Below are 57671 nucleotides of genomic sequence, written 5' to 3' on the forward strand. Positions count from 1 at the left end.
TGCTCTCAAAGGAACCTCATACGAGGTTCAATACATAAGCTCTACTGGCTTAGTTCACTAGCACACTGTTGAGTTCTCAAGCAACACACTCTGGACTCACCGCCTTATCGGCGGTTATATCCTCGGCAGTTGTTCCAAGCGATATTCAAAGCTTTTGGTCGAGCATGCCTCAGCCTACGGTGTTAGTCGTAGGGATTCGGCGGCCGCTCGTGGGCCGACGCTGAACATTACCCGGTCCGATCCGCGGTGTCAACCCGCTCGGCCCGGCCGGATCTTCGGGGCTTGCGGCCCCGGGGCGACCCGGTGTTCCTGGCGACGAAGAGAAGATTACATGCCCTGAAACCGGTCCCGAACAGGGGGGTCACTTAACGCCAATACCGCAGGTCAGAGCGTGTTCATCGACCCGCGGCCGGCACCGTCGCCAAGTACCTCGGCGGGACCCGCGCCGGAACCACCCTCGAGAAGTCCGCGGCGAGCGCCAGCATCCGGGCGTCCGACCACCGGGCGCCCATGAACGAAATGCCCACCGGGAGCGGTCCGGCGAACCCCGCGGGCACGGTGACGTCCGGATACCCCGCGACCGCGGCCGGGGTCGACGACGGGATCACGTCGTTGTCCCCCACCGCGCAGTCGGTCTTCCACGCCGGCGGGTTCGTCGGCGACACGATCGCGTCGAGGCGGTACTTCGCCAGCGTCTCGTCGAGGGACCGGCGGGCCAGGTCCGACAGCTCCGCGCGGCCGGCGAGGTATCCCGGGTCGGTCGGCGGCGGCGCGGCCAGTGCCTGCTCGAACAGCTCCTGGCCGGCGAAGCACGTCCGCTCCAGCGGGTCGGCGCGGTTGTAGGCGATGAGCTCGGCCAAGTTCCGCGGGCCGCGAGGACGCGTCGCGAGGTAGGCGTCGATGTCGCGGTGGAACTCCGTGAGCAGCGCCGGGAACTCCAGCTCACCGAGCCGCGCCTGGTATGGCGGAGTCACCTCGACCACCGTCGCACCAGCTTTGACCAGGGCGTTCCGCGCCGACGTCATGACGGCGTCGGTCGACGGGCCGAGCACCGGCAGCCGCCACAGCCCGATCCGCGCGCCGCGCAGGACGCCCGGCCGGAGCAGCTTCGCGTAGTCCGTCGGCTGGGTGCGCGGGTACTGCAGGGTCGCCGGGTCGGAGGGGTCCCTCCCCTGCAGGACCGACAGCGTCAGCGCGACGTCGACGACATTGCGGGCGATCGGGCCCGCGGTGTCCTGCTCGGCCGAAATCGGCACCACGCCGGTGCGGCTGACCAGGCCGAGGCTCGGTTTGTGCCCGACCGTGGCGGTCATCCCCGCGGGGCAGACGATCGAGCCGTCGGTCTCGGAGCCGATCGCGATCTGGGCCAGCGAAGCGGCGACGCCGGCCGCGGACCCGGCGGACGACCCGCACGGGTTGCGGTCCAGCACGTACGGGTTGTTCGTCTGGCCTCCGACGCCCGACCAGCCGGACGTCGGCTTCGCCGCGCGGAAGTTCGCCCACTCCGAGAGGTTCGCCTTGCCGAGGATCACCGCGCCGGCGTCACGCAACCGGGTGATCAACGTGGCGTCTTTCGCCGGGTAGCTGCGGAGGGCCCGCGATCCCGCGGTTGTCCACTGGTCGCGCGTGTCGACGTTGTCCTTGACCAGCACCGGGATGCCGTCGAGCGGGCCGCGCAGGTGGTGCGTCCGACGTCGGGCATCACTCGCGGCGGCCTGGCTCAGGGCCGCGGGGTTCAGCGCCAGGACCGCGTTGACCTTGCCGTCGATGCGGTGGATCCGGTCGAGATAAGTGCTGGTCAGGCCCACCGCGGTGAGCCGGCCGGACGCCATCCGCGCCTGCAGCGAAGGGATGTCGGCCGCGTCGAGGTCGAACTTCGACGACGCGGACGCGACGGGCGCCGTCGGGACGAGCACGAGTGCGGCGGCCAGGGTCGCGAGGAACACCGGCCGCCGCCTCATCAGAGCACCGGCAACAGGGTGCGGAGCTCGTACGGGGTGACCGCGCTGCGGTAGTTGTCCCATTCCACCCGCTTGTTCCGGAGGAAGAAGTCGTAGACGTGCTCGCCGAGCGCCTCCGGCAGGAGCTCCGACTTCTCCATCTCGGCCAGCGCCTCTCCCAGGTTCTGCGGCAGCTGCGCGTACCCGGCGGCGCGCCGCTCGGAGTCGCTCAGCTGCCAGATGTTGTCCTCGGCGGGTGGCGGCAGCTCGTAGCCCTTCTCGATCCCCTTGAGCCCGGCGGCGAGGATGACCGAGTACGCGAGATACGGGTTGCACGCCGAGTCCAGCGTACGGATCTCCACCCGTCGGGATGACGCCTTTCCGGGTGAATACATCGGGACGCGGACGAGCGCGGACCGGTTCGCGCGGCCCCACGAAACCGTCGTCGGCGCCTCGCTTCCGCTGATCAGGCGCTTGTAGGAGTTCACCCACTGGTTGGTGACCGCGGAGATCTCCTTGGCGTGGTGCAGCAGGCCGGCGACGAACGCCTTGCCGGTTTCGGACAGCTCGTGCGGGTCCTCGGCGTCGTAGAAGGCGTTGCGGTCACCCTCGAAGAGGCTGATGTGGGTGTGCATCCCGGAGCCGGGCTGGTTCGTGAACGGCTTCGGCATGAACGTCGCGCGCACGCCTTGGGTCAGCGCGACCTCCTTGACGACGTAGCGGAACGTCATCACGTTGTCGGCCATCGTCAGCGCGTCGGCGTAGCGGAGGTCGATCTCCTGCTGGCCCGGCGCGCCCTCGTGGTGGCTGAACTCGACCGAGATGCCCATCGCCTCGAGCGTCTCGATCGCGTGCCGGCGGAAGTGCGTCGCCGTGGCGTGGCTGGCCTGGTCGAAGTAACCGCCGTTGTCCGCGGGCTCCGGCTCGCTGCCGTCTTCGGGCAGGGTCGCGAGGAGGAAGAACTCGATCTCCGGGTGCACGTAGCAGGTGAAACCCGCTTCGCCCGCCTTCGACAGCTGGCGTCGCAGGACGTGCCGCGGGTCCGCCCACGACGGCGAGCCGTCCGGCATCGCGATGTCGCAGAACATGCGGGCCGAGTACGGGCTGCCGTCGGGGGTCTCCCAGGGCAGGACCTGGAACGTGGCCGGGTCCGGTTTGGCCACCATGTCGGATTCGTAGACCCGCGCGAACCCTTCGATGGCCGAGCCGTCGAAGCCGATTCCCTCGGTGAAAGCGCCTTCGAGCTCGGCCGGGGCGACCGCGACGGACTTGAGGAACCCCAGCACATCGGTGAACCAGAGACGAACAAAACGGATGTCGCGCTCCTCGAGCGTGCGGAGCACGAATTCCTGCTGGCGATCCATGGCCGCACCCTAACGACAGCGTGTTAACGGGATGTTTCACGACGCGCCGAGGGTGACCAAGTCACGCCGTGAGCACCGAAACAGGCTTCTTCGCGCGCTTGATCGCCAGCGACGCCACCGATGCGAGCACCGCCAGGACCGCCGCCGAATACCAGGCCAGGTTGTAGTTCCCCAGCTGGTCGCGGACCAGGCCCGCGGCCGATGCCGCGAACGCCGCGCCCAGCTGGTGGCAGGCGAAGACCCAGCCGAACACGATCGGGCCCGCGTCGCCGAATGCCCGGACGCAGAGGGCGACCGTCGGCGGGACCGTGGCCACCCAGTCGAGGCCGTAGAAGAGGATGAACGCCCACATGCTCGGCTGCACCGAGTTCGTGAACAGCTGCGGCAGCAGCGCCAGCGAGAGGCCGCGCAGGGCGTAGTACACCCCGAGCAGGATCCGCGGGTCGACGCGGTCGGTGAGCCAGCCGGAGAAGATCGTGCCGACCACGTCGAAGACGCCGACCAGGGCGAGCAGGCCCGCCGCCGTCGTCTGGGGCATGCCGTGGTCGTGCGCGGCCGGGACGAAGTGGGTGCCGACCAGGCCGTTCGTCGTCGCGCCGCAGATCGCGAGCAGCCAGAACGTTCGGGTGCGAGCCGCCTGACCCAGCACCGAGAGCGCGCGCCGGGCCGAGCCGGTCTTCGACGCCGGGCGCTCGACCACCGTGTCGGCGGGTGCGCCGTAGGCCGTCGTGCCGACGTCGGCGGGGTGGTCGCGGATCACCAGCAGGACCACCGGGACGACCGCGAGCGCGGCGATCGCGATCACCAGCGACGCCGTCCGCCAGCCGGAACCGACCGCGAGGTTCGCGATCAACGGCAGGAAGATCAGCTGGCCGGTGGCGCCCGCCGCGGTCAGCACGCCGGTGACCACCCCGCGGCTGCGGACGAACCACCGGGCCGCCACGGTCGCGGCGAAGCTCATCGCCATCGAGCCGGTGCCCGCGCCGATCAGCACTCCCCAGCACAGCACCAGCTGCCAGCTCGCGGTCATGAACACCGTGCCGGCCGCGCCGAGGGCGATGACGAACAACGCCGTCGCCGAGACACGGCGGATGCCGAAGCGCTCCATCAACGCGGCCGCGAAGGGCGCGAAGAGGCCGTAGAGCACGAGGTTGACCGAGACGGCCGAGCTGATCGTGGCCGTCGACCAGCCGAACTCCTGGTGCAGCGGGTCGATGAGGACGCCGGGGGCGGACCGGAAGCCGGCGGAGGCGAGCAGCGCGACGAACGCGGCGCCGGCGATCAGCCAGGCGCGGTGCAGCTTCGGGGCAGGGCGGGTCTCAACAGTCACAAGAGGCAGTTTCGCCGCGCGCGCGTGAAGGGGAAAGTGGCCTGAAGGACATCGTCCGCAAGGATCAGGCCACGACTAGGCTCGGGGGATGTCGCGCTTCGCCCTCCTGCTCGTGCTCCTGCTGACGGCCGGCTGCACCGGATCGCCGGACACGCGCGGGCCGTTCCCGGCGGGCGCCGAGCTGGTCCGCGACGCGGCGACGTCGTTCGCTTCGGTGCGGAGCGTGCACTTCGCGGCCGGGGTCAACGGCGTGCTGCCGGGCTTCCCGCTCCGGCAGATCGAAGGCGACGCGACCCTGGACGCCGGCGGGGCCGCGACCGGCACGGCCGACGTCCAGGAAGGCGACGGGCACACCAAGTTCCGCTTCACCGTCCGGGACGGCGAAGTCACCACGGACCCTGACATCGCGCGCGGCCGGATCCCGGCGATGTACGACGTCGGGAAGTTCCTCGGCCCGGCCGCCGGGCTGAAACGCCTGCTCGACGGCGTCACCGACACGAAGACCGAGGGCCGGGAGAACGTCGACGGCGCCGCCGCGCTGCGGGTCGGCGGCCGGGTGCCCGCAGCCGTCGCGCACGGCGTGCTGCCGCAGATCCACGACGACGTCATCGTCAAGGTGTGGGTCTCGGCCGAGGGGCCACGGCGGTTCGCCCGGCTGTGGGTGCAGGTCCCGCCGGCCGGCGACCACCTCAGCCCGGTGATGTTCGAACTGTCCCTGACCAGGCAGAACGAGACCGCCGACCTCGGTTAGCAGCGGGTGTCGGCGACGGTCCCGTCGATCAGGTACGCGATGCCCGCGCGGTCGACGCACGGGTTGCCGTCGAGGAAGACCGTGTGCTGGACACCCTCGTAAGTGAGCAGGGCACTGCCGAGGTCCTTCGCGAGGTCGACGCCCTGCCGGTACGGCGTCGCCGGGTCGTGCGTCGTCGAGACGACCAGGGTCTTCGGCAGCCCCTCGACCCGCGCGACGTGCTCGGCCGACGTCGGCGGGACCGGCCAGGTCGAGCAGATGTCCAGCTCGCTCGTGTCGGGCGTGCCGCCGGCCAGGAAAGGCGCGCCGGCCAGCATCTTCTCGTGCGCGCGGTCGATCGCGGCCCGGTCGGTGACGCGGGTGTGGTCGACGCAGCGGACGGCGAAGTACGCGTCGATCGCGCCGCTGTACTGGCCGTCGCGGTCCCGCTGGTAGTAGTCGTCGGCGAAAGCGAGCAGCGTGCGGCCGTTGCCCTGGGCCACCTGCTCGAGCGCGGCCTTCAGGGCGGGCCAGTCGCCGCGTGAGTAGAGCCCCGCGAACGTGCCCGTGATCGCGTCCTCGAACGACAGCTTCCGCGTCCCGGCCGGGAGGGGCTTCGTGATCAGCGGGCGCGCCAGCCGCTGGAGCCCCTCGGTGCCGCCGGTCAGCGGGCACGAGCACCACTTGGTGAACTCGTTCAGCGCGTCCTGGAAGCCCGCGGCCTGCGTGACCAGCGAATCCACCAGGCCCTGGGCCGGGTCGATCGCGCCGTCGAGCAGCAGCGCGCGGACGTTGTGCGGATACGCCTCGGCGTACGCCGCGCCGATCTGCGTCCCGTACGAATAGCCGAGGTAGGTCAGCTTCTTGTCACCGAGCGCGGCGCGAAGGACGTCGAGGTCGCGTACGACGTCTCGAGTGCCGACGTTCGCGAGGAACTCCTTGCCGTGCTTCGTCGCTTCGACGCACTTCGCGCCGTACGCGGTCGTCTCGGCGAGCTGCTTTTTCACCCCTTCGGGCGACATATCGCTTTCGACGTCGGACGCGCGGTCCGCGTCCTGCTCGGCGCCGGTGCGGCAGGTGATCCGCGGCTCGCTCGTGCCGACGCCGCGAGGGTCGAAGCCGACCAGGTCAAAGCGGTCCAGCAGAGGCGCGGCCGCAGGCGACTTCGCGAGTGACGCGGCCGTCGCCGTCCCCCAGCCGCCCGGTCCACCCGGGTTGACGACCAGCGAGCCGATGCGCTGCTTCGTGGCCTTGTGCCGCCGGAGCCCGACCGTGACCGTCTTGCCGTCCGGCACCGCGTAGTCCAGCGGAACGGTCAGGCGCGCGCAGTCCAAAGCCTCGCCGCAGGGACTCCACACGAGCTTCTGCGAGGTGAACTTCGCGAGGTCGGGAGGGCGCGGCGACGGCACGGGCGCCGGAGCACCCGTGCACGCCGCCAGCAGCACCGCCAGCGCGGCGACGCCTACTGCCCGGCGCACCGCGTCCCCTCCGGCGGCACCGTGCCGTCGACGAGGTAGTCCGTGCCCGCCTGGTCCACGCACTTCACGCCCTGCAGGAACACCGTGTGCTGCGTGCCTTCGAAGGTGAGCAGCGCGCCCTTCAAGCCCTTCGCGAGGTTGACGCCGGCCTGGTACGGCGTCGCCGGGTCGTTGGTCGTCGAGATGACCAGCGTCTTCGCCAGGCCTTCGACGTTCGGCACGTGCGGCTGCGAGGTGTTCGGCACCGGCCAGAACGCGCACGCGTCGCGCGCCGCCGAAGCCGGGCGGCCGTCGTCGAGGAACGGCGCCACCTTCACGTACTCCTCCTGCGCCTTGAGGATGACGGCCGGGTCGGTCACGCGCGGGTCGTCGACGCAGCGGATCGCGGTGAAGGCGTCCTGGGTGGTGCCGTACTTGCCGGTGGAGTCACGCTCGTTGTAGATGTCGGCGAGCTTCTCCAGCGTCGCGCCGCGCTGCTGCTTCAGCTCGTTGAGGCCCGAGTTCAGCGGCTCCCAGAGACTCTGCTGGTAGAGCGCCTGGATGACACCGGTGGTCGCGTCCTCGTAGGAGAGCTTGCGGCCGTCGCCGACCGGGACCGGGAAGTCGATCAGCGGCCGGACGAGCTCCTGGAACGCCTTGACCGCGGCGCCGGCGTCCTGGCCGAGCGCGCAGTCCTGCTGACCGGCACACCACTTGGCGAACTGCGTGAACGCCGTCCCGAAACCCTGGCCCTGCGCGACGAGCGACTCGACCGCGTCCTGCTCCGGGTCGACCGCGCCGTCGAGGATCATCGCGCGCACGTTCTTCGGGAACGCCTCGGCGTAGGTCGAGCCGATCCGGGTGCCGTAGGAGTACCCGAGGTAGGTCAGCTTCTCGTCGCCGAGGACCGAGCGCAGGACGTCCAGGTCCTTCGCGACGTCCCGGGTGCCGAGGTTGGCCAGCATGCCGGTGCCGTCGTCGGTGCGCTGAGCGCACTTCGCGGCGAAGTCCTTCTCCTGCGCTTCCTGCTTGAGGACACCCTGGGGCGAGCCGTCGGTCTCGCTGTCGTCGGCGCGGTCGGCGTCCCGCTCGGAGTCGGTCAGGCAGCGGATGGCCGGCTGGCTCGCGCCGATCCCCCGCGGGTCGAACCCGACGAGGTCGAAGCGCTTGGCCAGGCCGGCGCTCGTGGCCGGCTTGACCAGCCCGGCGGCCGCGACCATGCCCGACGCGCCCGGGCCGCCCGGGTTGACGACCAGCGACCCGATCCGGGAACCCTCGTCCGACGCCTTGTGCCGGAGCAGGCCCAGCGTGACGGTGTCGCCGGCCGGCTTGGTGTAGTCCAGCGGCACGGTCAGCCGGGCGCACTGGAGGTCTTTCGCCTGGAACGCCGACCGCGCGTCTTCCGACGTCGCGTAAGGTGCGCACTCGGCCCAGGTCAGGCTCTGGCCGTAGAACCGTTCCAGCCCGGCGGGCACCGGCCCGGACGGCTGGTGCGATTCGGTCGTCGGCGCGGGCGGCGTGGTGTCGCCGGTGGACGTGCACGCGGTCAGCGAGGCCGCTAGCAGCACGGATGTCGCAATTGCGGTGATCGGGCGACTACCGGACCTGGCGCTGGGATGAGGGAACACGGTTGGATCGTCCCATCCGGCCGCGGAACTCGAACGCACCACCGCCACGTTGGGTGGGGCAGGCCGGTCGAGCGAGAGAGAACGGGAGACCAGGGGTGGCAGCACTGATCAGCCGGGTGGGCAAGCGGCTCCGCCGGATCATCCAGCGGCCGGGCAGCGTCGAGCTGACCCGCTACGAAGCACTGCTGCCCGCAGTCGAGAAGCTCGAACCCGAGCTCGAGAAGCTCTCCGACGAGGAGCTGACCGAGCGGGCGGGCAAGCTCCGCGAGACGCTGAAGGACACCGCCTTCGGCGACAACCAGCTGATCGAGGTGTGCGCGCTGGGCCGCGAGGCCGCGCGGCGCGCACTCGGCGAACGCGCGTTCGACGTGCAGGTGCTGGGCACGATGGGCCTGCTGACCAAGCACGTCGTGCAGATGGAGACCGGTGAGGGCAAGACGCTCGCGGGCGCCCTGGCGGCGGCCGGGTACGCGATCCGCGGAAAGCGCGTTCACGTCGTCACCGTCAACGACTACCTGGCCCGGCGCGACGCGGAGTGGATGGGCCCGGTCTACGCCCTCCTCGGCGTGTCGGTCGGCTGGGTCGAGCCGGCGCACTCGCGCGAAGAGCGCAAGGTCGCCTACGCCAACGACGTCACGTACGGCGCCGTCGCCGAGATCGGCTTCGACGTCCTGCGCGACCGGCTCGTGACGGCGGTCGACGACCTCGTCCAGCCGGACCCCGAGGTCGCGATCGTCGACGAGGCGGACTCGGTGCTGGTCGACGAAGCCCGCGTCCCCCTCGTGATGGCCGGTTCGATCGACCACACCGACGCCGACGAAGAGGTCGCGAAGGTCGTCCGGCGGCTGCGGCTCAACCTGCACTACGAAACCGACAGCGAGGGCCGCAACGCCTGGCTGACCGACGCCGGCGCCTCCGTCGTCGCGAAGTCGCTCGGCCTGGAGGTCGACGACCTCTACGGCGAGACGGCGTCCGACCGGCTCCCCGCGGTGAACGTCGCGCTGCACGCGCACGCGCTGCTCACCCGCGACGTCGACTACCTGGTCCGCGACGGCAAGGTGCAGCTCATCAACGCGGCTCGCGGCCGTGTCGCCGAGCTGCAGCGCTGGCCGGACGGCCTGCAGGCGGCCGTCGAGGCGAAGGAGCAGGTCACCGCGACCGACCGCGGCGAGATCCTGGACTCGATCACCGTCCAGGCGCTGCTCGCGCGCTACCCCGAGGTGGCCGGCATGACCGGTACCGCGGTCGCCGTCGCCGAGCAGCTGCGCGAGTTCTACGAGCTCGAGGTCGCGGTCATCCCGCCGAACACCCCGAACGTCCGCGAAGACCTCGAAGACCGCGTCTTCGCGTCGCCGTCGCAGAAGCTGCGGGCGATCGAAGAGGAGATCCGCACGGTCCACGAGACCGGACGGCCGATCCTCGTCGGCACGCAGGACGTCGCCGAGTCCGAAGAGCTGGCCGAGAAGCTGGCGAAGGTCGACCTCGAGTGCGTCGTGCTCAACGCGCGCAACGACGCCCAAGAGGCCGCGATCATCGCCGAGGCCGGCAAGAAGGGCGCGGTCACCGTGTCCACGCAGATGGCGGGCCGCGGTACGGACATCCGGCTGGGCGGCACCGACGGCGCGACCCGCGACGAGGTCGTCGAGCTGGGCGGCCTGCACGTCATCGGCACCGCGCGGTACCCGTCGAGCCGCCTGGACGGGCAGCTCCGCGGGCGGTCCGGCCGCCAGGGCGACCCGGGCAGCGCGATCTTCTTCGCGAGCCTGAACGACGAGCTCGTGCTGTCGAACGCGCCGGACGTGCCCGAGGGCATCACCGACGACGAAGAGACCGGCGAGATCGTCGACAACGCGGCGTTGCGGCAGCTCAACCACGCCCAGCGCGTCGCCGAGGGTGTCGACCTGGAGATCCACCGCAACACCTGGCGCTACACGCGGCTGATCGAGCGGCAGCGGCGTGACCTGCTGACCCACCGCGACAAGGTGCTTCGCACCGGGTACGCGGCGGAGCAGCTCGAGAAGGCGCACCCGGAGAAGTTCGGCGAGCTGAAGGAAAAGCTCGACGACCAGGAGAAGCTGGAGCAGATGTGCCGCGAGGTGCTGCTGTTCCACGTCGACCAGCTCTGGTCCGACCACCTGGCGTACCTGACCGACGTCCGCGAGAGCATCCACCTGCGCGCGCTGGCACGGGAGACGCCGCTCGACGAGTTCCACCGCGCGGCGATCCCGGAGTTCCACAAGATCATCGCCGAGGCGGACTCGCGCGCGGCGAAGACCCTCGAAGAGGCCGAGCTGACCGACGAGGGCATCGACCTCGGCGAGGCCGGCGTCCGGCGGGCGAACACGACGTGGACCTACCTGGTGCACGACAACCCGTTCGACTCCGACTTCGAGCAGACCATCAAGAAGGTCCGGAGCATGATCAAGCGCAAGTAGCTCGGGGTTTTGCACCGGGGGTCTCCGTTCGCGGAGGCCCCCGGTTCGCGTTTCAGGACGGTGCGGTGATCCTGGAGACGCCGTAGTTCCCGTCGGTCTCCCGCTTGACCGAGAGCTCGCCGCTGCGCGTTGTTCGCGCCGAGCTTCCGCGCGGCCTCGGCCACCTGGGTCCGGCCGACCGCGCACGCGGCGGCTTCGGCGGCCGCCAGGTCGTCACCCATGACGGCGAGGAGGAACTTCCCCGCGGCGACGCTGCCGGAGTTCAGGTCGAGCGGTGCGCCACCGCGGGCGGCCGGCTTGTCACCGGAGAGGAAGAAGCCGGGCGCGACGAAGCCGGTGAAGAGGACGATCACCACCAGCAGCAGGCCTCCGCCGCCGGCGAGCAGGCCGATCAGCAGGCCGTTGCTCTTCTTCGGCGGTTGCGGTTGGTCCGGGCAGGGCGGTCCTGGCGGCTGCGGTGGGTACGTCATCGTCCGGTCAGGCGCAAGGTACCCGGGCGGCCGGAACCGGGCGTGGCATTTCGCCCACATTCGCTCGGCTGCCCGGGTGGCCGTGGGACAGAATGGCGGCATGCCGCAACTGCGCATCGCGCTCGCCCAGGTCAACCCCACCGTCGGTGACCTCGACGGCAACGCCGACCTGCACGTCGCCTGGACGCGCCGGGCCGCCGAAGCCGGCGCCCACGTCGTCGTCTTCCCCGAGATGTCCCTGACCGGCTACCCCGTCGAGGACCTCTCGCTGCGCAAGACCTTCGCCGCCGCGTCCCGGCAGGGTGTCGAGTCGCTGGCGCGCCGCCTCGACGAGGCCGGCTGTGGGGACGTGCTGACCTACATCGGCTACCTCGACCTCGACGAGACCGGCTCGCGCGACGCGGCCGCGGCGCTCTACCGCGGCGAGGTCGTCGCGCGGCAGTTCAAGCACCACCTGCCCAACTACGGCGTCTTCGACGAGCACCGCTGGTTCAAGCCGGGCACCACGCTCGACGTCGTCCGGCTGCACGGGCTCGACATCGGCATGGTCGTCTGCGAGGACATCTGGCAGGAGGGCGGCCCGATCACCGCGCTCGGGCACGCCGGGGTCGACCTCGTCGTGGCCCCGAACGCGTCGCCGTACGAGCGCTCGAAGGACGAGCAGCGGCTGCCGCTCATCGCGCGCCGCGCCGCCGAAGCGGGCGCGCCGCTGGTCTACACCAACCAGGTCGGCGGCCAGGACGACCTCGTGTTCGACGGTGACTCGCTCGTCGTCGGCGCGGACGGGACGCTGCTGGCGCGGGCGCCGCAGTTCGTCGAGCACCTGCTGGTGCTGGACATGGACCTCCCGAAGAGCGCGTACGCGGGCGACGGTTCGTACGAGGGCTTGCAGGTCACGCGGCGCGTGCTCGGCGAAGAGCCGCTGCCGGCGTACGAGCCGACGGCCGAGCCAGTGATCAGCGAGCCGCTGGCGGACGAGGCCGAGGTGTGGTCGGCGCTGGTCGTCGGGCTGCGGGACTACGTGCACAAGAACGGCTTCTCGTCGGTGACGTTCGGCTTCTCCGGCGGCATCGACTCGGCGGTCTGCGCGTCGCTGGCGGCGGACGCGCTGGGCGGCGACAACGTCTACGGCGTCTCGATGCCGTCGAAGTACTCCTCGGGGCACTCGAAGGACGACGCCGAGGACCTCGCGCGCCGGATCGGGGCGCACTACCGCGTCGAGCCGGTCGAGGACATGGTCCGGGTGTACGTCGAGCAGCTGTCGCTGACGGGGCTCGCCGAGGAGAACATCCAGGCGCGGACGCGGGGCATGCTCCTCATGGCACTGTCCAACCTGGACGGTCACCTCGTGCTCGCGACCGGCAACAAGACCGAGCTCGCCGTCGGGTACTCCACGATCTACGGGGACGCGGTCGGCGCGTTCGCCCCGATCAAGGACGTCTTCAAGACGCACGTCTGGCAGCTCGCGCGGTGGCGCAACGCCGAAGCCGTCAAGCGGGGTGAGACGCCGCCGATCCCGGAGAACTCGATCTCGAAGCCGCCGTCGGCCGAGCTGCGGCCGGGCCAGATGGACTCCGACTCGCTGCCGGACTACGCGCTGCTCGACGACATCCTCGACGACTACGTCGAGGGCGACCGCGGGTACGCGGACCTGGTCTCCGCCGGGTTCGAGCCGGAGACCATCGACCGTGTGGTGCGGATGGTCGACAAGGCCGAGTACAAGCGGCGCCAGTACCCGCCGGGCACGAAGATCACGTTCAAGGCGTTCGGCCGTGACCGGCGGCTCCCGATGACCAACCTGTGGCGCGAGGGCAAGGCCTAGCTCAACGCGACCTGGCGGCCTTCCTTCGACCGGAGAGCCGCCGTCAAGCTCGCCTTTTCGGTGCGGCGGACCAGGAACTCCAGGCCGAGCGCGTCCATCGCCGTTTGGACCGACTCCGGGTCCGGGTGGGTGCCGGTGACCATCAGCAGCGGGATCGACGGCAGACCACGCGTGGTCGGGTGCGGTGTGGTCCCCCAGTCGATGAGGAACGGGCGGAGCGTGCCCGGGGCACTCGGCGGGGTCAGCCGCCAGCGCAGGAGCTCGCCATCGGCGGTCTCGCGGGACATCTCCCGCGCGTCACCCGGGTCGAAGCCGTGGGCTTTTGCCTGCTGGATGGTGGCGTCGAGGTCGGTGGTGCGCACCGCCCACGCGACCAGCGCGGGCTCGGTGAGGTCGTCGATGCCGAAGGGGCGCGGGTTTTCGGGCTCGGGTTGCGCCGGGTCCGGGCCGATCACCTCCAGGTACATCCCCGCGCCGAGGTCGGCGAGGTGGTTGGCGGTCCCGAGACCGACGTGGCTGCCGCCCGGCGCGGGCGTGACTCCGGTGAGTTCGGTGACGCGGGCGACGGCCTTGGCGAGGTCCGGTCCGGCGTAGACGAGGTGATCGAGCACGGCGCCATCATCCCGCGCCGACCGCGTTCGCCGCATCGACCATTCCGTGGCCGTAGTAGGTCGTGCCGGTCTTCGTCGCCTGGCACACGGTGTCGGGGCACGGGAGCGGCGACGCCGTCTCGTAGAGCGCGCGCTTGATCCGCTCGGCGCTCCAGCGCGGGTGCTCACTCGCGATCAGCGCGGCGACGCCGCTCGCGTGCGGCGCGGCCATCGACGTCCCGCTCGCCGAGCGGTATTCGCCGTTCGGCCAGGTCGACCAGACACGCGCGCCGGGCGCCGCGACGCTGATCCGCGTCGCCGAGTAGTTGGAGAAGCTCGCCTTCAGCGACTTCTCGTCAAGCGCGCCGGTGCCGACGACCCCGGGCAGCTCGTGCGGCAGGCGGGTGCACGTCGGGTTGATGCGGCGTTCGACCGGGGTGCTGTCGGCCGGGCTCTCGGTGTCGACCGAACGGGTGTCGAGGTTGATCCCGGCGTTGCCGGCGGACGCGACGACGAGGACGTTGCGGCGCTGGGCGTAGGCGACCGCGCGGCCGACGGCGAGCTTGGCCGCGGCCTGGTCCGGCTGGTCGTCGCAGTTGTAGCGCCACGGGATCGAGCGGTAGCTGTTGTTGGTGATCGCGAAGCCGTGTTCGGCGGCCCAGACGAAGCCGCAGACCATGCTTTCGGCCGTCTCGGTGTCGTCGAGCTCGGCGAGCTTCACCGCGGCGATGCGGGTGCCGGGCGCGACGCCGAGCACGCCGGATCCGTTGCGGGCCGCGGCGATCGTGCCCGCGACGTGCGTGCCGTGGCCGTCGAGCGTCGGCCGCCAGGCGCCGGGACTGCGGTCGGCCCAGCCGGCGAGGCAGGACACGGAGTTCCTCGCGTCGAAGGCCGGTTTCAGGTCCGGGTGGGTGTCGTCGACGCCGACGTCGAGCACGCCGACGACGGTGCGCCGGCTGCCTTCGGTGACCTGGTGCGCTTCGGGCAGGCGCAGTGCCGGGACGTCCCACGCGGTGCCCTCGGGCGGGACCTGGCCGGAGTTCGGCGAGTTCGGGCCGGTGTAGCGGACGTCCTTGCGGGGCGCGAAGAACTCCTTCGGGATCTTCGCGGTGCGCGTCGCCCCGACGGCGTCGATGCCCGGGGTCTTGCGGACCTTCGCGGCGAAGTCGTCCTTCGCCGTGTACGCGACGACGACGCCGATCTGCGGGTAGCTCGCGACGACGGTGCCGCCGGCTCGGTGGACGGTCAGTTCGGCCCACCACGTGTTGTGCGCGACGACGACGTGCGGCATCACGAGCGGGTCGGCCGTCGCTGCCGCGGGGGTTGTGGTGAGGCCGAGCAGCACCGCCACCACCAGCATCACGCGTCGCACCTGACGGCCTCCTCGAACTCGGCAAACCACCCAAACCGAACCTAGCGATCCAGCGGATCCGCGGCACCCCTCTTCAGTCGTAGGCTGATCGCATGACAACGGGGTTCACGGTGTTCGACACGGCGATCGGGCCGTGCGGGCTGGCGTGGCGCGACGACGTCGTGATCGGGACGTCGCTGCCCGACGGAGGCGCCGCCGGGATGCGCGCCCGGCTGGCCGGACGGTTCCCGGACGCCGTCGAAGGCCCGCCGCCGGCGCCGGTCCGGGCGGCCGTCGACGGGATCGTCGCGCTGCTGAACGGCGCGCGGGACGACCTGACGTCGATCCGGCTGGACCTTTCGGGCGTGCCGGAGTTCAACCGCCGCGCGTACGAGATCGCGCGGGCCATCCCGCCGGGCAAGACCCTGACCTACGGCGACATCGCGCACCGGCTGGGTATGCCCGGGTCGGCGCAGGCCGTCGGGCAGGCCATGGGGAACAACCCGTTCCCGATCGTCGTGCCGTGCCACCGGGTCATGGCGGCCGGCGGCAAGGACGGCGGGTTCTCGGCCCGCGGCGGGGTCGCGACCAAGCGCCGGATGCTCGTGATCGAAGGCGCGCTGGCGGACGAGCCGACCCTGTTCTGACCGGTTCGGACGTGCGGGAAGGGTCGACACACGTGACTGAAGGGTCGACACGCGTGATTGGGGGGTCGACACGGCCCGGCGGGACGGACCGCCGGGCCGGAACGGACGACACGCGTACCCAGGCGGACGACACGCGTGCCTGGATGGACGACACGGGTGGTCAGGCGGGCTGGGTTTCCGGGGTCCAGGGTTTGACCCACGGGGTCTCCGGCCAGCCTTCGGCCGCCGCCATCAGGGGGATCGCCGTGCCGCCGTCGACGTGCTCGCGGATGATGTCCGCGTGGCCCGCGTGGCGCGCGGTCTCCTCGATCAGGTGCAGCAGCACCCAGCGCACCGACCACGCCTCGACGTCCTGCGGGTACCAGGGCACCCCCTTCGGGACCGGGACCGGGCGGCCGAGGTCGTCGATCCGGCCGATGACCTCAGCGGTGCGGGCCGCGACCTCGTCGTAGCGCGCGAGCACGCTCTCCAGCGTCTCCTCGGGACCCAGCCGGTAGCCCGCCTCGTACGCCGCCATGCTTTCGCCGAACGGCTTCTGCGGCAGCTGCAGGATGATGTCGAGCCAGCCGTCCTCGGTCGTCGCGACGTGCTTGACCAGCCCGCCCACCGAGAGCGCGCTCTTCGTCGGCGTGCGTCTCGCCTGATCGTCCGTGAGCCCGTGTGCGGCCAGCTTGAGGACGTAGCGCTGCTGCTCCAGGAACCGCAGCAGCCCCTCACGCTCGTCGGCCACCGGGGGCACGTTTCCCGCCATCAAGACCATCTCCTTCGAGTCCGTTTCCGGAATCGTGCCATCCGCCACCGACATTTCCGGCGGAAACGGCCAAGAGCAGCGCGGCCGCGATCGCGAGCGCCCCGCGGGCGCCCGTCCACGCCGCCAGCGGGCCGGCCAGTGCCGTGCCCGCCGGGGTCAGCCCGAACCCGGCCAGGGACTGGTACGCCGAGACCCGCGACAACCGGTCGTGGCGCACGTGCTGCCGCAGCAGCGTCATCAGCCCGACGCCGAACACCTCGACGCCCACGCCGGCCAGTCCTGCCGCGAGGCACACGAGGAAAACCGGGGCGCCGCAGGTCATCGCGACCAGGGGCGCGGCCGTGAGCGCGCCCCCGCCGACCGCCCAGCGGCGCGACGGCGTCCAGGTCAGCAGCAGGAGGCCGCCCAGCACCATGCCGGTCGCGTCGCAGGCCATGATCAGCCCCCACGCGGCCGCGTCGGCCGCCACGACCGGGCCGAGCACCAGCTCGTACGCCCCGACGGCCAGCGCGTTGACCGCCGCGAACTGGACGACCATCGGCGCCAGCCAGCGGTGCGACCGGAACTCGGTCCAGCCCTCGCGCAGCTCGCGCAGCACCCCGGTCCGGGCGCTGAACGTGCCTTCGATCCGGATCGCCAGCCCGAGCACAACCGCGACGACGAACGTGAGCGCGTCCGCCACCAGCGTCCAGCCGGGCCCGGTGGCCGCGACCACCAGCCCGCCGAGGGACGCGCCGCCGATCTGGGCCAGGTTCAGGGCCAGCCGGAACGCGGCGAACGCGCGCGGCCCCTCCTCCCGGCTCAGGTCGCGCAACAGCAGGCCCTGCGCGGCCGGCCTCGCGAACGCCGTCGCGACGCCGGTCAACGCGGCCGCGACCGCGACGTGCGCGAGCCGCGCCTGACCGGTCAGGACCGCCACCCCGAGCCCGGCCTGGACCGCTGCCGACACCACGCTCGTGCCGACCAGCACGCGGTTGCGCGGCCACCGGTCGGCGACCACCCCGCCGACCAGGAAGAACGCCAGCGCCGGCACGAGCCCGCAGACGCCGACCACCCCGACGTCGACCGCCGAACCACCCATCCCGAGCACCGCGAAGACCACCGCGACCTGGGCGCCCGCGGTGCCCAGGGCCGAGATCGTCACCGCCGTGGTGTGCAGCACGAACGTCCGGTTCCGCCACAACGACACAGTTCCCCCAGAGTTAGATGCAAAGTAGTTAGTATCAATTTCGTCTATATACTTTGCGGGTAGAGTCGGAGGTGTGTCAACCGAGAACATCCCCACCGGCGCGGAGCTGGCCGACGCGCTGCGGCGCATCACCCACGTCCTGCGCCGGTACGCGGGCGCGCCCTACGCCCGGCGCGGCTGGCCGACGGCCCAGGTCCAGCTGCTGCTGATGGTCGACCTGCTCGGCGACCGGCCACGAATGGGCGAGGTCAAACGCCGCCTCGGGGTGACCGGCCGCGCGATCACTTCAGCCGTCGACGCGCTGGAGCGGGACGGCCTGCTGCGGCGCGAACCCGACCCGACCGACCGGCGCGCGAGCCTGCTGGCCGTCACCGACGCCGGCCGCGCACGGCTGACGGAGATCGAGCGGATCCAGCACGGGCACGCCGACGACACGTTCAGCGTGCTCGACCCGGCCGAGCGCAAGACCCTGCTGGAGCTGCTCAGCCGCCTCGAGGCGCATGTCGGGGCGCAGGCTTGATGAAGGCGTACGCCCCGCCCACGCCGTACAGGGCGGCGCGCACCACCTGCTGAACGCGCGTCACCACACCTTCGGCCGTGTCCAGCTGCCGCGCGAGCACCACGGCGGCCCAGGTGAGCAGCACGACGACGAGCCCGGCGACGGCCAGCGCCCGCCAGCCCGGCGGCCACCACAGGATCAGGCTGACCACGCCGACCGTGAGCACCACGGTCGCCAGCGACGACAAAAGCCCGCTCTGCCCGGGATAGGCGACCTGCAGCAGCGCGACGGCGCCGAACCCGCTCACCGAGATCGAGCTGAGCCGCGCCGTCCAGTGGACCGGGCCGAGCCGGTTCAGCGGCGGCCCGGCGAGCACGAACGCGACCCCCGAGACGGCGAGCAGCACGCGGAACACCGGCGGGCCGGTCAGCAGCGCCTCGACCGGGTCACGCACCGGCGAGACGCCCGTCGGGAGGAAGAACTCCAGCAGCCACCCCGAATACGCCAGCACGGCCAGTCCCATGAGGAGGGCCGAGGCGATCCGAGCCGTGCGCACGAGGCACACAGTAAGCGACCCCAGGCGTCCTGGCGGTGTGACGCTGACCGGGTCGACTGACTCGTTACGCGTGCGGACGGACGAAGGGGAACAGGACCGTCTGGCGGATCGACGCTCCGGTGAGCATCATGAGCAGCCGGTCGACGCCCAGGCCGAGGCCGCCGGTCGGCGGCATCCCGTGCTCCAGGGCCAGCAGGAAGTCCTCGTCCAGCTCCATCGCCTCGACGTCGCCGCTGGCCGCGCGCAGGGACTGCGCCTCCAGCCGCCGCCGCTGCTCGATCGGGTCGGTCAGCTCGGTGTAGGCGGTGCCGACCTCGGAGCCGAACGCGATGAGGTCCCACCGCTCGGCCAGCAGCGGGTCGGTGCGGTGCTGGCGGGTCAGCGGCGAGACGTCCGTCGGGTAGTCCGTGTAGAACGTCGGCAGCACGGTCGAGCCCTCGACGAGGTGCTCGTGGGCCTTGAGCACGAGGTCGCCGTGGCTCGGGTCCTCCCCCACCGGCACGCCCGCGGCGACGCACAGCCGGCGCAGCTCGGCCACGGAGGTGCCCGAGTCGATCCGCTCGCCCAGCGCCGCGGAGACGGCTTCGTGGACCGGGACGACCGGCCAGTCGCCGGAGATGTCGTGCTCGACGAGCTTTCCGGCCGCGTCGGGCCGGCGCACGACCTGGGCGCCGTACGCCGCTTCGGCCGCGTGCTGGATGAGCTCGCGGGTCAGGACGCGCATCGAGTCGTAGTCGGCGTAGGCCTGGTACGCCTCGAGCATCGTGAACTCGGGGTTGTGCGTCGCGTCGACGCCTTCGTTGCGGAAGTTGCGGTTGAGCTCGAAGACCCGCTCTACGCCGGCGACGCACAGCCGCTTGAGGTAGAGCTCGGGCGCGATCCGCAGGTACATCCGCATGTCGTAGGCGTTGATGTGCGTGACGAACGGGCGGGCGTTGGCGCCGCCGTGCACCGTCTGCAGCATCGGCGTCTCGACCTCGAGGTAGTCGGCGTGGTGCAGCCGGTCGCGCACCGCGCGGACGACGGTGGAGCGCAGCCGCAGCATCGCCGTCGAGTCCGGGTTGACGGCGAGGTCGAGGTAGCGCTGCCGCACCCGCGTCTCCGGGTCGGTGAGGCCCTTCCGCTTGTCCGGCAAGGGATGCAGGCACTTCGCGGTGACCGTCCACTCGTCGACGAGCACCGAGAGCTCGCCGCGCTTCGACGTCACGACCTGGCCGCTGACCCCGACGTGGTCACCGAGGTCGACGCCGGTCCGCCAGCCCGTGAGGTCCAGCTGTCCCGCGTCCAGCATCAGCTGGATCTCGCCGCTGAAGTCCTTGACGCGGGCGAAGCACAGCCCGCCGAGGATGCGCATCGCCAGCACCCGCCCGGCGATGCGGACACGGTGGCCGGTGGCGGTGTCCGGGGCCAGTGCGCCGAACTTCGCGACGACGTCGCCGATGTGGTCGTCGCGGCGGAACCCGACCGGGTACGGGTCGATCCCGGACTCGCGCAGCTTGGCGAGCTTCGCGATGCGGACGCGGACCTGCTCGGGCCGCCGCACCGCCCGCGCGGCCGGGGTGGCCGCAGAGGCCTCGATCTCCTTGACGCGCGCGACGAACTCGTCGCCGACCGTCTCCAGCCGCAGCGACCGCGACCGTCCGGTCGGGACGAACCCCTCGAGCGCGCCCGCGACGATGCCGACCCGCGGCAGCCGCCGGGCCGAGGAGTAGCAGAGGAACCGCGGCTCCCAGTCCGGCCCGTACTTGGCGTTCGACCGGTACAGCGACTCCAGCTGGAAGAACCGCGAAGCGAGGCTCAGGACCCCGCGCCAGGCCCGCAGCACCGGCCCCGCGCCGATCCGCTCGCCTTCGGAAAAGACCGCGCGGAACATCGCGAAGTTCAGCGAGATCCGTTGCGCGCCGAGGTGCTGCGCGGCCGCGACGACCTCGGCGATCATGTACTCGTTGAGGCCGTTCTCGGCGTCGCGGTCGCGGCGCATGAGGTCGAGCGAAAGGCCTCGCCGGCCCCACGGGACGAACGACAGCAGCCCGCGCAGCTCACCCCGGGCGTCGTAGGCCTCGACCATCACGCTGCGGCCGTCACTCGCGTCGCCGAGGCGGCCCAGCGCCATCGAGAACCCGCGTTCGGTCTCGGCGCCGCGCCAGGCCTGGGCCCGCGCGAGGAGCTCGGTCATCTCCGCGTCAGGGATCTCGCCGTGCCGGCGGACCTGGGAGGTGTAGCCGGCGCGCTCGATGCGCTTGACGGCCTGGCGCACGGACCGCCGCTCGGGCCCGGCGAGGCTGAACTCGCGGACGTCGAGCACGGCTTCGTCGCCGATCTCCAGGGCGCGCAGGCCGGCGTCGGTGTAGACCTTCGCGCCGGCTTCGCTGGCGCCGAGCACCCCCGGCGTCCAGCCGTAGGTGCGTGTCTCGTCGAGCCACGCGCGGACGGCGTCCGGCCACGACTCGGGGTCGCCGACCGGGTCGGCGCTCGCCACGCTGGTGCCGCCGAGCACGCGGTACGTCACGGCCGCGCGGCCGTTCGGCGAGAAGACGACGCTCTTGTCGCGCCGGGTCGCGAAGTAGCCGAGCGAGTCGTCCTCGCCGTGCTCGGCGAGCAGCTGACGCACCCGCAGCTCTTCGTCGTCCGTGCGCAGGCGACGGCTGCGCACCCCGCGGAAGAGCATGTAGAGGGCCCCGGCGGCGACGAGCGTCGCGGTGAGGTCGATGAGCGCGTCCAGCCAGCCCGGCCCCTCGCCGACGCCGATCCGGCGCAGCTGCAGGTTCTCGCCGGTGGCGTGGTTCACGACCCAGGCGAAGCGCTCCCACGTGTCGCCGAGGTGGCCGGGGAAGGCCTCCGCCAGCCCCCAGCCGACCAGGATGACCACGGCGAACCCGCCGAACAGCATGGTCAGGCCGTCGCGCCAGGCGCTCGGCGCGAGCCGGGCGGGGAAGGCCGGGCGCAGCGCGAGCAGGAACACGATCAGCCCGACCGACAGCACGTCGGCCGCGGTGAGGGCCCAGAGCTGCACCGGGATGTGCCGGACCTGCCGCGACCCGAGCGAGAGCAGCTCGGGTGACCACAGCAGTGTCGCCTGCAGGGCCAGGGTGAGCAGCAGCCCGCCGACCTGGAACAGCACCAGCGTGTACAGCGCGGCCTTCTTGCGACGGCGCAGCGCGGCCCCCAGCACGACCAGCAGCAGCACCATGACCAGGCTCGCGCTGGTCGGCACGCTGAGGCTGGAGAACGCCATGTCGATGCCGTTGAGCAGGTGCCCGTGCGCGCCGCCGGCGAACAGCAGGACCACCGAGAACACCGCGGCCAGCTGGACCACGGTCGCGACGATGCCGCCCGCCTTCGCCTTCCAGGGCCGCACGCGCGGACGCGTGCTCGCGAGGTTTCCCATGGTTGGTTTTGTCGCCTTTCGCGGCCGGTCGATGGTCATGCCTCTTCTTGACGTCAGTGAACACAGGTTGGTTGTCCCCGGTCATCAACCTGAAGGCTGACGGCGGCTCGTCCCCGAGGGTGTGAAGCTTGTCGCACGCGGTTGGGGGCGCTCCGGGCGCGTGTCACGCTTTGAGACGCCCCTGCTCCACGACCCGGGGACCTCACCGAGGCCTCGAGGGAAGGACGGTCGACGACGATGTCTGCCAGCGCCGAAGAACCCGCCCCGTACGGCACCGGACCCGCCGCCAAACCGGCGCCGGGCCGGAAGGTCCGCGTGCACCACCTGCGTGAGCTCAAGGAACGCGGCGAACCGTGGCCCATGCTCACCGCGTACGACATGTACACCGCCGCGCTGTTCGACGAGGCCGGGATCCCCGTGCTGCTCGTCGGCGACTCCGCGGCCAACAACGTCTTCGGGTACGACACCTCGCTGCCGGTGACGGTCGACGAGCTGCTGCCGCTGGTCCGGGCGGTCACCCGATCGGTCAAACGGGCGCTGGTCGTCGCCGACCTGCCCTTCGGCTCCTACCAGCTCTCGCCGCAGCAGGCGCTCGAGACGTCGGTGCGGTTCATGAAGGAGGGCCGCGCGCACGCCGTGAAGCTCGAAGGCGGTCGCCGGTTCGCCGCGCACGTCGAGGCGCTGACGTCGGCCGGCGTGCCGGTGATGGGCCACATCGGGTTCACCCCGCAGAGTGAACACAACCTCGGTGGTTACCGGGTGCAGGGGCGCGGTGAAGCGGCGGACGTGCTGCTCGCCGACGCGCTGGCGCTGCAGGAGGCCGGGGCGTTCGCGGTGGTGATGGAGATGGTGCCCGCCGAAGCCGCGAAGCGCGTCACGGCGGAGCTGAAGATCCCGACGGTCGGCATCGGCGCCGGCCCGGACTGCGACGCCCAGGTGCTGGTGTGGCAGGACATGGCCGGGCTGCGGCGCGGGAAGGCGCCGCGGTTCGTCAAGCGCTACGCCGACGTCGCGACGGTGCTGCAGGACGCCGCGACGGCGTTCGCGGAGGACGTCCGGCGTGGGGAGTTCCCGGCGCCCGAGCACGCGTTCCACGACTAACCCCGGCTCCGGAACCGCTCGGCGAGCTCCGGGTCGGTCTCCCACCAGAGCCCCGACGTCGACGCGGCGCCCGAAGCAGCCTCCTCGTCCAACCGGACGTCGATCTCCTTCGCGCGCCGCTCGTCGTCGCGGGCCCAGCGGACGAACAGCGCGGCTACGAACGGCAGCCCGGCGACGTCACCGCCGATCCAGAGGACTCCCGCGCCGATGATCTGGTCGGTGCGCGGGTCCGGGCCCCGGCCCGGGTGCGCCGCCGCGTAGTGCGCCGGGGCGAGCAGCGGGCCGAGCCAGAGCACCAGGCCGAGCGCGCCGTCGAAGATCACCTCGGTGAACGCGATCCACACCGAGACCAGGTGCGGGTCCTGCCGGGGTGTCGGGTCGAGCGCGAGCCGCGTCCAGAAGTACGTGAAGCCGGCCAGGACGAGGACCGCCCGGACCAGGCCGTCGACGACCGGCGAGGACAGCGTGAGGTCGTAGAGCGGGGTCAGGTAGAGCACGAGCACCGGCGCGACCAGCGTGAGCGTGACGACCGGCGGGAACGTCAGCGCCCGCGCCACCGGGCCGCGGCCGTGGCGGCGCAGCCAGGGCACGGGCCGCGTGTCCAGCAGGAGCCGGATCGGGGCGCCGAGGGCGAGCAGCAGCGGGGTGACCATCAGCAACGTCGTGGTCTGGACCGCCCGGACCCAGAAGAACGTCGTGTCGTAGAAGCCCAGCGGCGAGCAGGTGACCAGCACGATGGTCACGAGCCCGCCGAAGAACGCCACCGTGCGCCCTTTCGGCCAGTCGCGGCGGCGGGCGGCGCGCGTGTAGAGAGTGCCGAGGACCAGCACGATGAGAACCGCCGGGGCGTCGAAGGTCAGCGGCACGTCAGACCGCGAAGAAGATCAGGCTGCCGATTCCGGCGACCACGCAGTAAATGGCGAACGGGGTCAAAGTGCGCGTTTCGAAATATCCGGTGAGGAACCGGACGGAAATGTACGAAGCGACCCCGGCGATGACACTCCCGACGAGCGCCGGACCGAGCGAAGCCTGGTTCTCCGGCGCGAACAGCGTCGGCATCTTCAGCACCCCGGCGGCGAGGATCACCGGCGTGGCGAGGAGGAACGCGAACCGCGCGGCGTCCTCGTGGCCGAGACCGCGGCGCAGCCCGGCGACCATCGTGATGCCAGAGCGGCTGATGCCGGGCAGCAGCGCGAAGATCTGCGCCGCGCCGATCAGCACCGCTTCGCCGACGCGCAGCTTCGCCAGCCGGACGTCGGTCTTCTCCTCGACGCTCACCGCGCGCATGACCAGCGTCTCCTCGGTCGAGAAGTCCACGGTGTCGTCGTCGGCCGCGGGCTTCTTCCGGGAGAACTTCTCGGCGGCGTAAAGGACTCCGCCGTTGAGCGCGAGGAAGACGGCCGCCGGCACCGGTTTGCCGAGGAAGTCGCGCAGCAGTCCCTCGAACAGCAGGCCGGCCAGCCCGACCGGGATGGTGGCGAGCACGAGCAGCCACGCGAGCCGCTGGTCGGGGGTGCGGACCTCCCGGTGGCGGACCGACGTCCAGAGGCCGCCGATGATCCGCACCCAGTCCTTCCGGAAGAACAGCACGAGCGCGAGCGCGGTGGCGACGTGCATCGCCACGAGCACCGCCAGGTAAGGGGAGTCCTTGCCGATGCTCAGGTCCTGCTGCCACTGGCCGCCGAGCCAGGCGGGCAACAGGATGCTGTGGCCGAGACTGGACACCGGAAACAATTCCGACACCCCTTGCAAGGCGCCGACGACAATCGCCTCGACATAGGTCACCGCGGACATTCCGAGCCTTTCCGTGCCACTTTTCGAAGCTTCGACACCGGAACGTACCGGCCCATTCGTTAACACCGGGCAAGGGGCGGGGTCGCACTCAGCGTCCTCTCAGCGCGCGTTCACGTACATGAACTTCAATCATGTCCTTGACTGACGTTCGGGCCTTGGCTTAGCGTTTAGCCCGTCGCCGCCACGACGAAGATTCGAACCCTCGACGAGGAGGACGGGAATGCGTGTGCGGACTGCCTGCCGTTGTGACCACACCGACGGCTTCGTTCCTCCTCGTCCGGACGTCAGCCCTGGCGGCTGACCCACGGACCGGGAGCCCGCTCAGCCCGGCGGCGGGGGCGGGCTCCCGCCTTTTCTTGGTCGTCGTCCCGCCCCTGGCGGCGGGGGTCGGGACGACGACCAGGACCACTCCGGCAGAGTGTCGGGCATGGACGAGCTGTACCCGCCGCTTCCCCCACGCGCCGAAGGGTTCCTGGAAGTCGGCGACGGGCACCGGATCCGGTGCCAGGAGGCCGGCAACCCCGCGGGCAAGCCGGTCGTGGTGCTCCACGGCGGGCCCGGCAGCGGGATCGCGCCGATGGCCCGGCGGCACTTCGACCCCCGGGCCTACCGGATCGTCCTGTTCGACCAGCGCGGGTCCGGGCAGTCGACGCCGGACGCGAGCGACCTCACCGCGAACACGTTGTGGCACCTGGTCGCCGACATGGAGGCCCTGCGCGAACGGCTCGGCATCGAGCGCTGGCAGCTCTTCGGCGGCTCGTGGGGCGCGACGCTGGCCCTGGCCTACGCCGAGACACATCCTTCGCGCGTCAGCGAAATCATCCTGCGCGGTGTGTTCACCGTGCGGCGGAGCGAGCTCGACTGGATCTACCGCGGCGGCGCGGCGAACCTGTTCCCGCGGGAATGGGAGGCCTTCCTGGCGCCGCTGCCCGCCGGACGCCGGGACGACCCGCTGGCCGCGTACAGCGAGCTGCTCTCCCACCCGGAGGAAGAAGTCCGGCACCGCGCGGCGATCGCGTGGAGCACCTGGGAAGGCGCGACGGTTTCGGTGCAGCCGCAGGAGACTTTTGTGCAGCAGTACGCCGATCCGGCGTTCGCGCTGACCTTCGCGCGGCTCGCCGTCCACTACTTCACCCACGGCGCCTGGCTCGAAGACGGCCAGCTGATCCGCGACGCGGGCAAGCTCGCGGACATTCCGGGGATCATCGTGCAGGGCCGGTACGACACGGTCTGCCCGCCGGTGACGGCGTACGAGCTGCACCGGGCGTGGCCGGGTTCGGAGCTGAAGCTGCTCGAGGGCGCCGGGCACGCCGTGACCGACCCCGGTGTGCTGGCCGCCCTGCGCGCGGCGACGGACTCATTCCGCGAGTAGCACCGCGAACACCTTCTCGAGCTTCGCCCTTACGACAGCTTCGTCGGCGCGGTTCAGCTCGGTGCTGCCGATGAGCGTGCGCATCACCCAGAACCCGGCGATCACCGCGAGCACCAGCGCCGGCCCCGCACCGTCCTCCCGGGCCGGGAGGACGTCGACGAGGTGCTTCTCGACGTGCCGTTCGATGCCGGCGCGCAGGATCTCCGCGGCGCGCGGGTTGGGCGCCGAACGCAGCATCAGCAGGAACGGGTCGAGCCGCGCGGCGTCCCGCGCGGTGCGTCGCACCAGCGCGGCCGCGATGTCCGCGGCGAGGGTCGCCGGGTCGTTCGTCAGCACGGTCCGCTCGGCCATCGCCGCCTCGACGACCTCCGCGAAGAGCCCTTCCTTCGAGCCGAAGTAGCGGTTGACGAGCATCGCCGTGACGCCCGCGGACTCGGCGATCTCGCGCACGCCGACGGCGTCGTACCCGGCCCGGGTGAAGGCTTCGAGCGCCGAGTTCAGGATCGCTTCCCTGGTCGCGGCGGCGTTGCGGGGTCTCATGTATACGAGTGTAGACTTGAGTTAAGTCTACAGGTGTATACCTCTTGGGAAGGTGCTACATGGATCTCGAAATCGCCGGCAAGCGAGCTTTGGTCACCGGCTCCAGCGCCGGCCTCGGCGAGGCGATCGCGCGGCTGCTGGCCGCGGAAGGGGCCTCGGTGGTGGTCCACGGCCGGGACGTGTCCCGCGCTTCCCGGGTCGCCGAGTCGATCGGCGCGGCCGGGGTGGCGATCGGCGACTTGTCGACCGACGCGGGCGCGGACGCCGTGGCCGACGCGGCCGGGGACGTCGACGTCCTCGTGAACAACGCGGGCTCGTACGACCACCTGTCCTGGACCGACGCGACGCCGGAGGTCTGGGCGTCGACGTACGAGGCGAACGTCGTCTCCGCGGTCCGGATGATCCACCGGTTCGTGCCGGGCATGCGGTCGCGCGGCTGGGGCCGGGTCGTCCAGATCGGCGGCGGCCTGGCCATCCAGCCGATGGCGATGCAACCCCACTACACGGCGACGCTGGCGGCCCGGCACAACCTGGCGGTGTCCCTGGCCCGGGAGCTCACCGGCACGGGCGTGACGTCGAACGTGGTGTCCCCCGGGGCCATCCTGGTGGACTCGGTGCGCGAGCTGCTGACGGAGATCGCGCCGCAGCACGGCTGGGGCACGACGTGGGCGGAGATCGAACAGCGGGCAGCCCGGGAGCTGGTGCCGAACGACGTCGGCCGGCTCGGCCGCCCGGAGGAGATCGCGGCGGCGGTGGGCTACCTGGTGAGCCCGGCGGCGGCGTACGTCAGTGGCGCGACGATCCGCGTGGACGGCGGCACGATCCGGTCCGTGGCCTAGAGCCGCCCGCCCGACGCCGTGTCGCCGGACAGCCGCTGCGCCAGGTAGACCGGCACCGTCGACACCACGATCAGGACCGCCGCGACCACGTTCACGATCGGCGCCTGGTTGGGCCGGAACAGGTTGTTGTAGATCCAGATCGGCAGCGTCTCCATGCCCGTGCCGAGGGTGAACGTCGTCACGATGATCTCGTCGAACGACAGCGCGAACGCCAGCAGCCCGCCGGCCAGCAGCGCCGACCGCAGCATCGGGAACGTCACCAGGCGGAACGTGGTGAACCCGGTCGCGCCGAGGTCCATCGACGCCTCTTCCAGGTTCCCGCCCATCCGGCGCAGCCGCGCGACGACGTTGTTGAACACCACCACGATGCAGAACGTCGCGTGCGCGATGATCGCCGTCAGCAGGCCGAGGTCGACGCCGAGGATCGTCCGGAACGCGTTGTTCAGCGCGATGCCCGTGACGATCCCCGGCAGCGCGATCGGCAGGATGATCAGCAGCGACACCGGGTTCCGGCCGAAGAACCGGTAGCGCTGCAACGCGAACGCGGCCATCGTGCCGAGCACCAGCGCGATCGCCGTCGCCGCGAGACCGGCTTCGACGCTCGTCCACAGCGCGTTCAGCGCCCCCTCGTTCGACGTGGCGCGGCTCCACCACTCCAGCGTGAAGCTCGACGGCGGGAAGCCGAACGTCGTGTCCGCGTTGAAGGAGTTGAGCAGCACCACCAGCAACGGGAAGTAGATCACCGCCAGGCCGAGCCCCAAGGCCGTCCACAGCACCACGCGGGAGGTACGCACGGAAGCTCCTAGAGGTTGTCGAGCGCGCCGGTGCGGCGCACCGCGGCCAGGTACACGAGCATGATCACGACCGGCACCGTGGCCACCGTCGCGGCGAACGGGAGGTTGTTGGCCGCGCCGATGTTGTCGTAGACGACGTTGCCGAGCATCTGCGAGGTGCCGCCGACGATCTTCACCGCGATGTAGTCCCCCAGCGACAGCGAGAACGTGAAGATCGAGCCCGCCACGATCGCCGGGAACGTCAGCGGCAGGATCACCGACCGGAACGTCCGGAACGGCTTCGCGCCGAGGTCACCCGACGCGTCCACCAGCGAGTCCGGCAGCCGGTCGAGGCCCGCGTAGATCGGCAGGATCATGTACGGCAGCCAGAGGTAGGACAGCGTGATGATCGTGGCCGTGACGCCGTAACCGGGCGAAAGCCGGCTCAGCGCGCCGTTGCCGGACAGCATCGAGCGCCACGCGTACGCCTTCACCAGGTAGCTCGCCCACAACGGCGTCATCACCGCGATCACCAGGATCCGTTGCGCCCGCGGCGAAGCGAGCTTGGCCATCGCGAACGCCATCGGGAACGCGATGACGGCGTCGATCACCGTGACCAGCGCCGCGATCCCGACCGTGCGGAAGGTGATCGTGCGGTAGACCGCGTCGCTGAACAGCGTCTTGAAGTTGTCCAGCGACCACTCGATCACCACCTGGCCGGTGAACGCGTCCGTGTGCCAGAACGCCGTGACGAACAACGCGGCGAGCGCGCCCAGGTAGGCCAGGCCGAGCCAGAGCAGCGGCGCCGAGAGCAGGAAACCCAGGCGCAGCTTGGGTTTCCGGTAGAAGAAGGCCGATACGGCGGTCATCACACCTCGCAGGAGGGAGGTCCGGGAGCGGCGGACGGAGTGGGGGGACACAGCCCGCCGCCCCCGGGGTTCTGGGGGGTCAGCCCTTGATCTCGGTCCAGGCCTTCGTCCACTCGCCGTAGTCCTTGCACTTGACGTCCGTGCGGCCGTCGAGGCACTGCGGGATCGGCGTGGTCCAGTAGGCGATCTTCGACGCGTAGGCCGAGTCGCTGGCGTGGTAGGTGTCGCAGAGGGTCTTGTCGGTCATCTCCGCGCACGCCTTCGTGTTCGCCGGCGCCTCGCCGAAGTACTCGGCGACCTGGGCGTTCACCTTCGGGCTGATGATGTAGTCGAGCCACTTGTAGGCACACGTCTTGTGCGGCGACTTCGCCGCGACCATCCAGGTGTCGGACCACCCGGTCGCGCCTTCGCTCGGCACGGCCGACTCCAGCGCCGCGCCCTCGCCCTTGGTCAGGTTGACCGTGACCTGCCAGGCGGTGCCGACGACGGCGTCGCCGTTCTTCAGCGCCTGCGACTCCTTGAGGTAGTCCGACCAGTACTCGCTCACCAGCGGCCGCTGCTGCTTGAGCAGGTTCACCGCGGCGGTGAACTGCTTGTCGTCGAGGGCGTACGGGTTCTTGATGCCGAGGTCCGGCTGGTGCGCCATCAGGTACAAGGCGGCGTCGGCGATGTAGATCGGCGAGTCGTAGGCGATGACCTTGCCCTTGTACGGCGAGTTCGCGTCGAACATCACCGACCACGAGTTCGGCGCCGGCGTCACCTTGTCGGTGCGCCAGGTCAGCAGGTTCGCGCCCCAGCCGTGCGGGATCCCGTAGGCCACGTTGCCGACGCTGTTCCAGGACTTGTCCTTGAGGAACGGCTGGACGTCGGCGTAGTTCGGCACGAGCGTGGTGTTCACCGGCTCGACGTCGCCCGAAGCGACCAGCCGCAGCGACGCGTCCCCGGACGCCGAAACGACGTCGTACTGCCCGGTCTTCATCAGCGTGACGGCCTCGTCGGAGGTCCCGAATGGCTTGACGTTCACCTTGCAGCCGGTCTGCTGCTCGAACGGCGTCACCCAGTTGACCTTCGGGTCGTTGGAGCCGTTCTCCGCGTACCCCGGCCAGGCCAGCACGTTCAGCGCGCCCTCCGGCTGGCCGAGCGCCTTGAGCGCCTCCAGCTTCGGCGGGGTGAACCCCTGCGCGCCGGGCGGCGCGGACGAACTCGTGCCCGACGTGCCACATGCAGCCAACAGCAGGCTAGCGCCGAGGAGGCCGGCAAGCCGCGTCTTCCTGTTCTTCATGGCAAACCCTTCACTGACCGGGGACCTGAAAACTGTGTTCTTGACGCCAGCTGAGCCGGACGCGGCCGTCCGCGATGGCACCTTCGGTGTTCTGCTGGACCACCGAAAGCTGTCCCCCGGCGTCGAGCGCGACGGCGTACCGCACGGTCGCCCCGGCGTAGACGACGTCGGTGATCGTGCCGGTCGCGCTGGTGTCGCCCGGGGCGGCGGGTTCGGACAGCTCGCCGTCGATGCGGATCTTTTCGGGCCGGATGCTGAACAGGCCCGGCCGGCCGATCACGGACTCGGCGCCGCGCCCACCCAGCAGGTTCGACGTGCCGACGAACCCGGCGACAAACGCGCTCGCGGGCCGTTCGTACACCTCTTCCGGCGTCCCGACCTGCTCGATCTTCCCGTCGTTGAACACGGCGATGCGGTCGCTCATGGTGAGCGCCTCGTCCTGGTCGTGGGTGACGAAGACGAACGTGATGCCGACGTCGCGCTGGATCTGCTTGAGCTCCAGCTGCATCGCCAGCCGCAGCTTGAGGTCGAGCGCCCCGAGCGGCTCGTCGAGCAGCAGCACCTTGGGCCGGTTCACCAGCGCCCGGGCGAGCGCGACGCGCTGGCGCTGGCCGCCGGAGAGCTGCGCGGGCTTGCGCGAGCCGTAGTCGTCCAGCCGCACGGTCTTGAGGGCTTCGAGAGCGCGCTCCCGGCGTTGCTGCTTCGGGACGCGCTTGACCTTCAGGCCGTACTCGACGTTCTGCTGCACGCTCATGTGCGGGAACAGCGCGTAGTCCTGGAACACCGTGTTGACGTCCCGCTCGAACGGCGCCAGCGTGCTGACGTCACGGCCTTCGAGCTCGATCGTGCCGTCGGTGGGCAGCTCGAAGCCGGCGATCAGGCGCAGCACCGTCGTCTTGCCGGAGCCGGACGGGCCGAGCATGGAGAAGAACTCGCCGGGCGGGATGTCGAGGTCGACGCCGTCGACCGCGTGGACGTCGCCGAAGTGCTTGCGCAGCCCGGAAAGCCGGATCGCGGGCCCTTCGGTTTCGTTCGGCGGCGCGGAGTCTTCCCGCGTCTCGGTGGGTGCTTGGTTGGGCATCGCCAGCCTCACAGTGCGCTCATGACGTGCTTGACGCGGGTGTAGTCCTCCAGCCCGTACAGCGAGAGGTCCTTGCCGTACCCGGACTTCTTGAATCCGCCGTGCGGCATTTCGGCGACCAGCGGGATGTGGGTGTTGATCCACACGCAGCCGAAGTCGAGCTTCGCCGCGAGGCGCATCGCGCGCTGGTGGTCGCGGGTCCAGACCGAGGACGCGAGGCCGTACTGGACGGCGTTCGCGGACTTCAGCGCGTCGGCCTCGTCGCTGAACCGCTGGACGGTGATGACCGGGCCGAAGATCTCGTTCTGGCTCAGCTCGTCGTCCTGCCGGAGCCCGGAGACGACGGTGGCCTCGTAGAAGTAGCCCTCGTCGCCGGCGCGATGACCTCCACAGTGGACGGTCGCGTGCTCCGGGAGCCGGTCGATGAAGCCGGACACCTTCTCCAGCTGGGCCGCGTTGTTGAGCGGGCCGTAGGCGACGTCTTCGTCGTCCGGCTTGCCGGTCCTGGTGTTCTCGGCCTGCCGGGCGAGCGCCGCGACGAAGGTGTCGTGCACCTCGTCGGCGACCAGCACCCGGGTGGCGGCCGTGCAGTCCTGGCCGGCGTTGAAGTAGCCCGCGACGGCGATGGCTTCGGCGGCGGCGTCGAGGTCGGCGTCCTCGAAGACGATGACCGGCGCCTTGCCGCCCAGCTCCAGGTGCACGCGCTTGACGTCGTTGGCCGCGGACTTGGCGACCTCGATGCCCGCGCGGACCGAGCCGGTGATCGACACCATCGCCGGGATGTCGTGCTCGACCAGCGCGCGGCCGGTGTCGCGGTCGCCACACACGACGTTGAACACGCCCGGCGGCAGGAACTCACCGGCGATCTCGGCCAGCAGCAGCGTCGACGCCGGGGTGGTGTCCGACGGCTTGAGCACGATGGTGTTGCCGGCCGCGAGCGCGGGCGCGATCTTCCAGATGGCCATCAGCAGCGGGTAGTTCCACGGCGTGACCTGCGCGCAGACGCCGACGGGCTCGCGGCGCACGAACGACGTGTGGCCCTCCATGTACTCGCCGGCCGAACGGCCTTCGAGCACCCGCGCGGCCCCGGCGAAGAAGCGGACCTGGTCCAGGACCATCGGGATCTCTTCGGACATCGTCAGCGCGATCGGCTTGCCGGTGTTCGCGGACTCGACCCGCACGACCTCGTCGGCGCGGGCTTCGAGCGCGTCGGCGATCTTCAGCAGCGCGAGCTGGCGCTGGGCCGGGGTCGTCGTGCGCCAGGTCTCGAACGCGGTCGCGGCGACCTGCAGCGCGTTGTCGACGTCGTCGGGTCCGGCGATCGGCGCGGTGCAGTAGGCGCGCCCGGTGACCGGGTCGACGATCTCCGCCGTCCGGCCCGACTTGGACTCGACGTAGGCCCCGCCGACGTAGTGCTTCAGCTCCTGCACGAGTGACTCCTCGGGTTCGCGAGAGCTAAAACATATGAGTTCATATGTAATAGGACAAGAGGATCAGGCAAGATTGGTGCGAACGGGTACCTCCACCGGCGAAGGGTCACGATGCGCAAGGGCATGTCGCACAGCGCGCGGTCCGCCATGTTCGCGCCGCTCGGCCAGGTCGGGCGGGCGGAAGCGGTGGCGGCCCGGCTGGTCGACGCCATCACGCTGGGCCTGCTCGCCGACGAGGAGCAGCTGCCCAGCGAGGCCGACCTGGCCGCGCAGTTCGGCGTCTCGACCGTGACGGTCCGGGAAGCGCTCGTGGCGTTGCGGCAGCAGGGCCTGGTCGAGACACGGCGGGGGCGCAGCGGCGGCAGCTTCGTCCGCGCGCCGGCCAACCCGCCGTCCGACGCCTGGCGTTCGCGGCTGCGGGAGGTGTCCCTTTCGGACCTGCGTGACGTCGGCGACCACTACCTGGCGATCGCCGGAGCGGCCGCCAAGCTCGCCGCCGAGCGCAGCTCCCCCGAAGACGTCGACCGGCTGCGGCTGGCGACCGACGACCTCCGCACCGCCCGGGGCATCGACTTCACGCGGGCGGAGCGGCAGTTCCACCTGGAGGTCGCGGCGGCGGCGCAGTCCCCGCGGCTGACGCACGAAGAGGTCCACCTGCAGGCCGAGCTCGGCGGGCTGCTGTGGCTGCCGCTCGGCCCCGAGGCACACTCCCACGAGGAGCACACGGCGATCACGGCGGCGATCTCCGGCGCCGACGGCGACCTGGCCCGCAAGCTCACCGAGGAACACGTCCTGGGCGCGCTCGACCGGCTCGCGGACGTGCACCTCGACCTGCTCACCCCCTAAACTCCGCACTACTCCGCGCATCGAGGTGAGCACCGTGAACGACACCCGCACGCTGGCCGGCGACGAGGTCGTCGAGCAGGTCTCGGCGTTGGTTGAAGGGGTCTTCGAGCGGCTGAAGCCCCTGCTGGCGGCGGCCGAGTCGGTCCTGGCCGACACCCCTTCCGCGGCCGCGCTGCACCGGATCCGCCCGCAGGTCACCGAGGCCCTCGGCGGCCTGATCATCGGCGCGGGGTTCGTCAGCGCGCCGCGGGTGCTGACGGACTCGGAGTTCGGCTTCGAGTGGTGGACCGCGGGTTCCCCGCCGTCACAGCTGTTCATCAGCCTGGACCCGGGCAGCGAGAACTTCCTCGACTACACGCGCCAGTCGTGGTTCACGGTCCCGCGCGACACCGGGCGCCGCCACATCAACGGCCCGTACGTCGACTACCTCTGCACCGACGAGTACACGCTGACCTTCACGATTCCCGTCTCCCGCGGGGGTTCCTTCGCGGGAGTCGTGGGCGCGGACGTGTACGTGCGCGAGTTCGAGCGCGCGGTGCGGCCGCGGCTGCGCTCACTGGGCCGGGGCGCGGCGCTGCTGAACGCGCAGGGCCGCGTGATCGTGTCCAACAGCGTCCGGCAGCCGACCGGCTCGCTGGTGCGTGAAGTGGACGTCCCGGCGTGGTGGTCGGCGGGCGCGGAACCCGGTCCGGCCCTGCGGCGGTGTGGTGACTCGCCGATCGTGCTGGCCTTCTAGGCCTGCAAAGCCACCCACAGCTCTGCCCGCACGCCCGGTGAGTCCAGGTCCCGGCCCAGCAGCTCCCCCGCCTTCGTGATGCGGTTCCGCAGCGTGTGCCGGTGGACGCCCAGGCGCGCGGCGGCGACGTCCCAGTGGCCGTGGTGCTCCAGCCAGCAGCGCAGGGAGCCGACCAGGTCACCGCGGCCGGTCTCGTCGTGCTCCCGCAACGGCGCGAGCAAGCCACGCGCAAACGCTTGCGCCACCGTGGGCTCGATCAGCGACAGCAGGCCGCGGCCCGTGTGTTCCGCCGCCGACACCAGGGCCTTGTCCTCCGCCATCGCGGCCCGAGCCGCCAGCTCAGCCTGCTCCAGCCCGGCCGCGAAGTCCGCTGTGGACACCGGTCCGGCCAGCCCGCCGTGCAGGCCGCCGATCCGCGCCGCCGCCTCCGCCGCCGGGTCGGCGGGGCCGATCGCGACCACCGACGAGCCGCGCCGCGCGGCGAACAGCGGCTCGTTTTCCAGCGCCCCGAGCAGCTTGCGCCGTGCGGCGGGCGCGCCGGCGAACACCAGTACCGACCACGGTGCGCGCGGCGGCGCACCGCCGGTCTCGGCCAGCACCCGCAGCACGAGCTCGGCCTGGCCGGCCACCAGCAGCTCCAGCAGCCCGGACCGCAGCGCCTGCCGCGCCGCCGCCTGGGCGCGATCCTGTTCCAGCGCCAGGGAAAGCACCGAGACGGCCGTGTTGACGATGTGCCGCCCCGCGGTGTCGAGCGACGCCCCGACGGCGAGCACCCGGCGCGCGCTGGTGTCGAGGGTCTGCAGCACGACTTCCTGACCGTCGAGTGCCACAACCCGCGTGCCCGTGCGAAGTCGCTCCAGCTCATCGCGCAGCGAAGCGCCGTACGCGCGGGCACTCGCCGGAGCCGCTTCGGTGACTGTGGTGCGGTCGAAGAGCAGCACCCAGCCGCCGACGAGCTTCGCCAGCTTCCGCAGCACCCCCGCCGAGCCGCCCTTGCCGACCGCCGTGCGCGTCAGCTCCTGCTGGGCCTTCCCGATCCGGACCGTCGTCGCGTACTCGTCGGCCGCCACCGCCCGGGAGACCGCGCGCGTGATCGCGATGAACGGCGTCTCGCGCGGCACCTCCAGCACCGGCAGCCCCACCTCGGCGGCCGCCTCGACCAGCGCGGGCGGGACCTCGTCGTGGCTCAGCCCGACGCCGAAGCCGAGCCCGGCCACGCCCGCGCCGACCAGCCGCCGCACGTAGTCCGGGGACGTCTCGTCGTCGAGGGCCAGCCCGGTCGTCAGCAGCAGCTCGCCGCCTTCGAGGAACGCCTGGGGGTCGGTCAGCTCGGTCGGGTGCACCCAGCCGATCGGCCGGTCGAGGAGAGCGTCGCCGGTCAGCACACGCAGACCGAGCGGGCGGTCGGCGGCCAGGCCGCGCAGCGTGAGTGCCATAACGGCCAATTCTACGCGCCTTCTTGTACGGATCGGCCAGCTGACGGGCACCCGGTGACCGCTCATCCTGGGGACGACCACCCACCCGCGTCCGCAGGAGCACGCCGTGACCGCAAGCACCACCGCCGAGCCGCAGGCCCCGGCGCCCCGGCAGCGCAGGCTGCGCACCGAGATCCCCGGCCCCGTCTCGCGCGAGCTGCAGGAACGCCGCGCGAACGCCGTCGCCGCGGGCGTCAGCTCGGTGCTGCCCGTCTACGTCACCTCGGCCAGCGGCGGCCTGCTCACCGACGCCGACGGCAACGTCCTGATCGACTTCGGCTCCGGCATCGCGGTGACCAACGTCGGGCACTCCGCGCCGGCCGTCGTCGACCGCGTCCGCAAACAGGCGTGCTGGTTCACCCACACCTGTTTCATGGTCACGCCGTACGAGGGCTACGTCGAGGTCTGCGAGGCGCTGGCCGAGCTGACGCCGGGTGACCACGCGAAGAAGTCGGTGCTGTTCAACTCCGGCGCCGAAGCCGTCGAGAACGCCGTGAAGATCGCGCGCGTCGCGACCGGGCGTCAGGCCGTCGTGGTGTTCGACCACGCCTACCACGGCCGCACCAACCTCACGATGGGCATGACCGCGAAGTCGGTGCCCTACAAGCACGGGTTCGGCCCGTTCGCGCCCGAGGTCTACCGCGTGCCCGGCTCGTACCCGTACCGCGACGGGCTTTCCGGCGCCGACGCGGCCGCGCTGGCCATCGACCGGATCGAGAAGCAGATCGGCGGTGACCAGGTGGCCGCGGTCGTCCTGGAGCCGATCCAGGGTGAGGGCGGCTTCATCGAGCCCGCGCGCGGTTTCCTGCCCGCGATCGCGGCGTGGTGCCGCGCGAACGGCGTCGTGTACGTCGCCGACGAGGTCCAGACGGGCTTCTGCCGCACCGGGTCCTGGTTCGCGTCCACCGACGAGGACGTCGTCCCGGACCTGATCGCGACGGCCAAGGGCATCGCCGGCGGGCTGCCGCTGTCCGCGGTGACCGGCCGCGCTTCCTTGCTCGACGCGGTGGGTCCGGGCGGGCTCGGCGGCACGTACGGCGGCAACCCGATCGCGTGCGCGGCCGCGCTCGGCTCGATCGAGACCATGCGTGCCGAAGACCTCGCCGCGTCGGCGAAGCGCGTCGAAGGGGTCGTCCTGCCCCGGCTGCGGGCACTGGCTGCCGAGACCGGCGTGATCGGTGACGTCCGCGGGCGCGGCGCGATGCTGGCCGCGGAGTTCGTCAAGCCCGGCACTTCGGAACCCGACGCCGACCTCACCAAGCGCGTCGCGGCGGCCTGCCACCGGGCCGGCGTGGTGGTGCTGACCTGCGGCACCTACGGCAACGTCGTCCGGCTGCTGCCGCCGCTGTCCCTGTCCACCGACCTGCTCGACGAGGGTCTCTCGGTCCTCGAGCACGCTGTCCGCACGGAGGCTCACGCATGACTTTCCCCTTCTGGGTCGCCGGAAAGCCGGTGACCGGCGGCGCCACGGCCGACGTCCGCCACTCCTTCGACGGCTCGCTCGCCGGCTCCCACTTCGTCCCGTCCACTTCGGACGTCGAGGCGGCGGTGCAGGCCGCGCACGACGTCCGGGACGAGTTCGCGACGCTGCCCGCGCACGTCCGCGCCGGGGCGTTGGACCACGTGTCCCGGGCTTTGGGTGAGCGGTCCGAAGAGATCGCCGCGCTGATCACGGCCGAGTCCGGCAAGCCGCTCAAGTGGGCGCGCGGCGAGGTCGGCCGCGCGGTCTCGACGTTCCGCTGGGCCGCCGAGGAGGCCCGCCGCTTCTCCGGCGAGCTGCAGCGCCTCGACACCGACCCGGGCGGCACCGGGCGGCTGGCGCTGGTCCGGCGGGTGCCGCGCGGGCCGGTGCTGGGCATCACGCCGTTCAACTTCCCGCTGAACCTGGTGGCACACAAGGTGGCCCCGGCGATCGCCGTCGGCGCGCCGATCGTGCTCAAGCCCGCGCCCGCGACACCGCTGACGGCGTTGCTGCTGGGCGAAATCCTGGCTGAGACGGACCTCCCGGCGGGCTCGTGGTCGATCCTGCCGGTGGACAACGAGACGTCGTCACGGCTGGTCGAGGACCCGCGGCTGCCGGTGGTCTCGTTCACCGGCTCGGTCCCGGTCGGCTGGGCGATCCGCGACCGCGTCCCGCGCAAGCACGTGGCCCTGGAGCTGGGCGGCAACGGCGCGGTCCTCGTCTGTCCCGATTGGACGGACCTCGACTTCGCGGCCCAGCGGATCGCGACCTTTGCCATGTACCAGGCCGGGCAGTCGTGCATTTCGGTGCAGCGGGTGTACGTGCACACGGACGTGTACGACGCCTTGGTCGAAAAGGTGCTTTCGCAGGTCGGTCTGCTGCGCACGGGCGACCCGCGCGCGGAGGGCGTCGACGTCGGCCCGCTGATCAACGAGGCCGCGGCTTCCCGGGTCTCGTCGTGGGTCGCGGACGCGGTGTCCGCGGGCGGCCGCCTGCTGACCGGCGGCGGGCGTTCGGGGGCTTCTTTCGAGCCGACGGTGCTGGCGGACGTCCCGGAGGACGCGGCGGTGATGGCCGAGGAGGTGTTCGGCCCGGTGGTTTCGCTGGTCCGGGTGGCGTCGGTGGCCGAGGGGGTTTCGCGGATCAACGCGTCCCGGTTCGGCCTGCAGGCGGGCGTGTTCACGCGCGACCTGCCGACGGCGTTCGAGGTGTCGGCGGCGTTGCAGGTCGGTGGAGTTCTGGTGGGGGACGTGCCGAGCTTCCGCGCGGACCAGATGCCTTACGGCGGGGTCAAGGACTCGGGCGTCGGCCGCGAGGGCCCGGCGTCGGCGATGGCGGACTTCACCGAGGAGCGGGTAACGGTTTTGACCGGCCTGACGCTCTGAAACCGTTGGCCCTCCGCCCGGTCCCGGCGTAGGTTCGGGCCGGGCAGGAGGGCTCATGACGCTCGCACGCAGGGGATCGCGCCGCATCACCGTCGACGGCACGGACTACCGCTGGACGGTCCGCCCCCAGCCGACCTACTCGCAGGGGCTCGGCGCGACGATGACCTTCGCCGTCGAACCGGTCTCCCGGCCGAAGTCGCCGAAGGGATCCGCGCCGCGCTGGCCCGCGGTTTCGACTTCACAGCCCGGCCAGCGCTTCCGTCAGCGCCGCGTGGGCCGCGAGAGCCCGGCGTCGGCGATGGCTGACTTAACCGAGGAGCGGGTAACGGTTTTGACCAGCCTGACGCTGTAAGCGGGTGTGAGACCGCTGATCCTGCTCGACGTCGACGGCCCGCTGAGCCCGTGGGCCGCGCCGCGCCACGCGAAGCCCGCCGGCTACGTCGAGCACCAGCTGCGGATCTCGCGCTGGAGCCGGCGCCGGCAACGGATCTGGCTGAACCCGGCGCACGGCCCGGCGCTGCTCGCCCTGGCCGATTCCGCGAACGCGGAGCTGGCCTGGGCGACGAGCTGGGAGGACCGGGCGAACGCCCAGGTGGGCCCGGCCATCGGCCTGCCGCCGCTGCCGGTCGTCCAATTCGCCGGGCAGCTCGAGGCCCGGCCCGCCAGCTGGAAGTTCGGCCCGGTGGCCCGGTTCGCGGCCGGGCGCCCGCTGGCCTGGTTCGACGACGACTTCGACCTCTTCCCGGCCGCCCGGCAGTCTTTCCTCGACCGCCGCAGGGACCTGCCGACCGAGCTGATCGCCGTCGACCCGCACACCGGCCTCACCGCCGAGCACTTCGACGCGCTGGAGGCTTGGGTGCGCGACCTAAAGCTCTGACAGCGCTTCCGTCAACGCGGTGTGGGCCTCGACCAGCGACGGCCCGTACCAGGTGAGGTGACGCCCCGAGACCAGGACGTACCGCTCGCCCGGGAAGTGGCCCGGGCCGTCCTCCTCGGTGAACAGGTACGGCTCGTCCGGCAGCACCAGCAGATCCGCATCCGCCGCGAAGTGCGCCCGCAGCTCCTCGACGTCCGGCCGCGGGTACCGCTCCTCCGAAGCCGCATAGACGTTCGCCACGCCCATCCGGCGCAGAACGTCGCCGCCGAAGGTCTCGCGGCCCAGGACTATCCATGGCTTGCGCCACACCGGCACCACCGCGTGGCACCGCGCCGGCTGAACCTCGCGCCAGAGCTCCTCGGCCTCGACCAGCCACTCCGGCTCCTCGAGCTCGTACGCCTGCGTCAGGATCCGCCGCAGCGAGCCGAGCGCGGCCGGGACCGTGGCCGCCGCGGCCATCACCCAGACCGGGATCCCGTTGGCGCGCAGGCGTTCCACGTCCTCCGGGCGGTTCTCCTCGGAGTTGGCCAAGACCAGGTCGGGCGCCAGGTCCAGCACGTCGTCGAGCTTCGGGTACTTCGACCCGCCCACTCGCGGGACGTCCAAAGTGGACGGATGCGTGCAGTAGTCCGTGGCGCCGGCGAGCCGTCCGGGCGCGCTGACCTCGACCGCTTCGGTCAGCGACGGCACCAGAGAAACCACGTGCGAAGCCGGGCCGCGCACCGGCACGGGCTCCCCGAGATCGTCGACGAGGTTCATGCGCGTTCGAACGACACCTTCCGCTTCTCGACGTCGACCGCGGTCAGCCGGACCCCGATCCGCTCCCCCGCCGTCAGCTTCTCGCCCGCGCACTTCGCCATCACCGTCGGGTCTTCGACGAGGATCTCCGCCTTGTTCTCGTCCGCGCGCAGCACCACCGCGCTGAACTCGCCGCCGACGTGCTCGGCGAGCACCCACGCCTCGACCTGGTCGATGCACGCCCGCTCGACCTTCGCGGCGAGCGTGTCCGACGCGCTCATGCGCTCCGGGACGTCCGCCAGCGCCGCCCGCACCCACTCCGGGACCTCACGCCCGGCCGAGACGGCGAGGCAGATCTCGGTGGCGAACCGGTCGACCAGCCGCCGGATCGGCGCCGTGACGTGCGCATATGCGCCGCCGATCCCCGCGTGCGTGGTCAGCGAGGGCAGCCCGCCGTCGAACGCGGTGTACCCCGCGCCGCGCAGCAGCCGGGTCGTGTCCGCGTAGATCGCCATCGCCGCCGGCTGCCGGGGATCCAGCCGGGACAGGAACTCCGAGACGGTGTCCGCGGCCGGCCACGCGATGCCGACCGCCTCGGCCGAGCGGCGCAGCCAGTCGACGGCCTCGGGCTCCGGGTCGGGCAGCGTGCGCAGGACGCCGACCCGCGCGTCGATCATGATCCGCGCCGCGGCCATCCCGGTGAGCAGCGAAATCTCGGCGTTCCAGGCGTCGACGGCGGTGCGCGGACGGCGGGCGAGCACCCAGCCGCCGTCCGGGTCGCCGCTGATCTCCTGCTCCGGCAGCTGCAGCTCGACCGCGCCGCGCCGGACGGCCAGCTCGCGCCGCCGCCGTCCCAGCTCGGGCAGGGCCGCCACCGACGGGTGCGGGTTTCCCGTGTCGAGCGCCGCCTGCACCGTCTCGTAGTCGAACTGCTCGGTGGACCGGACCAGCGCGCGGCGGACGCGGGTGGCCGTCGGCTCGCCGGACTCGTCGGTCTCGATGGTCCAGAGCACCGCGGGCCGGATCTCGCCCGGCAGCAGGCTCGCCGCGCCTTCCGACAGCACCGGCGGGTGCAGCGGGACGTTGCCGTCGGGCAGGTAGAGCGTCTGCCCGCGGCGGCGCGCCTCCCGGTCCAGCGCGCCGCCGGGCGGCACGAACGCGGCCAGGTCGGCGATCGCGTAGTGCACCCGGAAGCCGTGCGCGGTCCGCTCGACGACCACCGCCTGGTCGAGGTCCTTGGAGCCGGGCGGGTCGATGGTGACGAACGGCAGGTCGGTCGCGTCCTCGCGGGGGCCGGCACTCGCGAGCGGGTCGAGCACCGCCGCCTCCGCCTCGGCCAGCACCTCGGGCCCGAACGACTCCGGCAGCGCGAACTCGGCACGCAGGGGGCCGAAGTCCCCGCCCGCCGAATGTGTCCTGATCACGAGGGGAGGCACCCCCCAACCCTAACCCCGGGAGGGCCCTGTGATCGCCCGATCGGGCTTGGGCCGGTCGGGTGTACGTTGCCCGTAATGAAAACCGTCTTCATGACCATCAAGGGAGCCGAGAAGTGAAGATCGCGTTCGTCGGCAAGGGCGGCAGCGGCAAGACGACGCTGTCGTCGCTGTTCGTCGCGTACCTCGCCGACGCCGGTGCGCCGGTGCTGGCCATCGACGCCGACATCAACCAGCACCTCGCGGTGGCGCTCGGCGCGACCGAGGAGGAAGCGCTCGCCTGGCCGACGCTCGGCGACAACATGGCCCTGATCAAGGACTACCTGCGCGGCGACAACCCACGGATCCCGGACGCGGCGTCGATGATCAAGACGACGCCGCCGGGCCGCGGTTCCCGGCTGGTGCGGCCGTTCGAGGACAACCCGGTCTTCTCGGCGTGTTTCCGGCAGCTGGGCGGCGTCCGGCTCGGCGTCACCGGGCAGTTCGACGAGGACGACCTGGGTGTGAAGTGCTACCACTCGAAGGTCGGCGCGGCGGAGCTGCTGCTGAACCACACGGTCGACGTCGACGGCGAGTACGTCGTGATGGACATGACCGCGGGCGCGGACGCGTTCGCGTCGGGGCTGTTCACGCGGTTCGACGTGACGTTCCTGGTGTGCGAGCCGACGGTCCGCAGCGTCGGCGTGTACCGCCAGTACGCGGACTACGCCCGCGACTTCGGCGTGCGGCTCGTGGTGGTGGGCAACAAGGTCACCGACGACGAGGACGTCGAGTTCCTCGAGGAGCAGGTGGGTCCGGCGCTGCTGGGCTGGCTGTCGGCGTCGGGACACGTGCGCGCGGCCGAGCGCGGCACGACCCGGCCGATCGCCGAGCTCGAGGCCGGCAACCTCGCAACGCTGGCCACGATGCGAGCGGCGGTGGACGCGGAGCAGCGCGACTGGGCGCGTTACCAGCGTCAGGCGGTGGAGTTCCACCTGCGCAACGCGACGGCGTGGGCCGGTGCCGACCTCGTCTCGCAGGTGGACCCCGAGTTCGTCCTCGGTCCGCAGTTGGCGGTCTAGTCGTCTTCGGCGTCGGCTTGCCGGGTCCGTTCCCTGGCGATTTCGAGGGCCCGCCGGGCGGTGGCCTCATCGGGGTACGGGCCGAGCAGGTCGACGCCGCGGCTGCGTTCGAGGTGCTCGACCTGGTGCGTGCGGGTGTTGTAGTACCACCCCTGGTCCGGGTTCGGGTCGTTGGCCATGGGATCAAGCCTGGCACCCGACGGCCCGGCTGTCAGCGTGAGTCACCGCTTGTAGCGGTAGGGGATTTCGGTCGGCTGCCCGGTGGGTCCGAAGTCCGGCGGCTCTTCGGGGTCGGCGGGCTGGTCGGTGAACTCGTCGAACCAGCCGCGTTGGTTGCCGCGGGGAGGGGTTTCGGGTTCCTGGCGGGAGGGTTGGGGAAGAGGGGTGTCCCGGCCGGGGAAGACGGGCGTGGCGTTCGGGCCGGGCGTCGGCGGCATTGTGCCGGGGCCGGGGAAGACCGGGCGGGCTGGGGCGGCGTGGCGGGCTGGGAACGGCTGGGGGGTGGATTCGGGGCCAGGGAAGACGGGTTTTGGGGGGCGGGGGGCCGGGTTGGCCGGCGCGGCGGCCGGGTTGGGTGACGCGGCGGCCGGGCCGGTCGGCGCAGGGCCCGAATTGGTCACTGCTTGACCCGGGTTGGTCGGCGCAAGGCCTGAGTTGGCAGCCGCAGGACCGGGGCTGGTCGCCGCAAGGCCGGAATTGGTCGGCGCAGGGCCTGGAGCCGGGCTGTTACTGGATGTCGGGCTCGCGGCGGGGACCTGGCCGGGCGGCAGCGGTGACTGGAAGTCCGGGGCCGGACCTGAGAGGGGTGCCTGAGCGCTGCCTGGGACCGGACCGGCGGGCGGGATCAGGGTGGCGCCGGGACCCGAGCTGGTCGACGCGAGGCCCGGGTTGGGTGCGGCAGGACCTGGGTTGGTCGCCGCCGGGCTCGAACTGGTCGGCGCAGAGCTTGGGGCCGAGCCAGTGCTGGAGGTCGGGCCCGCAGCGTGGCCCTGGCCGGGCGGCAGCGACTGGGAGGTCGGGGCCGGACCTGAGCTGGGTGCCGGAGCGTTGCCCGGGACCGGACCGGCGGGCGGGTTCTGGGTTGCGCCGGGGCCGGGAACCAGACCGGCACCCGATGCCGGGGTGGGTGGCGCCGATTGGAAAGTCGAGACTGGGCCAGCAGCTGGGGGCGGAGTGGTGTCCGGAGCGGGGCCGGAACCCGGAGCCTGACCGGCCGGGCCACCGGGCGGGGCCGAATGAAGGTTCGGGGCCGAATCCGAGCCGGGCACCGGGCCGGCGGGCGGAGCCGGACTACTCGGGACCGGGCCGGCGCCTGGCACCGTCCCTGGGGACGGCGCTGGCGAGAAGTTCGGGACCGCACCTGAGCCGGACACCGGAGCGTTGCCCGAGGCCGAAGTGGCGGGTTGGGCGGCATGAGCGCTCGAGTCGGGAGAGAGGCCAGTGCCGGGAGCTCCGGTAGCCGGGCCCCACGGCGGCTGCGAACCGCCGACCGCAGGCTGCTGCGGCTGAGGCGCGATGGGCGCCGGCGGCGGCGGTGCGCTGGGCGGAATCGGCGAGGAGTCAGCAGCCGGCTCGGCGCCGGCGAGCGGTGCCGGCTGCGCATCGGCAGGCCGCTGCGCCTCATTGGGCGGCACCGACCGGGAGGCTGCGGGCAGCTCAGCGCCGATGGGCGGCGCATCGGCAGGCGACTGCACGTCGGGCGGCACCGCCCCGGAGGCGGCAGACAGCTCAGCGCCAGTGGGCGGCGCATCGGCACGCGACTGCACATCGGGCGACACCGCCCCGGAGGCTTCAGGCAGCTCAGCGCCAGTGGGCGGCGCCGGCCGCACATCGGCAGGCCGCTGCGGCTCATCGGGCGGCAGCGACCAGGAGGCTGCGGGCGACTCAGCGCCAGTGGGCGACTCAGCGCCAGTGGGCGGCTCATCGGCAGGCGGCTCCACATCGGGCGACACCGCCCCGGAGGCCTCGGGCAGATCAGCGCCAGGGAGCGGCGCGGGCGGCGGATCGGCAGGCCGCTGCGGCTCATCGGGCAGCGACTGCGAAGCGACGGGCGGATGCGCCGCGTCGGGCATCCGCTGCGAAGCCGCAGATGCTTGCGAAGCAACGGGCGTCGCCGGCTGCGAAACTTCCCGTGGCTGCGGTGCCGCGTCGGGCATGGGCTGCGATGCACCGAGCGTCGCCGATTGCGGACCCTCCGGTGGCTGCGGCGCTGCAGGCGGCTCCGCACCTGTGGGCAGCGATTCCTGGGCCGCAGGCCGCGAAGCGACAGATGGCTGCGCGGAAGGCGGCTCTGACTGCTGGGCACCAGGCGAACCTTCGGCCGACGGCGCAGCAGGACTGTCGGACGCCGGGTGAGGTTCAGTCTGCGCTGCACCCTCGGCGGCAGGTGCAACCGGATGTGCCAGCTTGTCCTCGCTCGGCGAGATGGCCGCTTCCGGCTGGTCGGCGACCTGCCCAGGAGCGACAGGCTCAGGTTGCTCACCGGCCTCCACCGGAGCCGCAGCCTCAGGCCGGCTGGCTTCCTGGGATGCGTATTCGGATTCGGATCGGCTGTCATCAGCCGCTGGTTCGTTCTCCTGCGGCGCGCCCTCGGCTGCCGTCTCCGTCGGTGCAGGTTCGGACTGCGCGGGCTGCCGGGTCTCCCAAGGCTCCGGGGCCGCGTGGCGCGCAGTCGACGGGGCCCTCACCGCGCCCGGCGGATCGACCTCAGGCTCGATCGAGGGCCCAGACGAAGACGGAGCCTGGGTCCACCCCGGAGACGTCCGCCGCGGCGGCCTCGGCTGCTGCTCCGGCGTCCCCGGCACCGACTGCGCCGGCGGCGGATGCGGCACCGTCCGCCACACCGGCGCCGGGCCGATGTTCATCGGCGCCGGCGCCTGCCCCGGTGCCGGCGGAGCCCCCGGCGGCGGGGGCGAGGGACGCGCCGCCGGTCGGGGGATCGGGTCCAGGCTCGACACCAGCACCGTTGTGTTCTGCGGATCCTCCACCTTCCGCCCGCTGCGCTCGCGGTAGACCATCTCGCCGTCGGCGTCCATCTCGACCAGGTAGCCCGCCTCCGCGAGCTGCTCCTCGTCCAGGTCCTCCAACCGCTCGTACCGCGACGGCACCACCCGGTAGATCGGCCATGCCAGCGCCGCGTGCTCGGCGTGGAACTGGGCCAGCAGCGCCGCCATCTGGTGCTGCCACGGCAGGGACATCCCCTCGGCCAGCGAGCGCGGCAGCACCACGTACCCCTGGTCGACGCCCGGATACCCCTGGCTCAGCTGGTCGGCGAGCGGGGTGCTGGACGCGGGGCGAGCCGACTGCCGGGGCGGCTGGGGCGCGCCGAACAGCGACGCCGGGTCCTGGGGCTCGCCCGCGCCGGACCTGCCGCGCTTGCCGAATTTCCGTCCCACGTGCTCATCCTCTGCCAGTACGCGGCCACCTGCTCGTGGAAGCGCCGCGACGTCGGGTGAATCGGCCGATTCGTGTCAAGGCCCTCGCGCCCCATGCTAAACGCCGGGGCGGACCGCCTGCGGCACCACTTCACGCTCGTCGAACGAGAAGTCCCGGGTGTGCACCGGCACGCCGTCCTGCTGGGCTTCGACGACCTTGCCGTCGCCGAGGAACATCATCACGTGGTGGATCGTGTCCGGGTTCGACGGATCCGTCGCGAGGAACAGCAGGTCACCGGGCTGCGCCTCGCGCACCGGCAGCATCGCGCCCGCGTGGTACTGGTCGCGTGACACCCGCGGCAGGATGATCCCCGCCGACTCGTACGCGCGCAGCATCAGGCCCGAACAGTCGTACGAGTTCGGGCCCGTGGCGCCCCACACGTATGGCTTGCCCTGCTCGCCCAGCGCGAAACTGATCGCCTTGGCCGCGGCCTGGCTCGGCGGCAGCAGCTGGCCCAGGCCGGTGCCGCAGGCGACGACGTCGACGACCTGGCCGACGTTCTCCACCAGCTTCGCCGCCATCGGCTCCCACTTGTGGTACCGGTCCGGGAAGCCCGAGCGCTCGACGGCCTGCGCGGCGTCGCCCGGGCGCTTGTTCTCCCAGTCCGGCACCGCGAGCAGGACGTCGTAGAACTTGTTGACCGCATACGTCGGGTTGGTGACCTCGGCGACCGAGCCCCAGCCCATCGACGGGCGCATCTGGAAGATCCCCTGCGAGTCGCGGTCACCGTAAGTGAGGTTGTGGAGCCCCGACTCGGTCATCCCGGCCTGGATCGCGACCTGCCAGGCGCGCGGCGCCAGCGTCCGCTGCTTGCCGATCGAGACGATCAGCGCGACGATCCCGCGCTGCTCCTCGTCCAGCTTCGACGCGTCGACGGCGCCGCGCTCGCCCTGGCCGGGCTGGGTCGGCCCGACCGAGGCGTCGCAGCTCTGCAGGGACACGCCCCTGGCCTGCGCCTGCTGGTTGTCGATGACCACCTTGGCGGCGACGGCGGTGACGATGAGGGCGCCGATCGCGACGAACACGATCAGCCCCAGCCACACCCCCAGCCGCCGCACGGTCAGCTCGCCTGGTCGTAGTCGGCGACGCGCCAGCCCGCGTTGGTGTTGACCACCGTGATGGCGAGCTTCGGCCCGTCGGTGGGGATCGTCAGCTGCACCGAGCTGGTGTAGGACGTGCCGACCGTCGGCTCACCGGTGACCTTCGTCGCCGGGACGTTCGCCGGGTCGACCGACGACATCACCGGCAGGTACTCCTCCGTCGTGAACGGCTTGAGCTGGGCCAGCCACTGCTCCGACGTGATGCCCGCCGGGTGGTTCACCCAGGCCGCGGCCCATTCCTTGGCGACGCGGACTGCGTCGGCGTTCGGCGCCGCCGAGGTCGGGGTGGCCAGCGGTGTGGACAGCCGCGTCGGCAGGTTGGACGTCGGCACCGGCGCGGCGACGCCCGGCGGCGTCGCCGTCACGGACGTGGTCGTTGTGCCGGTGGTCGGGGACGCCTTCGCCTGCTGCTTGCCGATCGCCTTCGGCAGCACGATGCCGAGCGCGGTGATGAGAATCGCCAGGAAGACCAGCGTGCCGATGAGGTGGCGGGGCGAGCGCAGCGGCCACCCCCACAGGCGGCGGTAGACCGCGGCGCGGCCGCGGTTGGTCCGGATCGGCATCCGTCACCGCCCCATCACTTGGTCGGTCTCACGCGGTTCCTCACGGACTTCGATGCCGCGCGACGGCCGGTACAACACGAAGACCGGCTTGCCGGCGACCACTTCGGGGTCGACCCGCCGCGGCTGGGCGCGCACCCCCGGCGTCCGCGGCGCTTCCTGCGCGGCGTACCCGTTGAACTCGGCTTCGGGGGCCCGCAGGTCCGAAGGTACGACGACGGGCTCGGGCTCGTCGTTCCACCGCCGGTCGGCGACCGGCGAGGTGTCGACCCGCCGGCTCTCCTCACCCCGGAGCGTCGGACGGCCACCGGGCCCGACGACGACGTAGTCGCCGCCGTCGCCGTTCGCCGGGTTGTACTGGCCGAACACGGGCGAACCGGGGCGCCCGCCCGCGGGCAGGGCGCCGGCCGGACCGCCGTTGATGGCACCCGGCCAGGCGCCGGACCAGGCCGCGGCCGGCCGGGACGCGCCCGAGCCGTTGTCGAGGCGCTGGGCGTTGGCGAAGATCGTGGCCTCCGGCCGGAAGCGGCCGCCCCCCGCGGTCGCCCCGAGCGGCCCGCGCTGCTCGCCGTCGACGACGTCGTCGGTCTCGCGCACGTGCTGCCAGAACTCGTCCTGGGGGGTCGGGCCGTTCTTGTTGCGCCGGAACCGGGAGAAGATCCCGCCGCCGGGCGACGGCACGGCGGCGCCGACCATGCTGACCGACATCTCGACCATCTGCCACAGCCGGCGCACCGGCCGCCCGACCATGAACAGCAGCACGGTGATGAGCCCGGCGAGGACCATCTGCGTGAGCATGTTCAGCGAGTTCCCGGCGTCGAAGATCGCCTGCAACAGCAGCGCGTGCACGCCGGCGAGCACGGAGAGCACGACGAGGTTGAACGCGACCCCGCCGGCGACCTTGAGCACGCGGCGCAGGATCTCCGGGTGCAGCAGGGCGATGAGCCCGATCAGCGGCGCGGTGAGCGCGAAGAGGCGGATCAGGACCTGGGCGAGGAGGACACTTGCCTTGGCGAGGAGCTGGAAGAGCGAGTAGACGAGGGCTTGGCCGAGGGAGAGGAAGCCGGCGCCGGTGCGGCCGCCGGCTTCGCCGGTGAAGTAGCCGGTGGCGGGGCCGAGTTTGGTGGAGATGTCCTTGTAGGCGTTCTTCTTGCCGTCGATGACGGACTGGTTCCCGTCGTCGCCGTTGACCAGCTGGTTGCGGGTGAACGCCTGGGCGTCGAGCAACGGCTTGCCGAACTGCTCGGCCTGCGGCGCCGTCGGCGTGCCGAACTCCCCGCGCAGCCAGTTGTTATAGACGATCTGCGTGTGGAGCTGGGTCGGCAGGATGTCGCGGATGATCCGGTCGCCGCTCTCGTCGACGAAGCCCGCCTGGATGTTGGTGGTGGTCTGGACGATCGCTTTGTCGATCGGGTCGAAGTACCGCAACATCGCCAAGGAGGACGCCGCCAGCCACACTCCGGCGAGCGCGTACAGCGCCCGTTTGCTGACCGCGGCCAGGTCACCCCGCCAGATGTTGCGGAACATCATGATCGACAGGATCAGCGCGACCAGGCCGAACAACTGGGCGTAGATGTTGTTGTAGACCTTCTCGGCACCAGATTTCACCGCGGCGTAGATCGGGTTCAGCAGGCCACCTTCGAGCACCGTGTAGTGCAGTGAGCTGGTCGCTCCGACGATGTTCTTGCCCAGGTTGAACAGCTGGTTGCCGCCCCAGGTGTCCAAGGTGGACCCCGCGGGGGTGAGGTTCAGCGCCGAGCAGTTGGTCTCGAAGGTGTTCCAGACCATGCCGGCGTAGCTGTAGTCGATGTACGCGCTGTTCGGTTCGCCGTGGCCCTCCGGCGGGTCGATCGCGCCGACCATGCCCGCGCCCGGGCGTTCCGGGTTCGGGGCCTCACCGCAGGCGGCCGCACTCGCCGCCGGGGCCGTGGCGATCGCCTGGAGGCCCAGGACCAGCATGACGGCGAACATCGTCGCCTTGCGGGTGGGGGTTCGGCGCGGTCGTGGGCCTTCCTTGATGCGGCGCTTCAGCGCGTGCCACGCCGCGGCCAGGGTCAAGACCACGGCCAGCGTCATCAGCGTGTTCATGCGGCACGCTCCACGGTGGCGACGCGGCTACCCGATGTCCGACGGCGCTGGCCGGGGCCGGTACTTCGACTCCGGGCCGCGTTCATGCGGCGTCCCGGCCGGTGCCGCCCTTTCCGCCGGTGCGGGCGTGCTCCTGCTGGCCGCCGTGGCCGTTGGACGGCTGGACGCCGCCCTCCACTTCGCCGGTCTCGGCCGCCAATGGGTCCGGGGCTCCCAGGAGGTTCTCGTCGGCCAGGCCGACCTCCAGTTCCGCCGCCAGCTCGAAGTCCTGCTCCAGCTCGATGTCGTCCTCGGGTGGGGAGGCCACGAACGGCTTCTCCGGTGTTGCGTTCGGCGGAAGCGCCAGCTCGTTGCCCGGACGCCGTGAAGGCGCCGCGTCCTTCGAACCCGGGGTCGTGTCCATCACCGCGCGGAGATGGTCGAGGTGCGGGCCGGAGAAGTCGACGCGGATGCGCTCGACCCCTCCCGCTCCGTCGCCGAAGATGAACTGACGGGGCTCGACGTCGCGCTCCAGGCCGCGCTGGGCTGCTCCCGGGCGGCGGCCCAGGGCCGCCACCACCTGCTCGTACCCCACACCCACCGGGACCTTCAGCAGCCGCAGGGCGTCCGCCTGGGCGTCGTCGTCGTCCAGGCGCCCGACGAACACCGAGTCCAGCAGGGTCACGAACCCCTGGATCTTCAGGAAGTCCGCCGGGATCTGGGACGACAGCAGCACGCGGACGTTCCACTTGCGCGAGTCACGCGCGAAGCGGTTCATCAGCACGCGGCCGGTCGGGACCTCGGACAGGAAGAACGCCTCGTCGATCCAGACGCCCTTGCGCATCTCCTTCGGCTTCTCGTACACCGACCGCTGGGTCAGCCACGCCGCCAGGTTCAGCATCTCGACGCCGAGGGACTCCGCGTCCGTCCAGTACTCGCGCGGGACGCCGTCCTTCGGGAGGGTCAGCCCGGCCATCGTCAGCACCGTCAGCCGGTCGTCGCGGGTTTCCGAGTACGGGTCCGCGTCGGCTTCCGGGATGAGCAGCGCCATCCGCTCGCGCATCTCGTCGAGGAAGTCCGCGACGACGCTCGCGTGCTCGTGGTGCTCCGAAGAGTCCCGCCGGAGCGCGTCGATGACCTGGCCGGGGTCGGCGTCGAACCGGCCGCCGACCGTGCGGACCGCGCGCAGCAGCACGATCCGGGTCTGCGCCATCCGCGAGACCTCGTACGGCAGCACACCGGTCAGGACGTCCAGCACGAGACGCCGTCGAGTCGCGCCGGCCAGGGCCTTCTCCCGGCGCCAGGAGCGCTCGGGGTCGTCCTCGTCCATGAAGTGCTCGATCAGCGGCTCGGCGACCACCCGGTACGGGTTCAGGATCCCGGGCTGGGCGTTGAGCAGGTTGATCGGCCGCGCGTACGGCCGCAGCTCCGGCAGGTCGCAGAGGCGCGACAGCGGGCCGGACGGGTCGAGGATCGTCCAGCTCGCGCCCGCGCGCAGGGTCTTGTAGACGATGCCGCCGCCGAGGAACGACTTGCCGCCACCCAGGCCGGCGACCATCGCCGTCAGGCCCGAGCCGTCGCGGATCTCCTGGGCCATCCACGGGTCCCAGGCGACCGGGCGCCGGGTCGCCGTGCACGTCTCGCCGAGCAGGATGCCGCGGCGGTCGCCGACCTCCGCCGTCGCCGTCGGGACCGCCGAGGACGCCCAGACCACCGACCCGCGACGCATGTAGGCCGCCGAGGCCAGCGGCTCGCCGGGGATGAACTCCCGGGCCAGCGCGTACTGGGCCTCGGGGTGCTCGATGGCGATCTTCGGCTTATAGAGGTCGAGCAGCTGCTGGGCCAGGCGCAGCGCGTCCCGCTCGGTCGGGCCGGACACCGCCAGCCGCCACCAGGACCGCACGCGGGTGGCGAGCGCGGTGAAGCCCGACGTCATCTCGTCGTCGATCTCCAGCACGCGCCCGGCCTGGCGCGACAACGACTGCGGCGGCTCCAGCTCGTGCTCGTCGGTGTAGTGCTTGACCTGCGAGCGCACCTTGTTCATCTGGCGCTGCAGCTCGTTGGCGACCTCTTCGGGCCGCCGGACGTAGATGCGCGCCGACACCTCGACCGCGGCCGGCAGGCGGTCGGCGTGCTGGATCCACGGGTCGTCGACCTCGGGGATCTGCAGGCCGTGCATCTGCCCCACCGTCAAGATCGCCAGGTGCCGCGAGACGCCGGCGTTGGAGCCGGTGCGGCCGCGGACGGTCACCGTCGGCGCGTACGGGTCGGCGTAGTAGTCGGCGGCGTCGGTGAAGCTGGCCAGGTCTTCGGGCTCCCAGGCCGCGCCCGGCACCGCGGGCATGTTCCGCGGCGCGGGCAGGCCGAGCGAGCACGAGCGGTGCATCAGCCAGGACATCTCCTCGGCGTGCACCGGACGGCCTTCCAGCCCGGCGCTGCCGATGACCTGGTCGAGGTGCTCGACCTCGGAGTCCAGCGCGGTCAGCTCGGCGTCGACGGCCTCGGGCAGGATCTTGCGCAGCACCGGCGCGGCCCGCTCGACCGCGCGGTCGACCATCCGCCGGGTCTGCACCTGGACCCCGATGTAGACCTCTTTTTCGGCCATCGAACGACCCATGAGCTGCTGCTGCTCGCCGATCAGGTAGTCGTCGAACGACATCGCGCCCGGGACGTCCTGGGGACGGCCGTGCGCGTTGTAGACGTGCGCCTCGGCCCACATCCGGATCGGGTACGGCCGGTTCGTCACGCGCAGGTGCAGCCAGCGGCCCTGCAGCTCGGCGTACTGCCCGGCGATGGCCGCGACGAGGTCACGGCGTTGCGAGTCCGAGCGGAACGACCAGCGCTGCGGCGCGAGCCGGTACCAGGCGTAGACCTCGAACCCGGTGCGCACCAGGTGACCGTCGATGCTGCGCACCGCGATCGACGGGGTGTACGCGGGAATGGCCTGCTCGCCGGTCAGGCGCCGGCCGCCCTTGCCGCCCGAGCCGTTCCGCGCCGCGCGGACCTGCTCGGGCGGTTGCCACGCGCCCGAGTGAGCGTCCCGACCCTGCTTTCCTCGGCTACCGCCGCGACCGAACAACGACTACCTCCCGGCCCGAGCCGCACTGCTGCGGCTCCGGCGCGCTCGTGGTGTTCCCTGGGTGAACTCCGCCGCACCCGGCGGCACGCCGTGGTGCTGGTACTGCCGCCTTCGGCGGTGCTTCGGCAACGGGCGGGTCGCCCGCACCCGGACGCGGCTGGCGCTGACCGCGCCGCCCGTGCCCGTGGTCACCTCTCTGGGGGCGTTGAGCTCGCGCCCGGCCATCGCGACCACGGCGCCGAGCGGGCGCTCGTGGCTGATCTTGGCCGTGAGCAGCCGGGTGATCACGATGGTGGCGATGAACGCCCACGCCGTCGAGAAGAACCCGAAGCTCCACCCCGCCCAGCGTTCGACGCCGAGGACGACGAAGAACGCCGGGATGCCGATGAGCCAGGCTACGTACCGGGCCCTCCAGGGAAAAGTCGCTTTCGGCGGGCCGAGCCACACGGCGTCGACCCGGTAGACCTCGTCATCAGTCCTGATGCGCACGCCGGTTCCGCCTCAGCCCGTGAACAGGCCGGCGATCCACTGGCCCACGTTGACGCCGGCGCCGCTGACCGCGAGCCCGATGATCGCGAGCGCGATGACCACGCCGGCGAGGCGCCGCATCACGCCGGCGTTGTCGCCCTTGCCACCGCCCAGCCACAGCAGGAGGAGGGCGACGGCCAGCAGCACCAGCGGAATGATGTTGTCGATCAGCCAGGTGCGCACGTTTCCCGTGCCCAGCTCGCCGGCGGCCAGCGTGTCGAGGGTGGTCAAGGTCATCATCGCGATACTCCCGGTGCGCGGTGGGGCCCGCGCGGTTCTGGCTCAGGCGGTGCTTCGAACAACATCATGGCGGCTACGAGGGGTAGTGGTCAAAGCGCGCTGCGTAGAGGACGGCTGCCTTGTCAACCGGCGTGGCGCGCGCGGCGCACGAAAACTCCACGCCCACCATCATCGCGGCAAGGGCCCTCGGGTTAAAGCCCGGGCACCCATACTTCTCAGTGTGCTGACGAACTCACCCCATTGCCCGGGATTTGCTCACTGTGGGTACTTACGCCGTGGCCGTTGTGCGGCCGGGAATAGTGTGACATGACCCGAACGGCCCTGTCGCGCGAGTCCGCTCCGTAACTGCCCTTCGGCCGGTCCGGAGGGATGTCGATCTTCACCGTCGCCGCCGTCCGTCACAGGGCGCTCAGAACCTCACAGGATTTTCACTACATAGCGTGATCTTGGTCAGGATCGTCGCTGTGCGAAGACACCCGCGGGGAACGCGCCGGCCTGGACGACGCGGGCGCTGAGGCCGCGGCAGAGCTCTTCGAGCCGGGCTGTCTTCTCGCGGCCCAGGTGCTCCCACGGCCCGCGCGCGGCGGCCTCGGTGGCGATCTCGACCCGGTCGCGGACGGCGGCGCCTTCGTCGGTGAGCGCGCCGTCGGCGTCGAAGAGCCCCCGGTCGCGAAGACCGGCTTCGGCGGCGGCCCACTGCTCGTCGCTCCAGCCGCGGGTCCGCTTCGCCGCCTCGGTCGTGAAGCCACCGCCGGTCGCGACGTGCGTTACGACGGCTTCGACCCCGCTCAGGCCGTTGAGCACCAGCGCGGCGATGTGGCCGTCCCCGCGGTGCTCGCGCAGCAGGGTGATGGCGTGCCAGAGGACGAGGTGCGGCTCCCCCGGCCAGCCCAGGCCGGCGTGCGCCGCGTACAGGGGACGGCCTTCGCCGTGGCAGCCGGCCGAGGCTTCACGCGCGAGCTCCGCGGCTTCCGCGACGTCGTCACCCTTGACGTGGTCACCGAGCAGCCGGGTCAGCGCCTGGTCGACGCCCTCGAGCCGCGCGTCGAGCACCTGGTCGGGGGTCGCCAGGGTCCACGCCCGCGGGATGGTCCGGGCGACGACCTCGGGGTTGAAGTTGTAGAAGGTCGCGGCGACGACCTCGGGCCCGACGGCGCCCATGGCGGCCGAGCGTCCGGCGAAGTACGGCATCCGCCCCGGCCGGAGCCCGATGCCGGTGAGCGCCGCGTCGACTTCGGGTGCGAAGTACGCAAAGGCGTGCAAGGAGTCGAATGCCCGCTTGAACCGCTTCTCGTCGCCCGCCATGACCGCACCCTACTACCGGGTAACCACCGCTGGCGAGACTCCGGCCGTCGTGAGTGGTAATTCGGGTTAGAACCCTAATTCCCACTCACGACCAGCTGCGGAAGGAAGCGGACGAGCTGGCATGTAAGCCGGATCCTGTTCCCCGGTCGCCTCGCGGCTCGCGGGGCGGCGGCCATCCATCTCGGCCTGCCGTCGCCGGCAGGCTCCAGCGGCCTACCCGCAGGCTCGGACGGGCCGTCCTCGAACGCCTGCGCAGGAGCTCGCGCTCCCTCTTGGCCTTGCTCCGGGTGGGGTTTACCTAGCCGTCCCGGTCGCCCGGGACGCTGGTGGTCTCTTACACCACCGTTTCACCCTTACCCCCGTTCGAAAACGGAGGCGGTCTGTTCTCTGTGGCACTTTCCCGCGGGTCACCCCGGGTTGCCGTTAGCAACCACCCTGCCCTGCGGAGTCCGGACTTTCCTCGGACCGGGTCGCCCCGGCTCGCGACCGCCCTGCCAGCTCGTCCGCCGGAGGATCGTAGCTCAGTACCCGGCCACGGCCCCGCTGCGGTGGCGCGGCCGGACCTCCGGCGGCGGTGGCTCGTACCGGCCGGGCGCCGGGTGCTGGCGGGCGAGCTCGGCGGTCCAGTGCAGCACGGCCGCCGGGCTGTCCAGGCCGATCAGGCCGACCAGCCGGCCGCCGCGGACGAACCCGGTGATCGGCCGGGTGCCGGCGACCGGCGACTCGAGCAGGACGGTGTCGGTGCCGAGAGCCGGCCGCCCGGCGACCTGGATGCGGACGCCGTGCTGTTCGGACCAGAAGCGCGGCACCGGTGTGTAGGCCGGGGAGCCCTGCGGGCCGGTGAGGAGGTTCTCGGCGGCGACACGGCTCATCTCGACCGCGTTGAGCCAGTGTTCGTCACGCTGCGGCGTGGGCTCGTAGCGGAGGTTGGGCCAGCGGGCGACGTCTCCGGCGGCGACGATCGTGGACGACCCGACGACGTGACACGTGGGTCCGCACACGACACCGTCGTCGAGCGGCAGCTTCGCGCCGCGCAGCCACGAGACGGCGGGGACGCTGCCCACCGCGACCACGACACACGCGACGTCGACCGCCCGGCCGTCGGCGAACTCGAGCCCGACCGAGGTCGGCGAGGGGCGCCAGCGGCGGATGGTGGTGCCGAGCTCGAGGTGGACCCCGCGGGCGGTGTGCAGCGCGGTGAGCCAGTCGCCGATGTCGGGGCCGAGGACGTCGGTCATGAGCGCCCGCGCCCGGCCGAAGAGGATGACGTCGCGGTCCATCTCGCGAAGGCTCGAAGCGACTTCGCAGCCGATGAAGCCGTCACCGACGACCGCCACCGGCCCCGGGTTGCTGGCGAGGGCGCGCTGGAGGGCTGTCGTGTCGGACAGCGTGCGCACGACGACGACCCGCGGGTGGCCGTGCGGCGCGCCCGGCATCCGCCGCGGCTCGACCCCGGTGGCGATGACCAGGCCGTCGTAGCGCAGCTCCTCGTCCCGCAGGTGGACGACCTGCCGGTTCGGCGACACCGCGGTCACCGGCGTGTCGAACCGCCACTCGGCGTCGACTTCGAGCGGGTCGACCAGCAGCGTGTCGGCGCGGCTGACCGCGCCGGTGAGCAGCTGCTTGGACAACGCCGGCCGGTGGTAGGCGACGTCGGGCTCGGCGCCGATGACGACGACCTCGCCGTCGAACCCGAGCTCGCGCAGCCGTTCGGCCGCGCGCAGGCCGGCGAGGCCGGCTCCGGCGATGACGATGCGTTCGCTCATCGGGTGGCTCCCAACAGGTGGATGGCTCGCATGGGACAGGCGCGCGCGGCGGCCTGGACGTTCGATGCCTGGCCGGCCCCCGGCCGTTTCTCGTACTCGAGGTGCCCGTCGTGGCCGAGCTGGAAGACCCCGGGCGCCTCCGCCTGGCAGACCCCGTAGGCGTGGCAGCGCTGGCTGTCGACGTCGACGTGCAGCCCGGCCGGCTCCGGCTCCTCGGGCGCCGGTTCGATCAGCCCGGCGCGGACGAGGGCCGACGTCGGCAGCACCCGCAGCACCGAGAGCACCACCGGCGGGACGAGCAGCGTGATGCCCGCGAGCCAGACCACCGCCAGGTGCCCGGCGGAGATCGC

General features: G+C 71.7%; 48 protein-coding genes and 1 other RNA gene (1 of these 49 running past the window's edge). 15 read left to right on the forward strand and 34 right to left on the reverse strand.

The window, feature by feature from the left end:
- Nucleotides 1-395: 395 nt before the first annotated feature.
- The 3 genes from ACZ63J_RS09265 to ACZ63J_RS09275 form a co-directional block, all read right to left on the reverse strand.
- Nucleotides 396-1961 (reverse strand): amidase, encoded by a 1566-nt coding sequence (locus ACZ63J_RS09265; RefSeq protein ID WP_465403703.1) that lies wholly within the window; start codon nt 1959-1961, stop codon nt 396-398.
- A complete protein-coding gene (gene glnA, locus ACZ63J_RS09270) occupies nt 1961-3304 on the reverse strand; it encodes a type I glutamate--ammonia ligase (RefSeq protein WP_465335526.1) in 1344 nt (447 codons plus the stop codon). The genes ACZ63J_RS09265 and glnA overlap by 1 nt, the downstream gene beginning before the upstream one ends.
- Before the next feature lie 61 nt (nt 3305-3365).
- Nucleotides 3366-4634: an MFS transporter gene (locus ACZ63J_RS09275; RefSeq protein WP_465403705.1), complete on the reverse strand. Its 1269-nt coding sequence runs from the start codon at nt 4632-4634 to the stop codon at nt 3366-3368.
- Nucleotides 4635-4722: 88 nt separating this feature from the next.
- Here ACZ63J_RS09275 and ACZ63J_RS09280 point away from each other — a divergent pair, with 88 nt between their 5' ends.
- Complete coding sequence (locus tag ACZ63J_RS09280) at nt 4723-5385, forward strand: LppX_LprAFG lipoprotein (protein WP_465335527.1); 663 nt, start codon at nt 4723-4725, stop codon at nt 5383-5385.
- On the opposite strand, the gene ACZ63J_RS09285 is transcribed toward ACZ63J_RS09280, so the two are convergent.
- Both ACZ63J_RS09285 and ACZ63J_RS09290 read right to left on the reverse strand, forming a co-directional pair.
- Entirely contained in the window at nt 5382-6842 is a 1461-nt protein-coding gene (locus ACZ63J_RS09285) for an alpha/beta hydrolase (protein WP_465403707.1), read from the reverse strand. The genes ACZ63J_RS09280 and ACZ63J_RS09285 overlap by 4 nt on opposite strands.
- A complete protein-coding gene (locus ACZ63J_RS09290; RefSeq protein WP_465403709.1) occupies nt 6827-8389 on the reverse strand; it encodes an alpha/beta hydrolase in 1563 nt (520 codons plus the stop codon). The genes ACZ63J_RS09285 and ACZ63J_RS09290 overlap by 16 nt, the downstream gene beginning before the upstream one ends.
- A 155-nt stretch (nt 8390-8544) precedes the next feature.
- Here ACZ63J_RS09290 and secA2 point away from each other — a divergent pair, with 155 nt between their 5' ends.
- Nucleotides 8545-10884 carry an accessory Sec system translocase SecA2 gene (gene secA2 / locus ACZ63J_RS09295; protein WP_465302814.1) on the forward strand — a complete coding sequence of 780 codons (2340 nt, stop codon included), beginning with the start codon at nt 8545-8547 and terminating at the stop codon, nt 10882-10884.
- Here secA2 and ACZ63J_RS09300 read toward each other — a convergent pair.
- Complete coding sequence (locus ACZ63J_RS09300; RefSeq protein ID WP_465403711.1) at nt 10803-11354, reverse strand: hypothetical protein; 552 nt, start codon at nt 11352-11354, stop codon at nt 10803-10805. The genes secA2 and ACZ63J_RS09300 overlap by 82 nt on opposite strands.
- Before the next feature lie 100 nt (nt 11355-11454).
- Here ACZ63J_RS09300 and ACZ63J_RS09305 point away from each other — a divergent pair, with 100 nt between their 5' ends.
- Nucleotides 11455-13176 carry an NAD+ synthase gene (locus ACZ63J_RS09305; RefSeq protein WP_465403713.1) on the forward strand — a complete coding sequence of 574 codons (1722 nt, stop codon included), beginning with the start codon at nt 11455-11457 and terminating at the stop codon, nt 13174-13176.
- On the opposite strand, the gene ACZ63J_RS09310 is transcribed toward ACZ63J_RS09305, so the two are convergent.
- Both ACZ63J_RS09310 and ACZ63J_RS09315 read right to left on the reverse strand, forming a co-directional pair.
- Nucleotides 13173-13787, reverse strand: a complete 615-nt coding sequence (locus tag ACZ63J_RS09310) for a VOC family protein (RefSeq protein ID WP_465403715.1) — start codon at nt 13785-13787, stop codon at nt 13173-13175. The two genes, ACZ63J_RS09305 and ACZ63J_RS09310, sit on opposite strands and share 4 nt — an antisense overlap.
- 7 nt (nt 13788-13794) lie before the next feature.
- On the reverse strand, nt 13795-15138 hold the full coding sequence (locus ACZ63J_RS09315) for a S8 family peptidase (protein WP_465403717.1): 1344 nt from the start codon (nt 15136-15138) through the stop codon (nt 13795-13797).
- A gap of 92 nt (nt 15139-15230) precedes the next feature.
- On the opposite strand from ACZ63J_RS09315, the gene ACZ63J_RS09320 reads away from it, so the two are divergent.
- On the forward strand, nt 15231-15764 hold the full coding sequence (locus ACZ63J_RS09320; protein ID WP_465403719.1) for a methylated-DNA--[protein]-cysteine S-methyltransferase: 534 nt from the start codon (nt 15231-15233) through the stop codon (nt 15762-15764).
- Between the two features lie 160 nt (nt 15765-15924).
- Here the strand turns inward: ACZ63J_RS09320 and ACZ63J_RS09325 are convergent, their stop codons facing one another.
- Together ACZ63J_RS09325 and ACZ63J_RS09330 are read right to left on the reverse strand one after the other, a co-directional pair.
- Nucleotides 15925-16515 (reverse strand): DinB family protein, encoded by a 591-nt coding sequence (locus ACZ63J_RS09325; protein ID WP_465403721.1) that lies wholly within the window; start codon nt 16513-16515, stop codon nt 15925-15927.
- Nucleotides 16478-17704 (reverse strand): MFS transporter, encoded by a 1227-nt coding sequence (locus ACZ63J_RS09330; protein WP_465403723.1) that lies wholly within the window; start codon nt 17702-17704, stop codon nt 16478-16480. Before ACZ63J_RS09330 ends, ACZ63J_RS09325 begins: the two co-directional genes overlap by 38 nt.
- Nucleotides 17705-17777: 73 nt before the next feature.
- Between ACZ63J_RS09330 and ACZ63J_RS09335 the strand changes: the two genes are divergently transcribed.
- Entirely contained in the window at nt 17778-18224 is a 447-nt protein-coding gene (locus ACZ63J_RS09335) for a MarR family winged helix-turn-helix transcriptional regulator (RefSeq protein WP_465302828.1), read from the forward strand.
- Here the strand turns inward: ACZ63J_RS09335 and ACZ63J_RS09340 are convergent.
- Both ACZ63J_RS09340 and lysX read right to left on the reverse strand, forming a co-directional pair.
- Nucleotides 18187-18759, reverse strand: a complete 573-nt coding sequence (locus tag ACZ63J_RS09340; protein WP_465403725.1) for a hypothetical protein — start codon at nt 18757-18759, stop codon at nt 18187-18189. The genes ACZ63J_RS09335 and ACZ63J_RS09340 overlap by 38 nt on opposite strands.
- Nucleotides 18760-18823: 64 nt before the next feature.
- Nucleotides 18824-22147 carry a bifunctional lysylphosphatidylglycerol synthetase/lysine--tRNA ligase LysX gene (gene lysX / locus ACZ63J_RS09345; protein WP_465403727.1) on the reverse strand — a complete coding sequence of 1108 codons (3324 nt, stop codon included), beginning with the start codon at nt 22145-22147 and terminating at the stop codon, nt 18824-18826.
- A gap of 237 nt (nt 22148-22384) precedes the next feature.
- Between lysX and panB the strand changes: the two genes are divergently transcribed.
- A complete protein-coding gene (gene panB / locus ACZ63J_RS09350) occupies nt 22385-23248 on the forward strand; it encodes a 3-methyl-2-oxobutanoate hydroxymethyltransferase (protein ID WP_354919570.1) in 864 nt (287 codons plus the stop codon).
- Here panB and ACZ63J_RS09355 read toward each other — a convergent pair.
- Both ACZ63J_RS09355 and ACZ63J_RS09360 read right to left on the reverse strand, forming a co-directional pair.
- Nucleotides 23245-24114 carry a cytochrome c oxidase assembly protein gene (locus ACZ63J_RS09355; RefSeq protein WP_465403729.1) on the reverse strand — a complete coding sequence of 290 codons (870 nt, stop codon included), beginning with the start codon at nt 24112-24114 and terminating at the stop codon, nt 23245-23247. The two genes, panB and ACZ63J_RS09355, sit on opposite strands and share 4 nt — an antisense overlap.
- Before the next feature lies 1 nt (nt 24115).
- The gene (locus tag ACZ63J_RS09360; RefSeq protein WP_465403731.1) at nt 24116-25042 is read right to left on the reverse strand and encodes an undecaprenyl-diphosphate phosphatase; all 927 of its coding nucleotides are present in this window, start codon (nt 25040-25042) and stop codon (nt 24116-24118) included.
- Nucleotides 25043-25469: 427 nt separating this feature from the next.
- On the opposite strand from ACZ63J_RS09360, the gene pip reads away from it, so the two are divergent.
- On the forward strand, nt 25470-26414 hold the full coding sequence (gene pip, locus ACZ63J_RS09365; protein WP_465403733.1) for a prolyl aminopeptidase: 945 nt from the start codon (nt 25470-25472) through the stop codon (nt 26412-26414).
- Here pip and ACZ63J_RS09370 read toward each other — a convergent pair.
- Entirely contained in the window at nt 26400-26954 is a 555-nt protein-coding gene (locus tag ACZ63J_RS09370; protein ID WP_465403735.1) for a TetR/AcrR family transcriptional regulator, read from the reverse strand. The two genes, pip and ACZ63J_RS09370, sit on opposite strands and share 15 nt — an antisense overlap.
- A gap of 59 nt (nt 26955-27013) precedes the next feature.
- On the opposite strand from ACZ63J_RS09370, the gene ACZ63J_RS09375 reads away from it, so the two are divergent.
- Entirely contained in the window at nt 27014-27793 is a 780-nt protein-coding gene (locus ACZ63J_RS09375) for an SDR family NAD(P)-dependent oxidoreductase (protein WP_465403736.1), read from the forward strand.
- On the opposite strand, the gene ACZ63J_RS09380 is transcribed toward ACZ63J_RS09375, so the two are convergent.
- The 5 genes from ACZ63J_RS09380 to ACZ63J_RS09400 form a co-directional block, all read right to left on the reverse strand.
- Nucleotides 27790-28587 carry an ABC transporter permease gene (locus ACZ63J_RS09380; RefSeq protein ID WP_465403738.1) on the reverse strand — a complete coding sequence of 266 codons (798 nt, stop codon included), beginning with the start codon at nt 28585-28587 and terminating at the stop codon, nt 27790-27792. The genes ACZ63J_RS09375 and ACZ63J_RS09380 overlap by 4 nt on opposite strands.
- 8 nt (nt 28588-28595) lie before the next feature.
- Nucleotides 28596-29435 carry an ABC transporter permease gene (locus tag ACZ63J_RS09385; protein ID WP_465403740.1) on the reverse strand — a complete coding sequence of 280 codons (840 nt, stop codon included), beginning with the start codon at nt 29433-29435 and terminating at the stop codon, nt 28596-28598.
- Nucleotides 29436-29514: 79 nt separating this feature from the next.
- Nucleotides 29515-30717 carry an ABC transporter substrate-binding protein gene (locus tag ACZ63J_RS09390; RefSeq protein ID WP_465403742.1) on the reverse strand — a complete coding sequence of 401 codons (1203 nt, stop codon included), beginning with the start codon at nt 30715-30717 and terminating at the stop codon, nt 29515-29517.
- Nucleotides 30718-30727: 10 nt separating this feature from the next.
- Nucleotides 30728-31798, reverse strand: coding sequence for an ABC transporter ATP-binding protein (locus ACZ63J_RS09395; RefSeq protein ID WP_465403744.1), 1071 nt, complete (start codon nt 31796-31798; stop codon nt 30728-30730).
- A gap of 8 nt (nt 31799-31806) precedes the next feature.
- Nucleotides 31807-33228 (reverse strand): gamma-aminobutyraldehyde dehydrogenase, encoded by a 1422-nt coding sequence (locus ACZ63J_RS09400; RefSeq protein ID WP_465403746.1) that lies wholly within the window; start codon nt 33226-33228, stop codon nt 31807-31809.
- Nucleotides 33229-33339: 111 nt separating this feature from the next.
- Between ACZ63J_RS09400 and ACZ63J_RS09405 the strand changes: the two genes are divergently transcribed.
- A complete protein-coding gene (locus tag ACZ63J_RS09405; protein WP_465403748.1) occupies nt 33340-34074 on the forward strand; it encodes a FadR/GntR family transcriptional regulator in 735 nt (244 codons plus the stop codon).
- A 34-nt stretch (nt 34075-34108) separates the two neighbouring features.
- Nucleotides 34109-34810, forward strand: coding sequence for a cache domain-containing protein (locus tag ACZ63J_RS09410; protein ID WP_465403750.1), 702 nt, complete (start codon nt 34109-34111; stop codon nt 34808-34810).
- Here the strand turns inward: ACZ63J_RS09410 and ACZ63J_RS09415 are convergent.
- Complete coding sequence (locus tag ACZ63J_RS09415; RefSeq protein WP_465403752.1) at nt 34807-36246, reverse strand: PucR family transcriptional regulator; 1440 nt, start codon at nt 36244-36246, stop codon at nt 34807-34809. The two genes, ACZ63J_RS09410 and ACZ63J_RS09415, sit on opposite strands and share 4 nt — an antisense overlap.
- A gap of 106 nt (nt 36247-36352) precedes the next feature.
- Between ACZ63J_RS09415 and gabT the strand changes: the two genes are divergently transcribed.
- Genes gabT through ACZ63J_RS09435 form a run of 4 tightly spaced genes read left to right on the forward strand, consistent with a single transcriptional unit; the run spans nt 36353 to nt 40009 of the window.
- Nucleotides 36353-37708: a 4-aminobutyrate--2-oxoglutarate transaminase gene (gene gabT / locus ACZ63J_RS09420; RefSeq protein WP_465403754.1), complete on the forward strand. Its 1356-nt coding sequence runs from the start codon at nt 36353-36355 to the stop codon at nt 37706-37708.
- Complete coding sequence (locus ACZ63J_RS09425; RefSeq protein WP_465403756.1) at nt 37705-39132, forward strand: aldehyde dehydrogenase family protein; 1428 nt, start codon at nt 37705-37707, stop codon at nt 39130-39132. Before gabT ends, ACZ63J_RS09425 begins: the two co-directional genes overlap by 4 nt.
- Before the next feature lie 55 nt (nt 39133-39187).
- Nucleotides 39188-39484: a hypothetical protein gene (locus tag ACZ63J_RS09430; protein ID WP_465403758.1), complete on the forward strand. Its 297-nt coding sequence runs from the start codon at nt 39188-39190 to the stop codon at nt 39482-39484.
- A gap of 6 nt (nt 39485-39490) precedes the next feature.
- Complete coding sequence (locus tag ACZ63J_RS09435) at nt 39491-40009, forward strand: HAD domain-containing protein (protein WP_465403760.1); 519 nt, start codon at nt 39491-39493, stop codon at nt 40007-40009.
- On the opposite strand, the gene ACZ63J_RS09440 is transcribed toward ACZ63J_RS09435, so the two are convergent.
- Both ACZ63J_RS09440 and ACZ63J_RS09445 read right to left on the reverse strand, forming a co-directional pair.
- Nucleotides 39998-40768, reverse strand: a complete 771-nt coding sequence (locus ACZ63J_RS09440; protein WP_465403762.1) for a helical backbone metal receptor — start codon at nt 40766-40768, stop codon at nt 39998-40000. The two genes, ACZ63J_RS09435 and ACZ63J_RS09440, sit on opposite strands and share 12 nt — an antisense overlap.
- Nucleotides 40765-42171, reverse strand: coding sequence for an RNB domain-containing ribonuclease (locus tag ACZ63J_RS09445; protein WP_465403983.1), 1407 nt, complete (start codon nt 42169-42171; stop codon nt 40765-40767). The genes ACZ63J_RS09440 and ACZ63J_RS09445 overlap by 4 nt, the downstream gene beginning before the upstream one ends.
- A 125-nt stretch (nt 42172-42296) precedes the next feature.
- On the opposite strand from ACZ63J_RS09445, the gene ACZ63J_RS09450 reads away from it, so the two are divergent.
- Nucleotides 42297-43241, forward strand: coding sequence for an ATP-binding protein (locus ACZ63J_RS09450; RefSeq protein ID WP_465403764.1), 945 nt, complete (start codon nt 42297-42299; stop codon nt 43239-43241).
- Here ACZ63J_RS09450 and ACZ63J_RS09455 read toward each other — a convergent pair.
- The 11 genes from ACZ63J_RS09455 to ACZ63J_RS09505 all read right to left on the reverse strand — a co-directional run.
- Nucleotides 43238-43420 carry a hypothetical protein gene (locus ACZ63J_RS09455; protein ID WP_465302866.1) on the reverse strand — a complete coding sequence of 61 codons (183 nt, stop codon included), beginning with the start codon at nt 43418-43420 and terminating at the stop codon, nt 43238-43240. The genes ACZ63J_RS09450 and ACZ63J_RS09455 overlap by 4 nt on opposite strands.
- Before the next feature lie 3312 nt (nt 43421-46732).
- Complete coding sequence (locus tag ACZ63J_RS09460) at nt 46733-47719, reverse strand: C40 family peptidase (RefSeq protein ID WP_465403985.1); 987 nt, start codon at nt 47717-47719, stop codon at nt 46733-46735.
- Nucleotides 47720-47736: 17 nt separating this feature from the next.
- Nucleotides 47737-48339, reverse strand: coding sequence for a hypothetical protein (locus ACZ63J_RS09465; protein WP_465403766.1), 603 nt, complete (start codon nt 48337-48339; stop codon nt 47737-47739).
- Nucleotides 48340-48342: 3 nt separating this feature from the next.
- The gene (locus ACZ63J_RS09470; RefSeq protein ID WP_465403768.1) at nt 48343-50424 is read right to left on the reverse strand and encodes a magnesium transporter; all 2082 of its coding nucleotides are present in this window, start codon (nt 50422-50424) and stop codon (nt 48343-48345) included.
- Between the two features lie 82 nt (nt 50425-50506).
- Nucleotides 50507-53482, reverse strand: coding sequence for an ATP-binding protein (locus ACZ63J_RS09475; RefSeq protein WP_465403770.1), 2976 nt, complete (start codon nt 53480-53482; stop codon nt 50507-50509).
- A gap of 3 nt (nt 53483-53485) precedes the next feature.
- A complete protein-coding gene (locus tag ACZ63J_RS09480) occupies nt 53486-53971 on the reverse strand; it encodes a hypothetical protein (RefSeq protein ID WP_465302875.1) in 486 nt (161 codons plus the stop codon).
- A 12-nt stretch (nt 53972-53983) separates the two neighbouring features.
- Entirely contained in the window at nt 53984-54250 is a 267-nt protein-coding gene (locus tag ACZ63J_RS09485; protein ID WP_005166545.1) for a hypothetical protein, read from the reverse strand.
- Nucleotides 54251-54700: 450 nt separating this feature from the next.
- Nucleotides 54701-55555 (reverse strand): SCO6745 family protein, encoded by an 855-nt coding sequence (locus ACZ63J_RS09490; protein WP_465403771.1) that lies wholly within the window; start codon nt 55553-55555, stop codon nt 54701-54703.
- Nucleotides 55556-55663: 108 nt separating this feature from the next.
- An RNA gene (rnpB, locus tag ACZ63J_RS09495) (RNase P RNA component class A) lies at nt 55664-56057 on the reverse strand.
- Between the two features lie 19 nt (nt 56058-56076).
- Nucleotides 56077-57321: an NAD(P)/FAD-dependent oxidoreductase gene (locus ACZ63J_RS09500; protein WP_465403773.1), complete on the reverse strand. Its 1245-nt coding sequence runs from the start codon at nt 57319-57321 to the stop codon at nt 56077-56079.
- Nucleotides 57318-57671, reverse strand: partial view of a ferredoxin gene (locus ACZ63J_RS09505; protein ID WP_465403775.1) — the final stretch only. The gene runs 453 nt beyond the window's last position; only the last 354 of its 807 coding nucleotides appear in the window; its start codon lies off the right edge, out of view; its stop codon occupies nt 57318-57320. Before ACZ63J_RS09505 ends, ACZ63J_RS09500 begins: the two co-directional genes overlap by 4 nt.

The organism is Amycolatopsis sp. NPDC104863, assembly GCF_055582965.1.

Bases quoted from the DNA above. Each gene is read 5' to 3' on its own strand.
- ACZ63J_RS09265 (WP_465403703.1), bottom strand. From the start codon at position 1,961: ATGAGGCGGCGGCCGGTGTTCCTCGCGACCCTGGCCGCCGCACTCGTG.
- glnA (WP_465335526.1), bottom strand. From the start codon at position 3,304: ATGGATCGCCAGCAGGAATTCGTGCTCCGCACGCTCGAGGAGCGCGAC.
- ACZ63J_RS09280 (WP_465335527.1), top strand. From the start codon at position 4,723: ATGTCGCGCTTCGCCCTCCTGCTCGTGCTCCTGCTGACGGCCGGCTGC.
- ACZ63J_RS09300 (WP_465403711.1), bottom strand. From the start codon at position 11,354: ATGACGTACCCACCGCAGCCGCCAGGACCGCCCTGCCCGGACCAACCG.
- ACZ63J_RS09305 (WP_465403713.1), top strand. From the start codon at position 11,455: ATGCCGCAACTGCGCATCGCGCTCGCCCAGGTCAACCCCACCGTCGGT.
- ACZ63J_RS09320 (WP_465403719.1), top strand. From the start codon at position 15,231: ATGACAACGGGGTTCACGGTGTTCGACACGGCGATCGGGCCGTGCGGG.
- ACZ63J_RS09325 (WP_465403721.1), bottom strand. From the start codon at position 16,515: ATGGCGGGAAACGTGCCCCCGGTGGCCGACGAGCGTGAGGGGCTGCTG.
- lysX (WP_465403727.1), bottom strand. From the start codon at position 22,147: ATGGGAAACCTCGCGAGCACGCGTCCGCGCGTGCGGCCCTGGAAGGCG.
- panB (WP_354919570.1), top strand. From the start codon at position 22,385: ATGTCTGCCAGCGCCGAAGAACCCGCCCCGTACGGCACCGGACCCGCC.
- ACZ63J_RS09360 (WP_465403731.1), bottom strand. From the start codon at position 25,042: ATGTCCGCGGTGACCTATGTCGAGGCGATTGTCGTCGGCGCCTTGCAA.
- pip (WP_465403733.1), top strand. From the start codon at position 25,470: ATGGACGAGCTGTACCCGCCGCTTCCCCCACGCGCCGAAGGGTTCCTG.
- ACZ63J_RS09370 (WP_465403735.1), bottom strand. From the start codon at position 26,954: ATGAGACCCCGCAACGCCGCCGCGACCAGGGAAGCGATCCTGAACTCG.
- ACZ63J_RS09375 (WP_465403736.1), top strand. From the start codon at position 27,014: ATGGATCTCGAAATCGCCGGCAAGCGAGCTTTGGTCACCGGCTCCAGC.
- ACZ63J_RS09385 (WP_465403740.1), bottom strand. From the start codon at position 29,435: ATGACCGCCGTATCGGCCTTCTTCTACCGGAAACCCAAGCTGCGCCTG.
- ACZ63J_RS09390 (WP_465403742.1), bottom strand. From the start codon at position 30,717: ATGAAGAACAGGAAGACGCGGCTTGCCGGCCTCCTCGGCGCTAGCCTG.
- ACZ63J_RS09395 (WP_465403744.1), bottom strand. From the start codon at position 31,798: ATGCCCAACCAAGCACCCACCGAGACGCGGGAAGACTCCGCGCCGCCG.
- ACZ63J_RS09405 (WP_465403748.1), top strand. From the start codon at position 33,340: ATGCGCAAGGGCATGTCGCACAGCGCGCGGTCCGCCATGTTCGCGCCG.
- ACZ63J_RS09415 (WP_465403752.1), bottom strand. From the start codon at position 36,246: ATGGCACTCACGCTGCGCGGCCTGGCCGCCGACCGCCCGCTCGGTCTG.
- ACZ63J_RS09425 (WP_465403756.1), top strand. From the start codon at position 37,705: ATGACTTTCCCCTTCTGGGTCGCCGGAAAGCCGGTGACCGGCGGCGCC.
- ACZ63J_RS09430 (WP_465403758.1), top strand. From the start codon at position 39,188: ATGACGCTCGCACGCAGGGGATCGCGCCGCATCACCGTCGACGGCACG.
- ACZ63J_RS09440 (WP_465403762.1), bottom strand. From the start codon at position 40,768: ATGAACCTCGTCGACGATCTCGGGGAGCCCGTGCCGGTGCGCGGCCCG.
- ACZ63J_RS09455 (WP_465302866.1), bottom strand. From the start codon at position 43,420: ATGGCCAACGACCCGAACCCGGACCAGGGGTGGTACTACAACACCCGC.
- ACZ63J_RS09465 (WP_465403766.1), bottom strand. From the start codon at position 48,339: ATGCCGATCCGGACCAACCGCGGCCGCGCCGCGGTCTACCGCCGCCTG.
- ACZ63J_RS09470 (WP_465403768.1), bottom strand. From the start codon at position 50,424: ATGAACACGCTGATGACGCTGGCCGTGGTCTTGACCCTGGCCGCGGCG.
- ACZ63J_RS09485 (WP_005166545.1), bottom strand. From the start codon at position 54,250: ATGATGACCTTGACCACCCTCGACACGCTGGCCGCCGGCGAGCTGGGC.
- ACZ63J_RS09490 (WP_465403771.1), bottom strand. From the start codon at position 55,555: ATGGCGGGCGACGAGAAGCGGTTCAAGCGGGCATTCGACTCCTTGCAC.
- ACZ63J_RS09500 (WP_465403773.1), bottom strand. From the start codon at position 57,321: ATGAGCGAACGCATCGTCATCGCCGGAGCCGGCCTCGCCGGCCTGCGC.